Annotated in this window: 58 protein-coding genes (2 of these 58 cut by a window edge); 29 read left to right on the plus strand and 29 right to left on the minus strand. The window is 64.9% G+C overall.

Annotated features, from left to right (window positions below; all coding sequences use genetic code 11):
* Both XI05_RS28945 and XI05_RS28950 read right to left on the minus strand, forming a co-directional pair.
* On the minus strand, window positions 1-345 hold the 5' portion of the coding sequence (locus XI05_RS28945) for a glutamine synthetase beta-grasp domain-containing protein (RefSeq protein ID WP_271508207.1). It extends 690 nt beyond the left edge of the window; only the first 345 of its 1,035 coding nucleotides appear in the window; its start codon is at window positions 343-345; the stop codon falls past the left edge of the window.
* Window positions 346-586: 241 nt separating this feature from the next.
* Window positions 587-895 (minus strand): hypothetical protein, encoded by a 309-nt coding sequence (locus XI05_RS28950; RefSeq protein ID WP_271508209.1) that lies wholly within the window; start codon window positions 893-895, stop codon window positions 587-589.
* Here XI05_RS28950 and XI05_RS28955 point away from each other — a divergent pair.
* Window positions 885-1,088 (plus strand): DUF2735 domain-containing protein, encoded by a 204-nt coding sequence (locus XI05_RS28955; RefSeq protein ID WP_172788500.1) that lies wholly within the window; start codon window positions 885-887, stop codon window positions 1,086-1,088. The genes XI05_RS28950 and XI05_RS28955 overlap by 11 nt on opposite strands.
* Before the next feature lie 110 nt (window positions 1,089-1,198).
* Here XI05_RS28955 and XI05_RS28960 read toward each other — a convergent pair whose 3' ends face one another.
* Complete coding sequence (locus XI05_RS28960; protein ID WP_271508211.1) at window positions 1,199-1,525, minus strand: MliC family protein; 327 nt, start codon at window positions 1,523-1,525, stop codon at window positions 1,199-1,201.
* Between the two features lie 71 nt (window positions 1,526-1,596).
* Between XI05_RS28960 and XI05_RS28965 the strand changes: the two genes are divergently transcribed.
* On the plus strand, window positions 1,597-2,355 hold the full coding sequence (locus XI05_RS28965) for a tyrosine-protein phosphatase (protein WP_271508213.1): 759 nt from the start codon (window positions 1,597-1,599) through the stop codon (window positions 2,353-2,355).
* Here the strand turns inward: XI05_RS28965 and XI05_RS28970 are convergent, their stop codons facing one another.
* Window positions 2,356-3,117 carry an SGNH/GDSL hydrolase family protein gene (locus XI05_RS28970; protein WP_271508214.1) on the minus strand — a complete coding sequence of 254 codons (762 nt, stop codon included), beginning with the start codon at window positions 3,115-3,117 and terminating at the stop codon, window positions 2,356-2,358. It abuts the gene before it with no gap.
* A gap of 119 nt (window positions 3,118-3,236) precedes the next feature.
* Here XI05_RS28970 and XI05_RS28975 point away from each other — a divergent pair, with 119 nt between their 5' ends.
* The 3 genes from XI05_RS28975 (at window position 3,237) to XI05_RS28985 (ending at window position 5,097) form a co-directional block, all read left to right on the plus strand.
* Window positions 3,237-3,917: an SDR family oxidoreductase gene (locus XI05_RS28975; RefSeq protein ID WP_271508215.1), complete on the plus strand. Its 681-nt coding sequence runs from the start codon at window positions 3,237-3,239 to the stop codon at window positions 3,915-3,917.
* A gap of 98 nt (window positions 3,918-4,015) precedes the next feature.
* Window positions 4,016-4,702 carry a DUF2161 domain-containing phosphodiesterase gene (locus tag XI05_RS28980; protein WP_271508216.1) on the plus strand — a complete coding sequence of 229 codons (687 nt, stop codon included), beginning with the start codon at window positions 4,016-4,018 and terminating at the stop codon, window positions 4,700-4,702.
* 95 nt (window positions 4,703-4,797) lie between these two features.
* On the plus strand, window positions 4,798-5,097 hold the full coding sequence (locus tag XI05_RS28985) for a hypothetical protein (protein ID WP_271508217.1): 300 nt from the start codon (window positions 4,798-4,800) through the stop codon (window positions 5,095-5,097).
* A gap of 85 nt (window positions 5,098-5,182) precedes the next feature.
* Here XI05_RS28985 and XI05_RS28990 read toward each other — a convergent pair whose 3' ends face one another.
* From XI05_RS28990 to XI05_RS29020, 7 genes are all read right to left on the minus strand, one after another.
* The gene (locus tag XI05_RS28990) at window positions 5,183-5,788 is read right to left on the minus strand and encodes a GNAT family N-acetyltransferase (RefSeq protein WP_271508220.1); all 606 of its coding nucleotides are present in this window, start codon (window positions 5,786-5,788) and stop codon (window positions 5,183-5,185) included.
* A 151-nt stretch (window positions 5,789-5,939) separates the two neighbouring features.
* Window positions 5,940-6,338: a PaaI family thioesterase gene (locus XI05_RS28995; RefSeq protein ID WP_271508221.1), complete on the minus strand. Its 399-nt coding sequence runs from the start codon at window positions 6,336-6,338 to the stop codon at window positions 5,940-5,942.
* A 169-nt stretch (window positions 6,339-6,507) separates the two neighbouring features.
* The gene (gene kynU / locus XI05_RS29000; protein WP_271508222.1) at window positions 6,508-7,710 is read right to left on the minus strand and encodes a kynureninase; all 1,203 of its coding nucleotides are present in this window, start codon (window positions 7,708-7,710) and stop codon (window positions 6,508-6,510) included.
* Between the two features lie 8 nt (window positions 7,711-7,718).
* On the minus strand, window positions 7,719-8,558 hold the full coding sequence (kynA, locus tag XI05_RS29005) for a tryptophan 2,3-dioxygenase (RefSeq protein WP_271508224.1): 840 nt from the start codon (window positions 8,556-8,558) through the stop codon (window positions 7,719-7,721).
* A 34-nt stretch (window positions 8,559-8,592) separates the two neighbouring features.
* The gene (locus XI05_RS29010; RefSeq protein WP_271508226.1) at window positions 8,593-9,402 is read right to left on the minus strand and encodes an alpha/beta hydrolase; all 810 of its coding nucleotides are present in this window, start codon (window positions 9,400-9,402) and stop codon (window positions 8,593-8,595) included.
* Between the two features lie 346 nt (window positions 9,403-9,748).
* On the minus strand, window positions 9,749-11,026 hold the full coding sequence (locus XI05_RS29015) for an ArgE/DapE family deacylase (RefSeq protein WP_271508227.1): 1,278 nt from the start codon (window positions 11,024-11,026) through the stop codon (window positions 9,749-9,751).
* A 54-nt stretch (window positions 11,027-11,080) separates the two neighbouring features.
* Window positions 11,081-11,806 (minus strand): pyridoxamine 5'-phosphate oxidase family protein, encoded by a 726-nt coding sequence (locus XI05_RS29020; protein WP_271508230.1) that lies wholly within the window; start codon window positions 11,804-11,806, stop codon window positions 11,081-11,083.
* 74 nt (window positions 11,807-11,880) lie between these two features.
* Here XI05_RS29020 and pdxR point away from each other — a divergent pair, with 74 nt between their 5' ends.
* Both pdxR and XI05_RS29030 read left to right on the plus strand, forming a co-directional pair.
* Window positions 11,881-13,350 carry a MocR-like pyridoxine biosynthesis transcription factor PdxR gene (pdxR, locus tag XI05_RS29025; protein ID WP_271508232.1) on the plus strand — a complete coding sequence of 490 codons (1,470 nt, stop codon included), beginning with the start codon at window positions 11,881-11,883 and terminating at the stop codon, window positions 13,348-13,350.
* Window positions 13,351-13,416: 66 nt separating this feature from the next.
* A complete protein-coding gene (locus XI05_RS29030) occupies window positions 13,417-13,662 on the plus strand; it encodes a DUF6719 family protein (RefSeq protein ID WP_172788486.1) in 246 nt (81 codons plus the stop codon).
* Window positions 13,663-13,674: 12 nt separating this feature from the next.
* Here XI05_RS29030 and XI05_RS29035 read toward each other — a convergent pair whose 3' ends face one another.
* Both XI05_RS29035 and XI05_RS29040 read right to left on the minus strand, forming a co-directional pair.
* Entirely contained in the window at window positions 13,675-14,037 is a 363-nt protein-coding gene (locus XI05_RS29035; RefSeq protein WP_025035902.1) for a hypothetical protein, read from the minus strand.
* Between the two features lie 31 nt (window positions 14,038-14,068).
* Complete coding sequence (locus XI05_RS29040) at window positions 14,069-14,233, minus strand: hypothetical protein (RefSeq protein WP_271508233.1); 165 nt, start codon at window positions 14,231-14,233, stop codon at window positions 14,069-14,071.
* A gap of 407 nt (window positions 14,234-14,640) precedes the next feature.
* Between XI05_RS29040 and XI05_RS29045 the strand changes: the two genes are divergently transcribed.
* Window positions 14,641-14,859 (plus strand): hypothetical protein, encoded by a 219-nt coding sequence (locus XI05_RS29045; protein ID WP_333940031.1) that lies wholly within the window; start codon window positions 14,641-14,643, stop codon window positions 14,857-14,859.
* 10 nt (window positions 14,860-14,869) lie between these two features.
* On the opposite strand, the gene XI05_RS29050 is transcribed toward XI05_RS29045, so the two are convergent.
* Window positions 14,870-15,418 carry a CreA family protein gene (locus XI05_RS29050; RefSeq protein WP_271508234.1) on the minus strand — a complete coding sequence of 183 codons (549 nt, stop codon included), beginning with the start codon at window positions 15,416-15,418 and terminating at the stop codon, window positions 14,870-14,872.
* 209 nt (window positions 15,419-15,627) lie between these two features.
* On the opposite strand from XI05_RS29050, the gene XI05_RS29055 reads away from it, so the two are divergent.
* From XI05_RS29055 to XI05_RS29070, 4 genes are all read left to right on the plus strand, one after another.
* The gene (locus XI05_RS29055) at window positions 15,628-17,193 is read left to right on the plus strand and encodes a L,D-transpeptidase family protein (protein ID WP_271508235.1); all 1,566 of its coding nucleotides are present in this window, start codon (window positions 15,628-15,630) and stop codon (window positions 17,191-17,193) included.
* Between the two features lie 92 nt (window positions 17,194-17,285).
* A complete protein-coding gene (locus XI05_RS29060; RefSeq protein WP_271508236.1) occupies window positions 17,286-17,855 on the plus strand; it encodes a glutathione peroxidase in 570 nt (189 codons plus the stop codon).
* A 166-nt stretch (window positions 17,856-18,021) separates the two neighbouring features.
* Window positions 18,022-19,044, plus strand: a complete 1,023-nt coding sequence (locus XI05_RS29065) for a polysaccharide deacetylase family protein (protein WP_271508238.1) — start codon at window positions 18,022-18,024, stop codon at window positions 19,042-19,044.
* A 7-nt stretch (window positions 19,045-19,051) separates the two neighbouring features.
* The gene (locus XI05_RS29070; RefSeq protein WP_271508239.1) at window positions 19,052-19,603 is read left to right on the plus strand and encodes a dihydrofolate reductase; all 552 of its coding nucleotides are present in this window, start codon (window positions 19,052-19,054) and stop codon (window positions 19,601-19,603) included.
* 285 nt (window positions 19,604-19,888) lie between these two features.
* Here XI05_RS29070 and XI05_RS29075 read toward each other — a convergent pair whose 3' ends face one another.
* Together XI05_RS29075 and XI05_RS29080 are read right to left on the minus strand one after the other, a co-directional pair.
* A complete protein-coding gene (locus XI05_RS29075; RefSeq protein WP_271508241.1) occupies window positions 19,889-20,341 on the minus strand; it encodes a DoxX family membrane protein in 453 nt (150 codons plus the stop codon).
* Between the two features lie 293 nt (window positions 20,342-20,634).
* Window positions 20,635-22,944 carry an NADP-dependent malic enzyme gene (locus XI05_RS29080; protein ID WP_271508242.1) on the minus strand — a complete coding sequence of 770 codons (2,310 nt, stop codon included), beginning with the start codon at window positions 22,942-22,944 and terminating at the stop codon, window positions 20,635-20,637.
* Between the two features lie 246 nt (window positions 22,945-23,190).
* Here XI05_RS29080 and XI05_RS29085 point away from each other — a divergent pair, with 246 nt between their 5' ends.
* Window positions 23,191-25,164 (plus strand): hypothetical protein, encoded by a 1,974-nt coding sequence (locus XI05_RS29085; RefSeq protein ID WP_271508244.1) that lies wholly within the window; start codon window positions 23,191-23,193, stop codon window positions 25,162-25,164.
* A 182-nt stretch (window positions 25,165-25,346) separates the two neighbouring features.
* On the opposite strand, the gene aspS is transcribed toward XI05_RS29085, so the two are convergent.
* On the minus strand, window positions 25,347-27,119 hold the full coding sequence (gene aspS / locus XI05_RS29090; protein ID WP_271508246.1) for an aspartate--tRNA ligase: 1,773 nt from the start codon (window positions 27,117-27,119) through the stop codon (window positions 25,347-25,349).
* Window positions 27,120-27,316: 197 nt separating this feature from the next.
* Here aspS and XI05_RS29095 point away from each other — a divergent pair, with 197 nt between their 5' ends.
* Window positions 27,317-28,786 (plus strand): protein adenylyltransferase SelO, encoded by a 1,470-nt coding sequence (locus XI05_RS29095; RefSeq protein ID WP_271508248.1) that lies wholly within the window; start codon window positions 27,317-27,319, stop codon window positions 28,784-28,786.
* 118 nt (window positions 28,787-28,904) lie between these two features.
* Here the strand turns inward: XI05_RS29095 and XI05_RS29100 are convergent, their stop codons facing one another.
* Window positions 28,905-29,438: an REP-associated tyrosine transposase gene (locus XI05_RS29100; RefSeq protein WP_271508250.1), complete on the minus strand. Its 534-nt coding sequence runs from the start codon at window positions 29,436-29,438 to the stop codon at window positions 28,905-28,907.
* Window positions 29,439-29,632: 194 nt separating this feature from the next.
* On the opposite strand from XI05_RS29100, the gene XI05_RS29105 reads away from it, so the two are divergent.
* From XI05_RS29105 to XI05_RS29120, 4 genes are read left to right on the plus strand one after another with little or no spacing between them, the layout of a single operon-like run.
* Window positions 29,633-30,484 carry a phosphodiesterase gene (locus tag XI05_RS29105; RefSeq protein ID WP_271508252.1) on the plus strand — a complete coding sequence of 284 codons (852 nt, stop codon included), beginning with the start codon at window positions 29,633-29,635 and terminating at the stop codon, window positions 30,482-30,484.
* Window position 30,485: 1 nt separating this feature from the next.
* The gene (locus XI05_RS29110; RefSeq protein ID WP_271508254.1) at window positions 30,486-31,436 is read left to right on the plus strand and encodes a carbohydrate ABC transporter permease; all 951 of its coding nucleotides are present in this window, start codon (window positions 30,486-30,488) and stop codon (window positions 31,434-31,436) included.
* Window positions 31,433-32,302, plus strand: coding sequence for a carbohydrate ABC transporter permease (locus tag XI05_RS29115; RefSeq protein ID WP_271508256.1), 870 nt, complete (start codon window positions 31,433-31,435; stop codon window positions 32,300-32,302). The genes XI05_RS29110 and XI05_RS29115 overlap by 4 nt, the downstream gene beginning before the upstream one ends.
* An 11-nt stretch (window positions 32,303-32,313) precedes the next feature.
* Entirely contained in the window at window positions 32,314-33,648 is a 1,335-nt protein-coding gene (locus tag XI05_RS29120; RefSeq protein ID WP_271508258.1) for an ABC transporter substrate-binding protein, read from the plus strand.
* Window positions 33,649-33,805: 157 nt separating this feature from the next.
* Here the strand turns inward: XI05_RS29120 and XI05_RS29125 are convergent, their stop codons facing one another.
* Window positions 33,806-34,795 (minus strand): zinc-dependent alcohol dehydrogenase family protein, encoded by a 990-nt coding sequence (locus XI05_RS29125; protein ID WP_271508260.1) that lies wholly within the window; start codon window positions 34,793-34,795, stop codon window positions 33,806-33,808.
* Between the two features lie 103 nt (window positions 34,796-34,898).
* Between XI05_RS29125 and XI05_RS29130 the strand changes: the two genes are divergently transcribed.
* Window positions 34,899-35,798 (plus strand): LysR family transcriptional regulator, encoded by a 900-nt coding sequence (locus tag XI05_RS29130; RefSeq protein ID WP_271508262.1) that lies wholly within the window; start codon window positions 34,899-34,901, stop codon window positions 35,796-35,798.
* Between the two features lie 353 nt (window positions 35,799-36,151).
* Window positions 36,152-37,300 carry a ribonuclease D gene (gene rnd, locus XI05_RS29135; RefSeq protein ID WP_271508264.1) on the plus strand — a complete coding sequence of 383 codons (1,149 nt, stop codon included), beginning with the start codon at window positions 36,152-36,154 and terminating at the stop codon, window positions 37,298-37,300.
* 121 nt (window positions 37,301-37,421) lie between these two features.
* Here rnd and XI05_RS29140 read toward each other — a convergent pair whose 3' ends face one another.
* From XI05_RS29140 to XI05_RS29160, 5 genes are all read right to left on the minus strand, one after another.
* On the minus strand, window positions 37,422-38,804 hold the full coding sequence (locus XI05_RS29140) for an aspartate aminotransferase family protein (RefSeq protein ID WP_271508266.1): 1,383 nt from the start codon (window positions 38,802-38,804) through the stop codon (window positions 37,422-37,424).
* Between the two features lie 197 nt (window positions 38,805-39,001).
* Window positions 39,002-39,172: a hypothetical protein gene (locus XI05_RS29145; protein ID WP_271508267.1), complete on the minus strand. Its 171-nt coding sequence runs from the start codon at window positions 39,170-39,172 to the stop codon at window positions 39,002-39,004.
* Window positions 39,173-39,202: 30 nt separating this feature from the next.
* Window positions 39,203-39,766, minus strand: coding sequence for an isochorismatase family protein (locus XI05_RS29150; protein ID WP_271508269.1), 564 nt, complete (start codon window positions 39,764-39,766; stop codon window positions 39,203-39,205).
* 25 nt (window positions 39,767-39,791) lie between these two features.
* Complete coding sequence (locus XI05_RS29155) at window positions 39,792-40,412, minus strand: GNAT family N-acetyltransferase (protein WP_172786488.1); 621 nt, start codon at window positions 40,410-40,412, stop codon at window positions 39,792-39,794.
* Window positions 40,399-41,016, minus strand: a complete 618-nt coding sequence (locus XI05_RS29160; protein ID WP_271508271.1) for a hypothetical protein — start codon at window positions 41,014-41,016, stop codon at window positions 40,399-40,401. Before XI05_RS29160 ends, XI05_RS29155 begins: the two co-directional genes overlap by 14 nt.
* A 71-nt stretch (window positions 41,017-41,087) precedes the next feature.
* On the opposite strand from XI05_RS29160, the gene XI05_RS29165 reads away from it, so the two are divergent.
* Window positions 41,088-42,128 (plus strand): LysR family transcriptional regulator, encoded by a 1,041-nt coding sequence (locus tag XI05_RS29165; RefSeq protein ID WP_271508273.1) that lies wholly within the window; start codon window positions 41,088-41,090, stop codon window positions 42,126-42,128.
* A gap of 11 nt (window positions 42,129-42,139) precedes the next feature.
* On the opposite strand, the gene XI05_RS29170 is transcribed toward XI05_RS29165, so the two are convergent.
* Window positions 42,140-43,297 (minus strand): autotransporter outer membrane beta-barrel domain-containing protein, encoded by a 1,158-nt coding sequence (locus tag XI05_RS29170; RefSeq protein WP_271508275.1) that lies wholly within the window; start codon window positions 43,295-43,297, stop codon window positions 42,140-42,142.
* Window positions 43,298-43,675: 378 nt separating this feature from the next.
* Here XI05_RS29170 and XI05_RS29175 point away from each other — a divergent pair, with 378 nt between their 5' ends.
* A complete protein-coding gene (locus XI05_RS29175; protein WP_024338088.1) occupies window positions 43,676-43,882 on the plus strand; it encodes a cold-shock protein in 207 nt (68 codons plus the stop codon).
* Window positions 43,883-44,102: 220 nt separating this feature from the next.
* Here the strand turns inward: XI05_RS29175 and purN are convergent, their stop codons facing one another.
* Both purN and purM read right to left on the minus strand, forming a co-directional pair.
* Window positions 44,103-44,756, minus strand: coding sequence for a phosphoribosylglycinamide formyltransferase (gene purN, locus XI05_RS29180; protein WP_271508277.1), 654 nt, complete (start codon window positions 44,754-44,756; stop codon window positions 44,103-44,105).
* Window positions 44,756-45,829, minus strand: a complete 1,074-nt coding sequence (gene purM / locus XI05_RS29185) for a phosphoribosylformylglycinamidine cyclo-ligase (RefSeq protein WP_271508279.1) — start codon at window positions 45,827-45,829, stop codon at window positions 44,756-44,758. Before purM ends, purN begins: the two co-directional genes overlap by 1 nt.
* Window positions 45,830-45,984: 155 nt before the next feature.
* On the opposite strand from purM, the gene XI05_RS29190 reads away from it, so the two are divergent.
* From XI05_RS29190 to ppx, 4 genes are all read left to right on the plus strand, one after another.
* Complete coding sequence (locus tag XI05_RS29190; RefSeq protein WP_172786482.1) at window positions 45,985-46,527, plus strand: CDP-alcohol phosphatidyltransferase family protein; 543 nt, start codon at window positions 45,985-45,987, stop codon at window positions 46,525-46,527.
* Between the two features lie 91 nt (window positions 46,528-46,618).
* Complete coding sequence (locus XI05_RS29195; RefSeq protein ID WP_271508281.1) at window positions 46,619-47,296, plus strand: DnaA ATPase domain-containing protein; 678 nt, start codon at window positions 46,619-46,621, stop codon at window positions 47,294-47,296.
* Window positions 47,297-47,441: 145 nt separating this feature from the next.
* Window positions 47,442-49,631: an RNA degradosome polyphosphate kinase gene (locus XI05_RS29200; protein ID WP_271508544.1), complete on the plus strand. Its 2,190-nt coding sequence runs from the start codon at window positions 47,442-47,444 to the stop codon at window positions 49,629-49,631.
* Window positions 49,632-49,646: 15 nt separating this feature from the next.
* A complete protein-coding gene (gene ppx / locus XI05_RS29205) occupies window positions 49,647-51,149 on the plus strand; it encodes an exopolyphosphatase (RefSeq protein ID WP_271508282.1) in 1,503 nt (500 codons plus the stop codon).
* 61 nt (window positions 51,150-51,210) lie between these two features.
* Here the strand turns inward: ppx and XI05_RS29210 are convergent, their stop codons facing one another.
* Together XI05_RS29210 and ndk are read right to left on the minus strand one after the other, a co-directional pair.
* Window positions 51,211-52,071 (minus strand): TerC family protein, encoded by an 861-nt coding sequence (locus XI05_RS29210; protein WP_271508284.1) that lies wholly within the window; start codon window positions 52,069-52,071, stop codon window positions 51,211-51,213.
* Between the two features lie 41 nt (window positions 52,072-52,112).
* Window positions 52,113-52,535 (minus strand): nucleoside-diphosphate kinase, encoded by a 423-nt coding sequence (gene ndk / locus XI05_RS29215; protein WP_025035862.1) that lies wholly within the window; start codon window positions 52,533-52,535, stop codon window positions 52,113-52,115.
* A 314-nt stretch (window positions 52,536-52,849) separates the two neighbouring features.
* On the opposite strand from ndk, the gene XI05_RS29220 reads away from it, so the two are divergent.
* The 3 genes from XI05_RS29220 to XI05_RS29230 all read left to right on the plus strand — a co-directional run.
* Window positions 52,850-53,104: a sulfur globule protein precursor gene (locus XI05_RS29220; protein ID WP_172786478.1), complete on the plus strand. Its 255-nt coding sequence runs from the start codon at window positions 52,850-52,852 to the stop codon at window positions 53,102-53,104.
* Between the two features lie 214 nt (window positions 53,105-53,318).
* On the plus strand, window positions 53,319-53,492 hold the full coding sequence (locus XI05_RS29225; RefSeq protein WP_271508286.1) for a hypothetical protein: 174 nt from the start codon (window positions 53,319-53,321) through the stop codon (window positions 53,490-53,492).
* A gap of 47 nt (window positions 53,493-53,539) precedes the next feature.
* Window positions 53,540-55,198: the 5' portion of an ABC-F family ATP-binding cassette domain-containing protein gene (locus XI05_RS29230; protein WP_271508288.1), read on the plus strand. The gene runs 201 nt beyond the window's last position; 1,659 of the gene's 1,860 nt are visible here — the first part of the coding sequence; it begins with the start codon at window positions 53,540-53,542; its stop codon lies off the right edge, out of view.

Raw genomic sequence — 55,198 nt, forward strand, 5'->3', positions numbered from 1 at the left:
GTAGAAGAAGTACTCCTGCTCGAAGCCGAACCAGGCGCCGGCGTCGTCGAGGATGGTGGCGCGCTTGTTGGAGGCGTGCGGGGTCTTGCCATCGGGCATCATGACTTCGCACATCACCAGCACGCCGTTGGTGCGCGCACCGTCCGGGAACACGGCGACCGGCTTCAGCACGCAATCGGAGCTGTGGCCTTCGGCCTGCTGGGTCGAGGAGCCGTCGAAGCCCCAGAGCGGAAGCTGCTCGAGCGTCGGGAACGACGCGAATTCCTTGATCTGAGTTTTGCCGCGCAAATTCGGAGTCGGCGTATATCCGTCGAGCCAGATGTACTCGAGCTTGTACTTGGTCATTGAGCCTCTCTGTAGATGATGCGAAAGGTTGGGGGCCTGGAGGCCCCCGCACGTTTTGTACCCGGCCATCATCGGCCGGCCCTTCCCAAGCATTTAGCGTGCCAAAAGGCCGCAGAACGGGCGGTTTTCAACTGCTTCCGGCTCCTCCTCGCCGCGGGCGAGGCCTCCACGGCACCGTGCGTCATAGGCGCGCACCTTGACCTGAAGCTGCACTGCAAAAATCCCGCAGAAAACGCCCGATTCAGAAGCAGCTGACACCGCCCCGCGCGTTGCCGATGAAACGCGCATCAACGTCCGGTAACTTTTGCAAACTCCCCCACCCCTCCCCAGCAACCTTCGGAATGGCCCACGCGTTGGTCAGCGGCAGCGTGCCTTCGAGGATGCAGAAGGCTGCCTGCCTACAAATTGGGCGGAAACTGATTTCCTTTTCAGCACTTTCCAATCCGGGACGAGGGGCCGATATGGGGATTCCAGTAACCACAATCGAACGAGTCGGGCGCACCATGGAGGCCAAGGCGCTTCGACCAAGGAGAATCGCAATGATGAACAATGGTCTGAGTCACGGATCTGCAAAGATCTATCAATTCCCCGTCGGCGGCCGTGCGGCCCTCGCCGGACGCCGCTATGGCGAGACCCGCTTTCCCGCCGATCAGGCTTCGCTGCCAGCGAACGTCTCGATCTGCAGCGACAGCTGGTACCACCAGGACGCGGTCGACGAAGCCAAGCCCAAATGGGAACGCTGATGCCAGCTGCTGGTCCGACAGTGCCAGGCTCTCGCAACCGGCCGGCGGCAGTTTGAACAAGGGTCGAAACAACGGCGTTTCGGCCCTTTTCGATTCCAGGCGCCCCCGGGCTAGATCCCGGACTTTTCGACCACCGCGCAGGCGGTAACCGGCCGTTTCAGATGCTTGACCGTAGCGGGGCCGGACTTGGGAATCCTCAGCGTGACTCCTGCCCCCGAATAGCGCGCCCCCGAAACCGCCAGCCGCTTGGCGAGCGCGACAGGCTCGCCGTCGATCTGGAGGAAGGCGCGCTTGTCGCCGTCATAAAACCCGACGATGAACTGCGTACCATCGGCGCAGCGATAGGCTTGGAAGGTCTGCGCATCGGCCTGCCGCCCACCGAGCGTTCCGCCCGCCAGCATGCTGACCGTCAAAACAATGGCCTTGTGCCGGCCCATGATCGCCCCCTGTAATAGACCGCAAGGACGCCGAACGTGCATCCGGTGGAACCATAACCCAAGCTGATCCCATGCAAGACTCCTCCCTCAAGGACTCCCCTGCCCGTCATCTCGCCCTCCAGGGTGCCAGCAATTTCCGCGACCTCGGCGGCTACCCGACCGCCGATGGCCGCACCACGCGCTGGCGGCACATTTTCCGCTCCAACCATCTCGGCCAGCTCACCGCGGCCGACGTCGAGATCGTCCGCGCGCTCGGCGTGCGCAGCGCCTTCGATTTCCGCGGTGTCGAGGAGCGCGCGGCCGGCATCTGCGTCGTGAACGAGATCACGGTGCATTCGCTGCCGATCGAGCCGACCGTCGTGGCCGGGCTGCGCGCCGAGCTCGCGAAGGGCACGCTGACCGCGGCTGTGGCGCTCGAACTCATGCGCGAATCCTATCGCAACTATGTCCGCCACAACACGCACAGCTTCCGCGCGCTGTTCGGCCATCTGCTGGAAGACCGCGCGCCGCTCGTGATCCACTGCACCGCCGGCAAGGACCGCACCGGTTTTGCCAGCGCGCTGATCCTGCACGCGCTGGGCGTGGCGGACGATGTCATTGCGGAGGACTACCTCTTGACCAACCGGCACTACAAGCGCGACCCGTCGAACGCCTCCGATCTGCCCGCCGATGTCCTCGACGCGATCGGCAGCGTCGAGGCCTCTTACCTGGCGGCCGCTTTCGAAGCGGTCGGCCGCGAATATGGCGATCTCGAAACCTATTTGCGCGACGGGCTCAAGCTCGGCACGGCAGAGCGCACCGCACTGAAGGAGCGTTATCTGCAAGCGTGATCAGGGCTTCACTCCGGCCGATAAACAGCCCGCCGAGCTGGTCGCATCGGTGATCGCCTTGCACAGCGCTTGTGAAACCTGGAGCGTGCTCCAGTCGCTCTGATGAAGCATGTCGGGGCGATCGGTCGGATCGAGCATCTGCTCGAATGACACGCCGTTCTGCACATGCCAATGCCGCATCAAGGCCCAACGCTGGAACAGGTTTACCTTCGCGGCTTTTGCGATCTCGCGGATCGCCAACACGATCTCTTCGGAGAGCTCGGCGCAGTCGTCCCGAAGCATGGCGGTCACGTATTGCGGATCGATCAACACGACATCGATCGCAGACTCACGCCACTGAAGCAATTGCTGCACCCCGTCGGTGATCGCGTCCACGACATCCTTGAACTTGTCCTTGTACTTGTACTTCTCCTTGTGAAAAACAGCGTTGGTCCCGACCTGCCAGAGCACCAGCGACGGGGCGTCGCGAAAGATGTCGGACTTGAAGCGATCGAGCTCTTCCGGCGCCTCCTGCCCGCCCTTGCCGCGGTTCAACACGTCGATCCGTACGTTCGGCAACGGTTCTGCGTAATGCCGCCTCAGATACATTTCGAGACGATAAGGGTAAGGCACAACGTCCTCTCGCCCGGCCGTCGAAGACGACCCCATCGCCACGACACGTACTGGCCCTTGTCCGTGCAGCGCGTCGTAGAAATGTCGCAGCGGATGTTCGAGCTTGATGATGCCTTGGGGAAAGTCCACGGCCGGCAGACTCTCGGACATATCGATCCCCTCCCGCCATCCAAGGTTGCAGCGATCATTCAGCCTTGAAGCCGCCGCCATTGCAAGTCCAATTCGGACCGCGCAATAGTCGGCGCAGTTTCGACGGACGGAGAAGGACCGTGCAGGGAAAAGTGATCATCGTGACCGGTGCGCTTGGTGCACTCGGCAAGGTCGTTGCCGAGACCGCGCAGTCGCGCGGCGCGCGGATCGCCGGCATCGATCACGCGCCCTCGCAATTGTCAGCGACGCCCGAACACATCGTGATGGGCGGCGTCGACCTGTCCGACGCGGCGCAAGCGAAGAATGCCGTCGATGCGGCCGCAAAGCATTTCGGCCGACTCGACGCGCTGATCAACATCGCCGGCGGCTTCGCCTTCGAGACCGTCGGCGACGGCGACATCGCGACGTGGCAGCGCATGCACGCGCTGAACGTCCTGACGGCGCTCAACGCCTCGCGCGCGGCGCTGCCGCACCTCGCCAAGTCCCCGGCCGGCCGCATCGTCAATATCGGCGCCATGGGCGCGCTGCAGGCCGGCAGCGGCATGGGCCCCTATGCCGCGTCGAAAGCCGGCGTGCATCGCCTGACCGAGGCGCTCGCCAACGAGTGGAAGGTCAAGGTTACCGTCAACGCCGTGCTGCCCTCGATCATCGATACCGCGGCCAACCGCGCCGACATGCCGAAAGCCGACTTTTCCAAATGGGTGACGCCACAGGAACTCGCCGAAGTGATCCTGTTCCTCGCCAGCGATGCCGCCAGCGGCGTCACCGGGGCCCTGATCCCGGTCGGCGGCCGGGTCTAATCGCGTTCCGATCCGAACGTTAGGGACATCGGCTCCGATTCAATAGGGGCCGAGAAGGCTCTAGACTGTCTGCAACTGATTCTCCGATCGGACGTCCCTTGGAAACCGCGCTTTACCTCCCCGTCAAACGCTTCCTCGAAGAGCTCGGCTTCACGGTCAAGGGCGAGATCGGCGGCTGCGATCTCGTCGGCCTCAGCGCCGGCGATCCACCCGTCGTGGTGATCGGCGAGCTCAAGCTTGCCTTCAATCTCGAGCTGATCCTGCAGGCGGTCGATCGCGCGCCGGCCGGCGACGAGGTCTGGATCGCAGCGAAGATGTCCGCGCGCGGCAAGGGGCGCGAGAGCGATGCGCGCTATCGCAATCTCTGCCGCCGCCTCGGCTTCGGCATGCTTGGCGTGACCGATCGCGGCCAGGTCGAAGTGCTGGTGAAGCCGCCGACCGCGGCGCCGCGCCGCGAGCCGAAGGTGCGCTCGCGTCTGGTTGCCGAGCATCAGCGCCGCCAGGGCGATCCCGCGCTTGGCGGCAGCACCCGCGCACCGATCATGACGGCCTATCGCCAGCAGGCGCTGGCCTGCGCGGCGGCGCTTGCCGAGGGGCCGAAACAGGTGCGGGCGCTGCGCGAACGCTGCCCCGATGCCGGCAAGATCTTGCTTAACAATGTGTATGGCTGGTTCGAACGCGCTGAGCGCGGAATCTACCGGCTCACCGAAGCCGGACAGGCCGCCCTGAAGCGTTGGCCCCAGCAACGGGTGGAGGCCGGCGCAGGTGCTGCGTCACCGCTGTGACACCAGACCGGTGCATAGCTGAGATGCCACACCGATTTCATATTGCAATGCAACATTGGCGGCACTAGGTATCCCGGCATCAAGATGAGGCCGTTATGAGCGCAGACTGGAATACCAAATATGGCACGCGGCGCGTCCGCCACGATCCTCCGACCCTGGACGAGGCGATCTTCGCTGCTATCGGCATCACCGACGACCAGGCACAGCAGGCCGAGATCGCCGCCGCCTTGATGGGGATGCCGCTCGACGTCGTCCAGGCCGAGGTGAAGAAGCAGGGCCGCACCAACAGCCGCATCACGGCGACGCGCGTGATCGCCGGCGAACAGGGCGCGCAGCGCTCCGTGGTGGTCGAACGCCGCGTTGTCCGCCGCTTCGGCGCCGCCACACGCAGCTGAGCATCCATTTCATCTCATCGCATGGAACACGAAAGCGGACCGGCCTGGCCGGTCCGCTTTGTGATTCCCGTGCGCAATTTCCGGGCTATGCAGCCCGATTGCCGTACATGCTCGAGATCAGCTTCCAGCACGTGCTGTTGAAGCTGAGAAGAGCACGTCCGGCCGTGAACGGCGAGGCCGCGAGGTCGGCAAGTTCGGCCTCGGGCGTCTTGGCGAGGTCGATCGTGCCGGTCGATTCGCCGTGGCGGAAAGCCAGATGGGCCCCGAACTTCCTGGCCAGCGCCCGCATCGGGTGATTCTCGGCACCCGTCGTGATGCGCAGCCGCTTGTAGCCCTTCCAGCGCGCCTCCGCGATCAGGCGACGGAACAGCACCGTGCCGACGCCCTGGCGGCGTGCGGAGGCTTCCACGCTGAAAGCGACCTCCGGCAAGGAATCGTCCTCCGGCGGATGCAGCTCGGCCGCACCGCGCACCATGCCGTCGACCATATAGGCAACGATCACGGTGCCGTCCTCGGCGCAGCGGGCGGCGTAGCGCTCGATGAAGCTGTCGTCGAGAAAGCCGTTGAAACGGTCGTGCCGGCTGGCGGCATCGAGCCTCAGCAGGTGATCGCGCAGGAGCGGCAATTCTTCCTGCTGGATCAAGGTCCGTACATAGCCGGGAACGGTACGGACGGTGTCTTCAAGTACCACGTCAGAAACTCCTCTTGGTGTCCCTCGAGGAGGCGTTCGAATCCCTAGGCCCCCAATATTGTGCATCGCACCATGATTTTCAAGACGGGAACCTGCCCAAGATTCGGGCACCGGCCGCGACTAATTCGCTAATACAATCAAAAAGCTGTAGTCACAGTACCAGCTGCGTCTGGGTCACCACCGCAACCAGCTTGCCGTCCTCGGTTTCCAGCCGGGTGGTCCAGACCTGGGTCCGCCGGCCCCGGTGCACCGGGGTGGCGGTAGCGATGATTGTGGCCCCCTCCTTCGCCCCGCCGATGAAATTGGTCTTGCTCTCCAGCGTGGTCGTTCCCTTGGCGTCCTCGGGCAGATTGATCACGGTCGCCGCCGCGCCGACGGAATCGGCCAGCGCCATCACGGCCCCGCCGTGGATGGTGTGGTGCAGCGTGCAGAGATTGGCCCGAACGGCCATCCGCGCCACCACGCGGTCCTTCTCCGCCTCGACAAACTCGACGCCCTTGAGCTCGGCGAACGGCATCTTCATCGCTTTAAGTTTCTCGAGCGGCGTCATCGGAACTGCTCCCAATTGGTTGTTGTCTCAGCGTGAATTGCCCCGCGCGGCGAAGCAATGACGTCCGAGGTAATGGCGGTGCTCACGTCCTCACGCAATGCCATACTCTCGTGTCCCGGACGCGCTGCAGCGCGAAGCGTTGCTGCGCAGAGCCTGGCACGAGACCGCCTCACGTCACCGCGTTCACGACCTGGTACTCCGGCCGTCGCCACACCTCCCCTGAAATCACCTCTTCGATGATCTCCGCCGCCCGGATGATCTCATTCTCTCCGACATAGAGCGGCGTCAGGCCGAACCGCATGATATCAGGCGCGCGGAAATCGCCGATGACGCCACGGGCGATCAGGGCCTGCATCGCGGCGTAGCCGCCGTCGAAGGCGAACGAGACTTGCGAGCCGCGGCGCTCATGGTCGCGCGGGGTCACCAGCTTGAGCTGCGGACAACGGCGCTCGACTTCACTGATCAGAAGATCACCCAGCACCAGCGAACGCGCGCGAACCTCCGCGATATCGACTTTGTCCCAAATGTCGAGCGAGGCCTCCAGCGCCGCCATGGCCAGCACCGGCGGCGTGCCGACGCGCATGCGTTCGACGCCGCCCGCGGCCGCATAGGCAAGCTCGAACGCAAACGGTTTTGCGTGGCCCATCCACCCCGACAGAGCGGCGCGAGCGCTGTCGGCATGACGCGGCGCGACATAGAGGAAGGCCGGCGCGCCAGGGCCCGCGTTGAGATATTTGTAGGTACACCCCGCGGCGAAATCGGCGCCGCTCCCGCCGAGATCGACCGGCAGCGCGCCGGCGGAATGGGCGAGATCCCAGACGGTGACGATGCCGAGCGCATGCGCTCTCGCGGTGAGCTTTGCCATGTCGTGGCGACGGCCGGTGCGGTAGTCGACCTCGGTGATGTACAGAACGGCGATCTCCTCGGACAACACGCCCTCGATCTCCTCAGGTGCCACCAGACGCAATTGATGGCCGCGCCCAAGCGTCGCGATCAGGCCCTCTGCCATGTAGAGGTCGGTCGGGAAGTTGCCGGTGTCCGACAGGACGATCTTGCGGGACGGGGTCATGTCGAGCGCGGCGGCGAGTGCCTGATAGACCTTCAGGGACAGCGTGTCTCCGACCATCACCGAGCCGGCCTCCGCACCGATCAACCGCGCGATGCGATTGCCGAGATGGCGCGGCTGGACATACCAGCCTGCGGTGTTCCAGGCGCGGATCAGCTCGTTGCCCCACTCCTCGGTGATCACGCGGTTGACTCGCTCGGCAACGCCCAGCGGCAGCGCACCGAGCGAATTGCCGTCGAGATAAATCAGGCCGTCAGGCAAATGGAACAACGCTTTGGTGTCGTCGTAGACGCGAAGCCTGGTCATGGACATCCCTACAGAATCGTACGCACGCGCCAGAGCTCGGGAAACAGCTCGACCTCGAGCATGCGCTTCAGATAACTGACGCCGCCAGTGCCGCCGGTACCACGCTTGAAGCCGATGACGCGCTCGACTGTGGTGACGTGGTTGAAGCGCCAGCGCCGGAAATAGTCCTCGAAATCGACCAGCTTCTCGGCCAGCTCGTAGAGCATCCAGTGCGTCTCCGGCGCCTCGTAGACGATACGCCAGGCCTGCAGCACGCCTTCGTTGAAGCTGTGTGTCTCGCGAACATCGCGCGCCAGCACCGCCGCAGGCATCTTGAGCCCGTTGCGGTCGGCGAGCCGCAGCACCTCGTCATAGAGGCTTGGCGTCGCGAGCTCGGCTTCGAGCAGCTTGACCGTCTCGGCATCGTGCGAGTGCTGCTTCAGCATGGCGTGGTTGCGGTTGCCGAGCAGGAATTCGATCAGCCGGTACTGGCGTGACTGGAACCCCGAGGATTGACCGAGCTGCGAGCGGAAGCGGGTATACTCGCTGGGCGTCATGGTCCGGAGTACGTCCCAGGCGTTGTTGAGCTGCTCGAAGATGCGCGACATCCGTGCCAGCATCTTCATCGCGGGAGCAACCTCGTCTTTGGCGATCGCACGGCGCGCAGCGCTGAGCTCGTGGATGGCGAGCCGCATCCACAGCTCCGTGGTCTGATGCTGGATGATGAACAGCATCTCGTCATGCGCCTCCGACAGCGGGTGCTGCGCGCCAAGAATCGCATCCAGCGCAAGGTAGTCGCCATAGGACATGCGCCGGGCGAAATCGGTCTCGGCTCCTTCGCTTGCAGGATCGTAATCGCGGGACGTCATGGCGGGTCCTTTCGATCGATCTTCCCGGCTTTGCTCAGTCGAGGCCGATCAGGCGGGCAGTGATCGGCGAGGACGGGTCCTTCAGCCCGTCAATCACGGTAAAATGGTTGAGACCGGGATCGATGACGAGGTGCGTCGGCACGTCGAAGCCGGTCCAGATATTGGCCATCAGATCGGACTGGCGGATGAATTCGGGCCGCTCGCTGCCGCCGACCCAGGCCGTTACGGGCGAATGCCCCCGCGGCAGATGCAGCGCCGCGCTTTCGAGGCTCGCCTCCTCCATGGTCATGCGCAGCGTGTCGTTCATCTTCGTCTTGAGCAGCGGACGCAGATCATGCAGGCCGCTGATCGAGAGCGTGCCGGCGATGCGGTTGAAGACAGCAGACTCGAGCCGGCTGTCGTCGCACAGCATGCGCGTGACGAGATGGCCGCCGGCGGAATGGCCGGCGAGCCGGATCGGCCCTGAGACCAGCGATGCGGCTTTGGCGATCGCGGCGGTGATTTCCGCGGTGATATCGGAGATGCGTGCAGCCGGCGCCAGCGTGTAGCTCGGCAGCGCCACCGTCCAGCCATGATGCCGCGCACCTTCGGCGAGGTCGGTCCAGGCCGACTTGTCGAAGCGCATCCAGTAGCCGCCATGAACGAAGACGACGAGACCCTTGCTATCGCCGTCAGGCAGGATCAGGTCGAGCTTTTGGCGCTCGCCGGCGCCGTAGGCGATGTCGGGACGAAATTCCTTCAGCCCGGCGCGGTAGGCCGCCGCCTGCTCCGCCCACAGCACCGGCATCTTGTCCGAGCCCGGGATATGGGCCGAATTGGCGTAAGCGTCATCCCAATCGCGCATCGTTGCTCCCGAGGACTCGTCCAACGAACCGGACGCCAGTCTGCCACCGGGACGCCGGCTATCCTAGTCTTTCTTTTAAGCTTAAAGGAGTTGGCGAAGCCCGTGTTTCGGGCACAGGGCGGCAAGATGGTTCTTCTCACCCTGAGGAGCCTCGAAGCGGCGTCTCGAAGGGCGAGGCCACCGGCCGTGCCTTCATGCTTCGAGACGCTTGCTCCGCAAGCTCCTCAGGATGAGCACCTAACCGCCGTTCCGTCATTGCGAGGAGCGCAGCGACGAAGCAATCCAGGCTGCCGCCGCCGAGAGATGCTGGATTGCTTCGCTGCGCTCGCAATGACGGCGGAGAGGCCTACGCCTTCTCCAGCCCGCACCATTCCGCGATGAACAGCGCCATCGCCTTGGTCGCCTTCTTCAACGACTCCAGATCGACGAACTCGTTGAAGCCGTGCATCTCGCCTCCGCTGGCACCAAAGCAGAGGCTCGGGATGCCGTGGTTGAGGCCGTAGAAGCGCGTGTCGGTCAGTGCCGTGAAGACGAGATCCTCTGGCGCGCCGCCATAGACCCTGTTGAAGGCCTTGCCGAACGCAGCCTCGGGCTCCCTAGCATTGGTCAGCTCATAGCCTTCCGAGAGGAAGCCGGACCATTCGACCTGCGGCGGATTGTTGGCGAGGAAGCGGTGGTTGCGCGAAGCGGCGGCGACGCAAGCCATGATCTCCTTCTGGTGATCGGCGATCGACCAGCCCGGCAACACCGCAATCCGGCAGTCGACATCGCACCAGGCCGGCACGCTGGAGGCCCAGTCGCCGCCCTTGATGACGCCGGCGTTGAAGTTGACGGGATGGTCGATCGTCTTGAAGTGACGGTCGGCCTTGGCGCGCTCGTTCCATTCGATCTCGAGCTTCTGCAGCGCCTGGATCAGGTGATACGCCGCCATGATGGCGTTCGCGCCGGAGCCTGCGAAGGCGACGTGGGTCGGGTGTCCCTTCACGCGGAGGCGAAACCAGATCACGCCAACCTGCGATCGCACCATCTTGCCGCCGGTCGGCTCCGGAATGAAGCAGGCGTCCGCGCGATAGCCGCGCTGCAGGGTGGACAGTGCGCCGACGCCGGTGCTCTCCTCCTCGATCACCGATTGAAAATGGATCCGCGCCGTCGGCCTGAAGCCAGCCGCCTTGATCGCATCCAGCGCATAGAGCGCACCAATCGTCCCGGACTTCATGTCGCAGGCACCGCGGCCGAACATCCTGCCGTCCTTGATGACCGGCGAGAATGGCGGCGTATCCCACAATTCCAGCGGACCCGCCGGCACCACATCGCAGTGCCCCTGCAGGATCAGCGACTTGCCGCCGTTGGTTCGCGGGCGGTAAGTGCCCACCACGGATCGCGCCTTCGAGAAGTCGTGCTCGATCGGGCCGAAGCCGCGCAGATCTTTCAAATCGTCGACATCGATATGCCAGTCGTCGACCTCGTAGCCGCGTTCCCGCAGGAGATCGCCGATCATGTCCTGGCAGGGTCCCTCCGCCCCGCGGGTCGAAGGGATCGCGACGAAATCGCTTGTAGTTGCAAGCTGAGCTTCGAAGCCGTTGTCGATGGCGTCTAGAATCCTCTGCTGCGTTTCGGCATTCATTCGGGCGACTCCAGACATTCCAATGGTCCCTAGGAGCGCGCAAACTAGCCGATTTCAGCCGTTCGGGTACTCCAGAAAATATGCATCCCGCAATGCATCTTCGAGCAGCCGGCCTTCGGAATAGCCGTTCAGCGTCGCAGGCCGGCTCACACCATCGAGCAGGCGCGGGCACGGTTCCGGGGCGCCGAGCACGGTACGGACCGGAATGCGCTCCGCATAGATTGGCAAGGCGTAGTCCTCGTCGTCGTCGGCGACACCCTTGCTCCGGATCTTGGCCGAAGCTTCCTCGATTTCCATTGCGATGAACGACGTTGCCTTGATCTCCTGTGTGGTGCTCTGTCGCAGGCCGGAGGTGCGATCCGGGAAGAAGCGATCGACCATCGCGATCACCGCCCGCTCCTTCTCATCGGGGTCGGTGACGAGATAGGCCGTGCCGAACGCCATGACGGCGCGGTAGTCGGCGGAATGGTTGAAGCCGCAGCGCGCCAGCACGAGGCTGTCGAGATGGGCGACCGTCAGGCAGACGCGCTCGCCCCTGCTCTGGTTGCGCAGCATGCGGCTGGCGCTCGATCCGTGCCAGTAGAGCTTGGTGCCCTCGCGCCAGAAGAAGGTCGGCGTGCAAAAGGGCTGGCCGTCGATCGCGTAGGAGACGTGGCACAGCATCGAGGAATCCAGGATGCGATGAACCGTGTCGTGATCATAGAAGCCGCGGTCGTGCCGGCGCTTCACCTGGTTGCGTGCCGATGTCGGATAGGAAGTCGAGGTCTCGGTCTGGCTCACGGCCGCTCCTGCTCGGATGGAGGAAATCCGGAGCAGTTGTAGCGGCGCATTTGGTCTGCGATAGTTCCAATTCCATGCAAAAAATTCCGACCAATTCATCCTCCCGAGCCAAGCCCGAGCTTCCGCTCGATCTCGCCGGCCCTCACGTCACGGCCAGCGCATCCGCCGCGCACCGGCTCTATCAGGCGCTGTGCGAGATGATCGTCTCCGGTCTGGTCAAGCCGGGCGAGCCGCTGCCGCCGTCGCGGACGCTAGCCAGGCAGACCGGCTTCCGCCGCAACGCCGTCGTCACCGCCTATGAGCGCCTGATCGCCGACGGCTTTGCCGACGCAACGGTCGGCTCCGGAACGTTCGTCGCGGCGCGTATCCCCAAGCGCGCCGCCGAGCCCAACAAGCCGAAGGTGGTTCTCGAAGCGCCAAAGCAGGGCGCGTTTGCGCTCGGCTGTACCCATATCGACGAACGCGCCTTGCAGCGCTTTCGCGCTTTCGTCGGCCGCCGCATGCGCGCATTCGGATCGGAGCACCTGCATTATGGCGACCCTCGCGGCAGCCGCGAGCTGCGTGTGGCGATCGCCGACCATCTGTTGTCCGCGCGCGGATTGCGTTGCGATCCCGACCAGATCATGCTGACCTCGGGCACGCTACACGCGCTGCGCATCGTGCTGAGCGCGATCCTGAAATCCAGGGACCAGGTCTGGTGCGAGGACCCGGGCTATCCCGCCGCCCGAAAAACCGTCGCCCATTGCGGCTATCGCACCGTGCCTGTCCCGGTGGACGAGCAAGGGATGCGCGTCGCCAAAGGCCGGATCGCGGCGCCGTCCGCACGGGCGGCCTACGTCACGCCATCGCACCAGTTTCCGCTTGGCGTGCAGATGTCGATGCCGCGGCGGCTCGAGCTACTGGATTGGGCGAAGCAGGCCGGCGCATTCGTGCTCGAGGACGATTACGACAGCGAGTTCCGCTATGACGGCGCGCCGCTGATGTCGCTCGCCGGCATCGATCGTCTCCAGCGCGTGATCTATCTCGGCACGTTCGCCAAGACGCTGTTTCCGGGTCTGCGCATCGGTTATTGCGCCCTGCCCGAACGCCTGATCGCGGACGTGACGGCAGCGCGCGCGGCGCTTGACCGCTTTCCCGGCACACTGATCGAGGGCGCGGTGGCGGACATGCTCAATTCCGGCGCCTTCGCCGCGAACCTGAAACGCGTGCGAAAACTGTATCGCGAGGCGCGCGACGTGCTCGCCGAGACGCTGGAAGTCGCATCCGATGGCGCGCTTTCGGTGCCGGTGCCCTCACAGGGACTGCATCTTGTCGCCCGGTTCGATCCTGCCGTCGATCCGGCGGTTGCGGTGCATGCCAAGCAGGCGGCCGGCGCCGAAGGCTGGCTATTGGCCGACACCTATTCGCGCGGGCGTCCCCTCCCCGGCTTCGTGCTGGGATTTTCCGGGCATCCCATGCCACAGCTCGTGGCCTCCGCCGAACGTCTCGCAAGGGAATCGCGCGCAGCATTGGGCGCCAGGGGAAAATCGGCCCGCCGCGCGTGACGAAGCTTCACTATCAGAATCGCCCGCCGCTCCCTAGATTGCGGCATCGATCCGGGACCTCACATCATGCCGCTGCGCCACGCGACCTGCCTTTCGTTGCTGATCGCCATCGCGCTTGCCTCGACCGCAAGCGCCGCCACCATCGGACGCGAGCAGGACATCGGCGATCTCAAGCTCGGCCAACGTGTGCTCGTGGATGACGGAACCTGCCCCGCCGGCCAGGTCAGGGAAGTGCGCGGCGCGAAGATGACCGACAAGGGAGTCTCGCGCACGAGCTCCTGCGTGCCGCGGCACGGACCGAAAACGAAGTGAGGATCCGGGAAGCTATTTCGCCGGATCGAACATGCACTGCAGGGTCGGTTTGGCGATCTTGGTGAAGGTCGGGCCGATCTCACTCTGCTTGGAGGCCGGCACCCAATCGGTCTCGATGGTGGGCACGCCGGTCTCGCTGATGCCCCGCAGCAGCGCTTCGCGCAGATCGCGATCCTCGACGGCCGCGGCGGCGTGATCGTGCAGGCAGCCACAGACCTCCTCCGGATGCTCCCAGCGGCCGAGCATGCGCGGCGCGCACTGGCGAACGAATTCGCCGCGCGGATCGGGTAGCCTGGAAGGTGAGCGGACCTGCGCCTGAACGGAGCTGATCGTCAGGAGGGACACGAACGCTGCGGCGCAGAGACGAAGCAACATGATGGGCTATGCCGGCTGTTGTTGTGTGCGGTCAGAAGCGCGCAGCGATCATGATCGGCTGAGCGGCCGGAACCGCAACGGGCGAGCCGCTGTACTGGAAGGTGCCGACACCGGGCAGATTGCCATCGGGCGCGCCCGCCAATGAGGAGCCAGCGAGGACCAGACCGAAAGCAAGGATGAAGCTGAGCGCGCGCATGATGTGTGTCCCAATTCGGTGGCCGGCGGTACGCCGTCGTCGTTATGAGCCTGATAACCATGGGCGGTTTCGCCCGTGATGCGCGAAAAGCTGAAAATGGTTTCGTCTTCGTGAGAATTGTTTCGTCCCGGGCGCGGCGACGAAACAATTCGCGGAAAATGCCAGTTATTTCAGACAGGTCTCACGGCAGGTCAAAGTCGCCCGCTAAGTTCCAGCGCCGCTGCGGATCTGCGCCCCGCGCAGCTGTCGTCATCCCGCCGCCGCGCGCGCTTCACACGCATTTTACGTTTTTCTGGTGAAAGGACGGGCAAAAGAAGGCTGGATCCTGTTGAACCGGGGTTGGTTCACCAACGACCCAAGCCATCGAAACCGAGACGCCCGGATCATCGGGCGCATTCACGTGAGGGATGGCCATGATGGCGAGAAATCGCGCAACGCCGCGCGATGAAAATCCACCGACGGATCGCGGAGATCAACCAATCATTCGCGGCAGCGCCGGCGCAATGGCGCTGCAATCGAGCCGCGGCTTCGAGGCGACGCCGCAGACATTTGTGCGGCTGACCGGGTCGCGGCTTGCTGCGCCGCGCGATCGCCACCGGGTGAACGCGACCGCGTCACAGGAGTGAACGACGCGCGTCACTGCGTGAAGAACTCGCCGCACTTCTGGACGTTTGCGTCCGCCGGTCCCCAAGGCATGATCGGCACGGTCGAGGTCGAGTTCTTGGGCGAGCCTTCGATTAGCTTGTCCGAATAGACCATGTAGACCAGCACGTTGCGTTTGGTGTCGCAGCCGCGCACGATCTGCATCTTCTTGAAGAACAGCGACCGGCGCTGGCGGAACATGTCGTCCCCCTGCTCCATCTTTTGCTTGAACTTGATCGGACCGACCTGGCGACAGGCCAGCGAGATATCCGAGACCTCCTCGGCGAGCCCGAGCCAGCCCTTGAAGCCGCCCTTCTCCGGCACCGTGAAATGACAGGCGACGCCCTCGACCTCGGGATCGTCGAGACCATAGGTCGCGAGCTTGTCATTCGGGCTCACCCATTTGAACACGGTGGAGCGGCGGAAGATCAGATCGGGCTCATCGGCCGCGGATGCCGACTGCGTCGGCGCGATCAAAGCCAGGAGGAATAAAGCGAGGGCTTTCAAGCGGATGCTGGAAAGACCGGGGAAACGAGATGACATGAAGGTCTCCGGTAGCAAGTCCCCGCAATGTAGGAACGCTGGCGGCGGTCAGGAAGGCGGCGGAGGGGCGGACGCGGCCGCCGTTTACCGCTCCGTGAGGCTTTTTTGCTACGCCTTGAACAAAAGTAGCTGATGGCAGAACCGCGCTGCTGGTGAACGCGTATCCCCTTTGCGAAGACTAACGTCTGATTTGGATTATGGATTCGAGGATGAACAGCGTGAACGGGTCGGGTTCTTCTGCCAAGCCGGCACGGCTGTGGCAGGTCGCCATTTTGACGGCGGCGGGCGCGATCGGCGCGACCAGCCAGGCAGACGCAGCATTTTATTACTGGACGGACTATTCCGACGGGTCCTACTACGCCCGGCAGGAGCGACTTCCCGAAATACCGCGCCAGAAGCCGCAAAAGCGCGGCGCCGCAAGCAAGAAGGAAGTCGTCGTCGAGAAGGAAGCCGGCACCAAGCCGCAAGGCCCGCTCGTCATCGTCGTCTCGATCGAGCGGCAGAAGGTGACGGTCTACGACAAGACCGGCGTGTTCGCGGAATCACCGGTGTCGACGGGCATGAAGGGCCACTCGACGCCGATGGGCGTGTTCAGCGTCATCCAGAAGCACAAATTCCATCATTCCAACATCTATAGCGGCGCGCCGATGCCGTACATGCAGCGGATCACCTGGTCCGGCGTCGCGATGCATGCCGGCGTGCTGCCGGGCTATCCGGCCTCGCATGGCTGCATCCGCATGCCCATGGCGTTCGCGATGAAGATGTGGAACTGGACCAGGATGGGCGCGCGCGTGATCGTGGCGCCCGGCCAGATGGCGCCACAAAGCTTCTCCCATCCCCTGCTCGCCTCCATGCGCGTGCCGCCGCAGCCCGCCGCGAGCCTCGCGCCGCAGACCAATGTCGCCGACAAGGCCGATAAAGGCACGCCCGAAGCCAAGCCGGTCGAGACCAAGACGGCCAGCGCCGAGAGCGTGCTCGAACTGCGCACCTCCGTCGGCCACGCCGTGTTGTCGGACGTGACCACCGGCAATGCGGCTGCGCACGAGGAAGCCGCCGCACCAACCGCCGAAGTCAAGACGGCCGAAGCATCCGAAGCGGCCAAGCCCCAATCGGCAGAAGCGGCCAAGCCGGCGAGCAACGACAAGCCCGCCGACCAGGTCGAGGCCGTCAAGACCGAGCCGGCCAAGACCGAGGCGGTGGACGCCGCGAAGACGCCCAATCAGGCCAATACACCGGCGCTCGCCGCCGCACCCGATGCGAAGAAGGACGAGGGCCGCGTTGCCGATCCTGCGCCGGCGGCAAAGCCGGAAGCACCCAAGCGGGCCGGCCAGATTGCCGTCTTCATCAGCCGCAAGGATTCCAAACTCTATGTGCGGCAGAATTTTGCGCCTCTGTTCGAGGTGCCCGTCACGATTGCCGCGAGCGACCGGCCGCTCGGCACGCATGTCTTCACCGCCGAACTCGACAAGACCGATGCCAACGCGCTGCGCTGGTCGGTGGTGTCACTGCCCGTCTCCGCCCGTTCCGCGGCGCGCGAGGACGACAGCCGCTTAGCGCGCCGCCAGCGCGGCGCAGCCGTGATCCCCGTCGCCGCAAAACCGGTGGTGACGCCGGACAGCCCGGCTGAAGCCCTCGACCGCATCTCGGTGCCCGCCGAGACCATGGCGAAGATCAGCGAGATGCTGACGTCAGGCGGCTCGATCATCGTTTCCGACCAGGGCATCAACCAGGGCGAGACTGGCGAAGGCACCGACTTCATCGTCCGCCTGTACTAGCACGCGACGCAGCGCTCGATAACGCGGTGTTGACGCGTGAGGTCGCAGTGGCGGAGTAATCTGCCCCTCGGATCATCTCGGGGGACGCCGTCATGATGAATCGCAGGACCGTGCTGAGCGTCACGCTTGCAGGCGCATTCGCGCCCGTCACGCGCGCCCTCGCTGATGGCGGGATGAGCCGGGTCTCGGCCTACGCATTCTCCTTTCCCGCTTTGTCAGGCGACGACATCCGCCTCGCAGCGTTCACCGGCAAACCGCTGCTGGTGGTGAACACGGCCTCGCTCTGTGGCTACACACCGCAATATGCCGGCTTGCAGGAGATCTGGAACGAGTTTCGCGGGCGCGGCCTCACCGTGATCGGCGTGCCCTCCAACGATTTCGGTGGCCAGGAGCCCGGCGGCAGCAGCGAGATCACGCAGACCGCGCACCACCAATATGGCGTTACCTTCCCGATCACGGCCAAGGCGGCAGTGGTAGGTGCGAGGGCGCATCCCTTTTACAAATGGGCCGCCGAGGCCCGACCAAAGGAAGTTCCGCGCTGGAACTTCCACAAGTACCTGATCGGCCGCGACGGCTATATCGCCGAGGTGTTTCCATCCGCCGTCGAGCCGGCCGACACGCGGATCAAGACCGCCATTGCCCGAGCCTTGGCCGACACGTGACGCAGGTGCAGACCATCCGGTTGGGCACAATTGCGGCGGGGCATCAAACAGCCGTTGCAATGGCGATGGCCCACCATCTAGGCTAGGATGGGTTTGGGGCAGGACGGTTTTGGCCGCAGGCGAAAAGCCGCGGCGGAACAACGGGATCAATCTCGAGGACAACACCATGCGTGTGGCGGCAGGACTGATTTTAGCAGGTGCGATGTCGGTTGCGATGACCGGCGCCGCATGGTCGCAGACGCCGGCGGCGAAGCCCGCAGCCGGAGCGCAAGCCGCGCCTGCGGCAACACCAGCGGCTGCAACCTCCCCTGCAGCTCCAGCGCCCGCTCCGGCGGCTGCGGCGCCAGCGGGCTTCGTCAATCCGCCCCCGCCGAAACAGGCGCCGCAGCCGGCCCGCGCGGCCTGCAACACACCGGGCGCGCTCGGCGTCGCCCGCACCGTCGAGATCGACACCACGGGCGGTCCCGGCTTCGGCTTCGAGCATTTCAAGGAGCTCGACTTCCTGCGCGACAAGGAGGTGGTGCTGACCTTCGACGACGGCCCCTGGCCGAAGAACACGCCCGCCGTGCTGAAGGCACTCGCGGACGAATGCACCACCGGAATCTTCTTCACCATCGGCAAGCACGCGACCTACGAGCCGGAGATCCTGAAGCAGGTCTACGCGGCCGGGCACACCGTCGGCGCCCACACCTGGTCGCACGCCAACCTCAACAACAAGAAGCTCAACGACGCGCAGCGCAAGGACGAGATCGAGAAGGGCTTTGCGGCGGTGAAGTGGGCGCTCGGCGGCATCTCGCCCGCGCCGTTCTTCCGCTTCCCGGCGCTGCAGCATCCGCCGGAGATGGTCACCTATCTCGGCAATCGCAATGTCGGCATCTTCTCCTGCGACATCGACTCGTTCGACTTCAAGGCTTCCAAGCCCGAGAAGGTGGTCGAGACCGTGATGAAGAAGCTCGACACCAGGGGCAAGGGCATCGTCCTGATGCACGACTTCCAGAAGCACACGGCGGAGGCGCTGCCCGAGCTGCTCAAGCGGCTGAAGGCCGGCGGTTACAAGGTGGTGGCGATGCGCGCCAAGTTCCCGGTCTCGACGCTGCCGGAATACGACCAGGAACTGCTCAAGGACATCAAGCTGCCGACGGTGAGCCAGCGCCCGGTCAATTCCGTGGTGACGACCGTTTCCGAATAGAAGGCCATTGTCTTTCCGCTTCGAAGGCTACGTCATCGTCTCGGCGGACGGCATGCTTGCCGACGCCGGTCGCGTCATGCCCGACAGCCTGAAGTTCGAAGGCGACAAGCTGTTCTTCGAGCAGGCGCTTGATCGCGCCGCGCTGATCGTGCACGGCCGCAACTCGCACGAGCAGCAGCCGAATTCGGCCAAGCGCAAGCGGCTGATCCTGACCCGCAAGATCAGGGACCTCACCGTCGATCCGGAGATGCCGAACGCGACGCTGTGGAATCCGGCGCATGCGAGCTTCGAACAGGCCTGCGCCTTCGCCGACGTCGCCTCCGGCATGGTCGCCATCATCGGCGGCCCGGTCGTGTTCGACATGTTCATGGACCGCTACGACACGTTCTGGCTGTCGGAGGCTCCCCATGTGAGGCTGCCCGGCGGCGAAGGATGCTTCGTCGGTGTGCCCCAGCGGACGCCTCGCGAGGTGCTTGCTGCGCACGGGATGAAGCCGGGTGCGCCGTACCTGCTCGACGCGGCGCATGAGGTGACCGTGATTCCGTGGCGGCCGGGTTAGCCTCTCGGCATTTCCAATGTCGCAAACGTCCAGCGCTCCGATTCAAAACTCCGAAAACAACCCCATGCACAGTACCGGCAACTGAATACCTTCCCGTATCCTGCTGCTTTCTTGTGCTAAATCGATCAGCCAAGGCGCCGCCCCGCTCGCATATCGCGGCTGCGTGTAGCATCACGCCCCGCGCGTGCCCCATCGCTCGGTCGGCAGCGCGGCAGCGATGGAGCCAGCAGTGCGTCGATTTCCCGCTGGAAGCGCGAGATCGCGCCTCCGAGAGCGGATTGAGCGCTAGACGTCGCCGTAGGCCGCCTCGGCCGGACGCGTGGTGCGGCCGTAGCCGATGATCATGCACAGCGCGCCGATGATCGACAGGTTCTTGAGCGCGTCGACCAGCATCTTGGCGTTGTCGGGAGCCGCCATGTTCCAGAAATCGTAGAACAAGACGGTCGCGACGGCGACGTAGACGATCAGCAGCATCGCGAAGAAACGCGCGCCGAAATTCAGCGCGATCATCAGCCCTGCGATGATCTCGAGCCCGCCGATCGCAATCGCCAAAAGCTGCGGCGTCGTCATGGCGGTCGCCGTCTCGATCTGCTTGGCGTAAGGCGCGATGACGTCGGGCACCACGAGCTTGGCGGCGATGACGTCGGCGGTCGCCTGCATGGCAAAGAGCTTGGTCGCGCCCGTGTAGATGAACAGCACGGCGAACAGGATTCGCCCGAAAGTCACGAACGCTGGCATGATCGGCCTCTTGGCAAAGCGCTACCGCACGGAACGCTTGAAGGGATTATGAAGAGTCCGTTTGGGCTTTTCAAACAGGGAAATGGAGAACTGCTTTGAAAAGCTTGAGATCGAGAAGCTCGGGTGGTGCGCTCCCTCGCCCCGTTCTTACGGGGACAGGGTTGGGGTGAGGGGCCGCTTCCGCAATCACGGTGAGAGACTCGCGGAGAGTCCCCCTCACCCGGAATTTGCTCTCGCAAATTCCGGCCTCTCCCCGCACGCGGGGAGAGGCGAAGGCAACGTCGCAGACCGCCTTACGTGAACAACGTCGGCTGCTGCCGCGAGGCGCGTTCCTGCGCTTCCACCACCGCGACTGCGGTCATGTTGAGGATGCCGCGCGCCGTCACCGAGGGGGTGAGGATGTGCGCGGGGCGCGCCGGGCCGACCAGGATCGGGCCGACGGGCAGCGCGTCCGCCAGCGACTTGATCATCTGATAGGCGACGTTGGCGGTGTCCAGCGTCGGCATGATCAGGATGTTGGCCTCACCCTCGAGCTTGGAGTGCGGCAGCACCATTCGTCGCGCAGCGGCGGAGAGCGCGGTGTCGCCCTGCATCTCGCCGTCGGCTTCGATCTCCGGATGCTTCTCTCTCAAGAGCTGCGTCGCCCGCCGCATCTTGCGCGAGGATTCGGTGTCGTAGCTGCCGAAATCCGAATGCGAGACGAAGGCGATCTTGGGCTTGATGGTGAAGCGCTGCACGTGGACCGCGGCGAGCGAGGCGATCTCGGCGAGCTCCTCCGCGCTCGGGTTGGGGCGAACCTGCGTGTCGGCGATGAAGAAGGCGCCCTTGCTGGTGATCAGCAGCGCCAGCGCCGCGTAGTCGCTGATCCCCGGCGAGAAGCCGACGATCTCGCGGACATGGCGCAGATGGCTCATATAGCGGCCCTCGACGCCGCAGAGCATCGCGTCCGCCTCGCCGCGCGTCACCGCAAGCGCCGCGATGACCGTATTGTTGGTGCGGACCACCGTGCGCGCCGCATCCGGCGTCACGCCGCGGCGGCCGGCGACCTCGACATAGGATTGCACGTAGGAGCGGTAGCGCGGATCGTCCTCGGGATTGACCAGATCGAAATCCTTGCCCGCCTTGATCGAGAGGCCGAAGCGCTTGAGGCGCGCCTCCACGACCGAAGGACGGCCGACCAGGATCGGCCGCGCCAGCTTCTCCTCCAGCACGACTTGCGTGGCGCGCAGCACGCGCTCGTCCTCGCCTTCGGCATAGATCACGCGCACCGGCTGGGTCTTGGCCTTGGCGAACATCGGCTTCATGACGAGGCCGGAGCGGAAGGCGAAGCGCTCGAGCAGCGCCCTGTACTCGTCGAAATTGGTGATGGGCCGCGTCGCGACGCCCGATTCCATCGCCGCCTTCGCCACGGCCGGCGCGATGCGGAGGATCAGGCGCGGGTCAAACGGGCTCGGAATCAGCGAGCCCGGACCGAAGCCCTGCGTCTCGCCGGTGTCGAAGCCCTGCGCGACGGCATCCGACGGCGCCTCGCGCGCGAGCTGGGCGATGGCCTCGACGGCGGCGTGCTTCATCTCCTCGTTGATCGCGGTAGCGCCGACGTCGAGCGCCCCGCGGAAGATGAAGGGAAAGCAGAGGACGTTGTTGACCTGGTTCGGGTAATCCGAGCGTCCGGTGCAGATCATGGCGTCGGGCCGCGCCTTGCGCGCCTCTTCCGGCATGATCTCCGGTGTCGGATTGGCGAGCGCCATGATCAACGGCTTGTCGCCCATCGCCTTGGCCATCTCCGGCTTGAGCACGCCGGGTGCCGAGAGTCCGATGAAGATGTCGGCTCCGCCGATGACGTCGGCGAGCGTGCGCTTGTCTGTCTTTTGCGCATAGACCGCCTTCCAGCGGTCCATCGAGGTGTTGCGCCCTTCATGCACGAGGCCGTCGATGTCGCAGACCCAGATGTTCTTGCGCTGCGCGCCCATCGAGACCAGCAGGTTCAACGTCGCGATCGCGGCGGCCCCTGCCCCCGAGGCCACGATCTTGACGTCGGACAGCTTCTTGCCGTTCAGCCTCAGACCATTTGTGATGGCGGCGGCAACGATGATGGCCGTGCCGTGCTGGTCGTCGTGGAAGACCGGAATCTTCATGCGCTCCTTCAGGCGCGCTTCGATCTCGAAGCATTCCGGTCCGCGGATGTCCTCCAGATTGATGCCGCCGAAGGTCGGTTCGAGCGCGGCCACGGTCTCGACCACGCGGTCGATGGTGTCGGCGGCGATCTCGATGTCGAACACGTCGATGCCGGCGAATTTCTTGAACAGGACCGCCTTGCCTTCCATCACCGGCTTGGAGGCCAGCGGACCGATATTGCCGAGGCCGAGCACCGCGGTGCCGTTGGAAACCACGGCAACCAGATTGGCGCGGGTGGTCAGCGTCGCGGCTTCAGCCGGGTTCTTGGCGATCTCGGTGCAGGCCGCGGCGACGCCCGGCGAATAGGCCAGCGCGAGGTCGCGCTGGTTGGCAAGCGGCTTGCTTGCCTGGATCTCGAGCTTTCCAGGGCGCGGCAGACGATGGTAGGCGAGCGCCGCCTGGTGGAGATCATCGGAATAGGACGACATGCGGTGTCTCGCCTCGCGTTACCGGCCTCAAAATGCATGATCCGGGGCCGCTGTCCAAGCGAACCCTATTTCCGGGTCATGGAAGGGCGATGAAGCACGCCGGGCGCCTCGGTGGCAACATCCGATTGCGCCCCCATCAACAGGGCGCGCGGTCAAATATTTGAAAAGCATAGCTTTCCCTGGACCGCGCGGCATTTCGCGAATATGGCAGGTTGCGCGGTGCAAAATGAGCAACTGGAGCTGGGAATGAAGCGAATCCTGATCGGCCTGATGGTGGCAGCCGTGCTCGGGGCGAGCGGATGGTTTGGCTTCAACCTCTATGTCCAGCATCGGGCGACCAGCGAAGTCGAGGCGGCGTTTGAGCAGATCCGCTCGGGCGGCGGCAAGGCGAGCCATGGCAAGATCACCTTCGAGCTCGCGACCCGGACGCTGACGATCGAGGACATCGCCATCACACCGGCCGGCCAGCCGCAAGCGCAGGTCAAGATCGCCGGCATCAAGGGTACCGGCGTTCGCCTGATCGACGACACCAGCTTCTCGGCCGACAGCATCGAGGTCGGCGGTTTCGAAGTCGCCCTGGACCAGGTCGGCGCCGCGAAGCTGAAGGCATCCTACAAGATCCCGCAGCTTACTCTGCGCGACTATGCCGGCCCCATTCGCGGCAGCAATCCGCCGAAGGACGGCTCCCTGATCGACATTTATCGCTATGTGCTCGAGCAATATTCGAGCATCACGGCGTCATCCGTCACGGCTCCGACGCTGACGATGACCTTCGACGCGAGCGGCAGCGCCGCTGGAAGCGGCGAAATCACCTATTCCGGGTTGGCGGTCCAGAATCTCAAGCGCGGCAAGACAGAGGCGATGAAGGCCGATCGCGCCGTCTTCACCATCGACGTGCCGCAGCCGGGCAAAAAGGACAAGCTGACCGGCGACCTCTCCAGCATCATTATCAACGATTTCGACGCGACCGCGGTCGCCGCGGCGCTCGACCCGCAGAAGGCCGGCGACGACAGCTATCACCGCATCTACCGGCAGATCTCGGCCGGCCGCTATGCGCTCAAATCGACCCAGGGCCTGCGGATGGAGATCGACGGGATCAGTTTCGAGGACATCGCGGTGCAGCCCTCCAAATTCCGGCCGGCCGAGATCGTTGCACTCGTGCCGACGGACCGGTCGGTCGTCGCGACCGCCGCGCAATCGCGCGAGATGATGGAGAAGCTCGCCGGATTCTATGAGGGTCTTCGTATTGGTCGGATCGAGATCGGCACGACGTCGATGGGCCTTCCACAGGGAACGGCCAGGATCAAGGCGGTCAGATATACCGACGGCGAATTCGCGCTCGAAGGCGTCGACACGCCGTCTCCGCAAGGGCAGTTCAAGATGGAGCGCTTCGCGCTGAAATCGTTCAGCGCGGCAAACCTGATGCGCTGGGCGGCCGGCCTCAGCAAGCACGGGCAGCCGCCCTCGCCCGATCAGATGCTGGGCCTGTTCCGGGTGCTCGAAGGCGCCGAGATCAAGGGCGTGGTGGCTCCCCATAACAACGCGCGGCAGCCTATCACCGTCGACACGATCAGCATGAACTGGGGCCAGCTGGTCGGATCGATCCCGAGCAGGGCCAGTCTGGTCGTGAAGATGGTCACGCCGACCGATCCCGCCAATCCGGCGCTGCAGCCGCTGATCGTGGCAGGCGTGGACAAGCTCGCGATCGACCTCGATCTCGGCGCAGCCTGGACGGAATCGTCGGGCGCGTTCGTGCTCGCCCCCGCCACGCTCGATCTCGGCAACCTCGCCAGGGCGCAGCTGAGCGTGGCCCTTGCCAAGGTGCCGCGCGACCTCTTCGCCACGACGGACCCGTCCGAGGTGATGGATCAGTTGGCCCAGGTCGAGACCGGCGCCATCGAGCTCTCCTTGCGCGACCGCGGCGTGGTCGATCTGGTCGTGGCCCAGTTCGCGCGCATGCAGAATGTCAGCCGCGACGCCGCGCGCAGCGCCATTGTCGCGATGATCCGGGCCCAGGGCGAGAAGATCGCGGCCTCCAATCTCGATGCCAAGGTCGCGGTCGATGCACTCGCCGGCTTCGTCGGAGCCTCGGGGCAAACGCTGAGCATCAGGCTGACACCGCTCGGCAAGCTGCCGGTGCTTCAGCTGGTCGATGTCCTCGACCACGAACCGATCATCGCGCTGGCGCAGTTCAGGATCGAGGCCTCGACGGGGCTGTAGGCCTGTTTTGCTGCGAAAAGTGGCGCAGCTGGCCTGGCGAAAATCCCTCCCCGTCATTGCGAGCGCAGCGAAGCAATCCAGAGTCCCTCCGCGGAAAGATTCTGGATTGCTTCGCTGCGCTCGCAATGACGCGGAGGAGAGAGAGCGCGCCTTCCCGTGCACGAGGAAGGCGTAGCCTCACCTCACTTCTGCGGCAGATTCACCCGGATGTGCAGCTCGCGGAGTTGCTTTGTCGTGGCTTCCGACGGGGCGCCCATCAGGAGGTCCATGGCCTGCTGGTTCATGGGGAAGAGCGAGATCTCGCGCAGATTGGTGGTGCCGCAGAGCAGCATCACGATGCGGTCGACGCCCGCGGCCATGCCGCCATGTGGCGGCGCGCCGTACTGGAAGGCGCGGTACATGCCGCCGAAACGCTCGACCACTTCCTGCTCGCCGTAACCTGCGATCTCGAACGCCTTCACCATGGCTTCGGGCACATGGTTGCGGATGCCGCCCGAGGCGATCTCGTAGCCGTTGCAGGTGATGTCGTACTGGAACGCCTTGATGGTCAGCGGATCCTGCGACTTCAGCGCCTCGAGCCCGCCTTGCGGCATCGAGAACGGGTTGTGCGAGAAGTCGACCTTCTTGTCGTCCTCGTTGTACTCGTACATCGGGAAGTCGACGATCCAGGCGAGCTCGAACCGCTCCTTGTCGGTGAGGTTCAATTCCTCGCCGACCTTGTTGCGGGCAAGCCCTGAGAACTTCCAGAACTTGTCGGGATCGCCGGCGACGAAGAAGGCGGCATCGCCTTCCTTGACGCCGAGCTGCGCGCGGATCGCGGCCGTGCGCTCGGGCCCGATATTGTTCGCGAGCGGGCCGGCGCCCTCGCCGCCTTCACGCCACATGATGTAGCCGAGGCCGGGCTGGCCCTCGCCTTGCGCCCACGAGTTCATGCGGTCGCAGAAGGCGCGGCTGCCGCCGCCGGGTGCCGGGATCGCCCAGACCTGGTTCTTGGGATCTTCGAGCATGCGCGCGAACACCTTGAAGCCGGAGCCACGGAAGTGCTCGGAGACGTCCTGCATCTCGATGGGGTTGCGCAAATCAGGCTTGTCGCTGCCGTATTTGCGCAGCGCCTCGGCGAACGGAATGCGGCGCCAGCCCTTGGTGACGGGCTTTCCTCTCGCGAACTCCTCGAAGACGCCCGTGATCACCGGCTCCATCGCAGCAAACACGTCTTCCTGAGTGACGAAGCTCATCTCGACGTCGAGCTGGTAGAACTCGCCGGGCAGACGGTCGGCGCGCGGGTCCTCGTCGCGGAAGCAGGGCGCGATCTGGAAGTAGCGGTCGAAGCCGCTCATCATCAAGAGCTGCTTGTACTGCTGCGGCGCTTGCGGCAGCGCGTAGAACTTGCCGGGATGGATGCGCGAGGGCACCAGGAAGTCGCGCGCGCCTTCCGGCGAAGACGCGGTCAGGATCGGCGTGTTGAACTCGAAGAAGCCCTGCCCCTCCATGCGCCGGCGCATCGACTTGATGATCTCGACGCGCGTCATGATGTTCTGGTGCAGCTTCTCGCGGCGCAGGTCGAGGAAGCGGTACTTCAGGCGGATGTCTTCGGGGTATTCCTGGTCGCCGAACACCGGCAGCGGCAGGTCGCCGGCCGGGCCCAGCACCTCGATCTCGCTGACATAGACCTCGATCTTGCCGGTCGGCAGATCGTCATTGTCGGTGCCTTCGGGGCGGCGGCGGACCTTGCCGTCCATCTTCACCACGAATTCCGAGCGCAGCTTTTCAGCCAGCGAGAATGCCGGCGAGTCCGGATCGACCACGCACTGGGTCAGGCCGTAATGGTCGCGCAGGTCGATGAACAGCACGCCGCCATGGTCGCGGACGCGATGGACCCAGCCCGAGAGGCGGATGGTCTCGCCGATGTTGCTCTCGCGGAGCGCGCCGCATGTATGTGACCGGTAGCGATGCATGGTCGTCCCAAAATCAATGTCTGAAGGAAGCGAATCGAACGGCCCGTAATGGCCGGTCCGAAGTTGCGGCAGGGTTTACCCGACGAGGCCGGAGGCGGCAACCAAGGGAACGGCCCGATTTGGGCTCGAAGGGCCCATTTTTGGCTTATCGGGGCCGGAGCCTTTGCCGATGACCGTTCCAGCCCTATCTTGAGACCATGACGGTCCATTTCCCCTTCCAGAACTCCTATTCGGCGCTGCCGGAAAACTTCTTCGCCCGCGTCGCGCCGACCCCGGTCGCAGCCCCCCGGCTGATCAAGCTGAACCGGCCGCTGGCGGTCCAGCTCGGGCTCGATCCTGACCTGCTGGACACCCCGGATGGCGCCGAGATCCTGGCCGGCAAGACGGTTCCCGCCGGAGCGGATCCCATCGCCATGGCCTATGCCGGCCACCAGTTCGGGCAATTCGTGCCCCAGCTCGGCGACGGAAGGGCGATCCTGCTCGGCGAGGTCATCGACCGGGACGGCGTCCGCCGCGACATCCAGCTCAAGGGATCTGGCCCCACCCCGTTCTCCCGCCGCGGCGATGGCCGCGCCGCGCTCGGCCCCGTGTTGCGCGAATACATTGTCAGCGAGGCTATGTTCGCGCTGGGCATCCCGACCACGCGCTCGCTCGCCGCGGTCGTCACCGGCGAGCACGTCATCCGCGAGACCGCGCTGCCCGGCGCGGTGCTGACCCGCGTCGCCTCCAGCCACATCCGCGTCGGCACCTTCCAGTTCTTCGCCGTCCGCCGCGACACCGAGGCGATCCGCCGGCTCGCCGACCACGTCATCGCCCGCCACTATCCGGACCTGCTCCACGCCGAGCTGCCGTATCACGCCCTGCTCGCAGCCGTGGTCGCGCGCCAGGCCGAGCTCATCGCGCGCTGGCTGCTGGTCGGCTTCATCCACGGCGTGATGAACACCGACAACAGCTCGATCTCGGGCGAGACCATCGATTACGGCCCGTGCGCCTTCATGGATTCCTACAATCCTGCGCAGGTGTTCTCCTCGATCGACGAGATGGGCCGCTATGCCTATGCCAACCAGCCGCGCATCGGCTTGTGGAATTTGACGCGCCTTGCCGAATGCCTGCTGCCGTTGTTCTCGGACGAGCAGGAGAAGGCGGTGGCCGAGGCGCAGGACATTCTCGGCGCGTTCTCCGATCAGTTCAGCGCCGCCTATCAGGCCGGCCTGCGCAAGAAGGTCGGGCTGTTCACCGAGCGCGACGGCGACGATGCGCTGATCCAGGACCTGCTGGATGCCATGGCCAAGAACCAGGCCGACTTCACCGTCACCTTCCGCAAGCTCGGCGAGGCCGCCGGCGACGACGCGGCCGACGTGCGCGCCCAGTTCATGGAGCCCACAGCCTTCGACGGATGGGCCGGCCGCTGGCGCGCGCGCATCGCGCTGGAACAGCAAAGCGCCGCCGAGCGGCAGGCCGCCATGCACGCCGTCAATCCGCTCTTCATCCCGCGCAACCACCGCGTCGAGGCCGTGATCCAGGCCGCGGTGAACGACGATTACGCGCCGTTCGAGGAATTGGTGAAGGTGCTGGCGCGGCCGTTCGAGGACCAGCCGGAGCATGCGGCCTACGCCGATCCGCCGCTGCCGGACCAGCGGGTGCTGCAGACGTTCTGCGGGACGTAGCCACCACTCGACTGCGTAGGGTGGATTAGCCGCAGGCGTAATCCACCACTTCTCTCAGCACACGGAAAGCGAAGAGGTGGATTACGCTTCGCTAATCCACCCTACAGACTGACGCTGATCACGCCCTCTCACCGAACTCGCCTGCGATCCTGACGTCCCCGCCCCAATCCTCCGGAAACAATCCCGCGCGGACATCGCGGTGAAAGGACGAGTACGGCCAGTCACACACCTTCGAGACGTGCCCGTGCTTGACGGGATTGTAGTAACAATATTCGACATGGCGCGCGTAGTCGGTCTCGTCACGGATCAGATGCTCCCAAAAGCGGCGTTGCCAGATACCGCGCTCGTTTCGCGCGACACGGACTGCGCTCCGACGCTCATTGGCCGGTAGGGCTTTCGCAAATCGTGCCTTGATCAACCGCCAACGCACAGAAAAATTGGCATCGCCCGGCGGCAGCTTCCAGATCGCGTGCAGATGATCCGGCAAGACCACAAAAGCATCGATCTCGAAAGGATAGCTCCGGCGGGTTTCGGCGACTGCTTCCCGCAAGCTCTCGATCTCCTCGGTCAAAAGAGATTTCCGCCGATCAAGCAAGTTCACGGTGAAGAACCAGCGTCCTCCGGGGATGAATGCGCGGCGATAGTCAGGCATCAACCATCGATAGCACAACTTGAGGTTGGCTCACAGTGGTGGATTACGCCTTCGGTTAATCCACCCTACGACACGGGCGCTTGTGGACACGGGAACCGCTGTCATCAAACTGAAACACACGCGCTCTAACGGGCTGGCAGCGCCGTCTTGCCGGAGGCGCCGATCCTCCAACCGTCCCGACTCAGGCGCGCCATATGCCCTTCAAGTTCATCCACCTCACCGACACGCACCTCGCGAACCCCGGCTTGACGCTCTACGGGCTCGATCCGCGCGCCCGGCTGGATGCGGCCATTGCCGACATCAACAAGCATCAGTCCGACGCTGCATTTGCCGTGGTGACCGGCGACCTCACCCATTGGGGCGAGGCTGAGTCCTACGCCAACTTCGCCGAGGCGATGGCGGCGCTGAAGATTCCCTACATCGCGATGGTCGGCAATCACGACAAGCGCGTCATCTGCCTCGACGCGCTGAAGGCCGCGCCGCGCGATGCCAACGGCTTCGTGCAGGGCACGCGCACCACCGAGCATGGCCTGTTCGTCTTCCTGGACACGCTGGACGAGACCAGCCATGCCGGCGAGATGTGCGCAAGGCGCCTCGGCTGGCTGGCGAATACGCTCGCGGCCGCCCCCGCCGAGCAAGAATTCGTCGTGTTCATGCACCATCCGCCCTTCCCGGTCGGCGTCCACGCGATGGACGAGATCGCGCTGAAGCAGAGCGCCGAATTCGCCGAATTGATCGCGCCCTATCGCTCGCGCATCCGCCATCTCTTCTTCGGCCATGTGCATCGGCCGATCTTCGGCAGCTACGGCAAGATCCCGTTCTCGACGCTGCGCGGCACCAATCACCAGGTCTGGTTCGAGCTCGACGCTGCGGCCAGCGAGCATCTCGCCAGCCACGAGCCGCCGGCCTATGGCGTCGTGCTGATCGACGATGAGAACCTCGTCGTGCACAGCCACGATTTCCTCGACCAGAGTCTGCGCTTCCCCTTCGAGCCACCGGCAGGAGTGGACGGCCGCGACTATGCACTCAATTTCCCGGCGCGATGAGATGAGCCTCGCTGAACCCGCGGCTCTCCCGGTCGCGACGTCGGCGGCACCGCGTCTGCACGTCCTGAAGCGGTTCTCGAACCGCTTCAAAGCCTCGCTGCCTGCCTATCTGCTGCTGCTGCCCTCGCTGGTCTTCCTCGCGCTGTTCACCTATGGCGCGATGGGGCGCGTCCTCATCGACGCGCTCTATCAGCGCGCCACGCCCAAGGCGCCGGTCCGCTTCGTCGGGCTCGACAACATCAGCGCCGTGCTCGCCGACCCCGCCTTCGCCGGCGCCGTCGTCAACAATTTGATCTACGCCGTCGGCACGGCAGTGCCGAGCATCGCGCTTGCGCTGTTGTTCGCGCTGGCGCTGTCGCGCACCCATGCCGTGAACAGTGCGCTGCGTGCCGCGCTGTTCCTGCCGGTGCTGATCCCAATGGTCGCAGCGTCAGCGCTGTTCATGTTCATCTTCCTGCCGAATGTCGGCCTGCTCGACTATTACATCGGCCGGCTGCTTCCGGTGCTGCCGAACTGGCTCGGCGACGGCGACATCGCGCTCTACGCCATCATGGTGATCACCATCTGGAAGAACGCCGGCTATTACATGCTGTTCTTCCTCGCCGGCCTTCAGGCCGTGCCCGAGGATGTGATGGAGGCCGCCCATCTCGACGGCGCCGGGCCATACATGCGCCTGCGCCACATCATCCTGCCGGAGCTCAAGCCCACCTTCCTGTTCGTCACCGTCATCGCCACGCTGAACGCGGTGACGCAGGTCGACCACGTCTTCGTCATGACCCAGGGCGGGCCGTCCAACGCGACCAACCTCGTGCTGTTCTACATCTACCAGCAGGCGGTCGAGCATTACGACATCGGCAAGGCCTCGGCGGCGACGCTGCTGACACTGGCGGCGCTGATGGGCCTCACCGCGCTTTCCTTCCGCACGATGGCCAACCGCGAGGGCGGGCCATGAAGCTGATCGATACGCTGTGGAAGGACGCCCCGCTCGCCACCCGCGGCGAGATCACGCCAAAGCTCGGCTTCGCGCTGACCGTGCTGCTCGCGATCGTCTGGCTCATCCCGTTCCTGTGGATGGGCGTTGCGACGTTGCGCCCGGCCTCCGACGGCATCAACACAATGGCCGAGCTGATGCCGAGCCTGAAGCCGACGCTCGACAACGTCAGGGACGCCTGGGAGATCGGCGATTTCCCGCGCTACACGATCAACACCACGATCATCTGCACCGGCATCCTCCTGGTGCAGTTCGTCACCATCACGCTGGCCGGCTTTGCCTTCGCGCGCCTGGAATTCGCCGGCAAGACGCTGATCTTCTACCTGTTCCTGATGCAGCTGATGCTGGTGCCGGTGCTGCTGATCGTGCCGAACCTGTCGCTGGTGGCGCAGCTCGGGCTCTATGACACGCTCACCGGCGTGATGATGCCGTTCTTCGCCTCGGCCTTCGGCACCTTCCTGATGCGCCAGGCGTTCGAAGCCATTCCGACCGAGCTGGAAGACGCCGCCCTGATCGACGGCGCCGGCCTGTTCCAGCGCATCCGCCACATCTACGTGCCGCTGTCGATGCCGAGCTTCTCGGCCTTCGCCATCATCTCCGTGACCAGCCACTGGAACGACTTCCTGTGGCCGCTGATGGTGATCAATTCGCCGGACAAGCGGCCGCTCACGGTCGGTCTCTCCGTCTTCACCAAGACCGCCGAAGGCACGCAGGCCTGGGGCACCATCGCCGCGGGTACGCTGATGGTGATCGCGCCGCTGCTCGTCGCCTTCCTGATCTTCCAGAAACGCTTCATCAGCTCTTTCGTCACCTCAGGCATCAAATAGGAGATTTTCCGATGCTGTTTTCCCGCAGGATCGTGCTTGGCCTCGCCATGGCCGGATCAATGGCAGGCGCCCTCGCCTTTCCGGCTCTCGCCGGCGAAGGTCCGACCGAGGTCGACCTGTTCTTCCCCGTCCCCGTCGACGGCAAGCTCGCCCGCGACATGGGCACCTTGATCAAGGAGTTCAACGAGACCCATCCCGACGTCAAGGCGACCGCGGTCTACACCGGCTCCTACGACGACACGCTGATCAAGACGCGCGCCGCGATCAAGGCCGGCAAGCCGCCGGCAGCCGTGATCATGTCGGCGAACTTCCTGCTCGACATGCAGATCGAGAACGAGCTCACCAACCTCGATGCGCTGATCAAGGCGGACGGCACCACCAGGGAGCAGTTCCTCGGCCAGTTCTTCCCGGCGCTGCAGGGCAACGCGGTGATCAACCGCTCGGTCTACGGCGTGCCGTTCCACAACTCGACGCCGCTGCTCTACATCAACGCCGACAAGGCCAAGGAAGCCGGCCTTGATCCGAGCAAGCCGCCGCAGACCTGGGCCGAGCTCACCGACTGGGCCAAGAAGCTGACCAAGCGCGAGGGCGACAAGGTGACCCAATGGGGCATCGCGATCCCCTGCGCCTACGACTATTGCGGCTGGATGATGGAAACGCTCACCATGAGCAATGGCGGGCGCTACTACAACGAGGAGTTCGGCGGCGAGGTCTATTACGACACGCCCTCGATGCTGGGCGCGCTCACCTGGTGGAACGACCTGATCTATAAGCACAAGGTGCATACGCCCGGCGCCACGCCCGGCCCTGCCGTCAGCACCTCCTTCATCTCAGGCAATGCCGCGATGATGATGCTGTCGACTGGCTCGCTCACCTACGTGCGCGACAACGCCAAGTTCGCCTACAAGGTCGCCTTCATCCCGCGCAACGTCCGCAATGCGGTGCCGATCGGCGGCGCCTCCCTGATCATGCCGGCCGGGTTAGAGGCCGACAAGCAGAAGGCGGCCTGGACGCTGATCAAGTGGATGACCTCGCCGGAGAAGAGCGGCTGGTGGAGCCGCGCCACCGGCTATTTCGCGCCGAACATGGCCGCCTACAAGACGCCCGAGATGGTCGAATTCCTGGGCAAGAACCCGGATGCCAAGACCGCCGTCGAGCAGCTCGACGTCGCAAAGCCGTGGTTTGCGACCTACAAGACCGTCCCGGTCCGCAAGAACCTCGAGGACGAGGTGATGCTGGTCCTCAACGGCAAGAAGCAGCCGAAGGAAGCCCTCGCCGCCGCCCAGAAGGCCGCTGACGAGACGCTGAAGCCGTACAACGCGGAGACGTCGCTGAAGCTGCCGTAAGGGGCTTTGCAGCTCCAAGCCAAAGACGCAAATCTCGTAGGGTGGGCAGAGGCGCACAGCGCCGTGCCCACCATCTACCTCTCAACTCTGTTGATAGATGGTGGGCACGCTTCGCTTTGCCCACCCTACGGAGCCTCGGCTCCCGAAAGACGCTTGATCAGATCGTCACCACGATCTTGCCGAACTGATCGTTCGACTCCAGAAAGCGATGCGCTTCGACGATGTCCTCGAACCGGAACGTCCTGGCGATGACCGGCTGCAACGTGCGATCCGACAGCCCGTCGAGAATGAACGCCTTTGCCTGCGCAAGGCGCACGGGATCGCGGGTGATCTCGTGCACGAGGTAGCCGCGCAACACCAGGCTCTTGGTCAACACGTTGAGAAGCGGAAACGGCGTCGGCTCGGGACTCAATCCGCCGTATTCGATCAGGATTCCGCCCGGCGACATGGCCGCGGTCAGCGGCTCGAACGCGGGACCACCGACCGCGTCGAAGACGACGCGGACCCCGTTTGATCCGGCGATCGCCTCCAGCCGCGCCCGAATGTCGTCTTCGTCCGAGGCGACGACATGGGCAGCGCCGGCACCGCGCAAAGGCCCAATCTTGGCCGAGGTCCGTGTCAGCGCGACCGCCGTCGCGCCGACCCGGTTCGCAATCTGAATGGCCGCGATCCCGACGCTGCTGGATGCCGCGGTGATGGCAACGACGTCGCCTTGGCCAAGCCGGGCGATATCGACCAAAGCGCCGTAGGCCGTCAGATACTGCATCCACACGGCAGCCGCCGTTTCGAAGCCGAGCTCCGGCGGATGTTTCACGACGAGTTCGGCCGGAAACGTCGCGAGCTCGGCATAGGCCGGCCATCGCACCATCGACAGCGGCGGCACGATGCTCACGACATCTCCTGGCACAAAGCTGGTCACATCATCCCCGACCGCTTCGACGATGCCTGTCGCCTCCAGGCCCAGCCCCGACGGAAAAGTCGCGCGCTCGATATAGGTCCCCCTTCGCAACAGGGCCTCGGCACGGTTGAGGCCGAGTGCCCTGACCCTAATCTGCACCTCGCCCGATGCCGGCGGCGGGGCATCGACGGTCTCGATGCGCAGCACGTCGGGACCACCATGGTGATGAAAGCGAACGGCGCGGGCCATGTATGCACTCCAAAACACTTGAACCGAATGCAGCTATGCCGATCTGTGCAAACGGGATAAATCGCCCAAACAAGCGAACAGTCGAAACCAGGAGTTTTCAATCATGGACCGCCTGACCAGCATGGCCGTGTTCGTCAGGGCCGTCGATCTCGGCTCGTTCGCGGCGGCCGCCGACACCCTGGAGATGTCGGGGCCGATGGTGGGCAAGCACGTCCGTTTCCTCGAAGAACGCCTGGGTGCACGGCTCCTCAACCGCACCACGCGGCGCCAGAGCCTGACCGACGCCGGCCAGGCCTATTACGAACGCTGCCGCGCGGTGCTGAGCGAGGCCGAAGCCGCAGATAGCGTCGTTGCCGACCAGTTGTCCGAGCCGCGCGGCCGACTGCGTGTGACCATGCCGGCCCTGCTGGGACGGCACTGCATCGCGCCCTTGTTGATGAGGCTGGCGCGGAAACATTCGCATCTCGAGCTCGACCTCTCGTTCGGCGATCCGATCGCCGACATCGTCGAGGCTGGCTACGATCTGGCAATCCGGACCGGCGATCTCGACCACCAGTCCGGTCTGATCGCGCGGCGCATTGCGAGCCAGCGCATGGTGGTGTGCGGCGCGCGATCCTATTTGCGCACGAGCGGCAAGCCGAAATCGCTCGACGATCTCGCCGCCCATCAAGCGATCATCTATCGCGGCTCGGGGCGTGTCCGGCCGTGGCTGTTTCCGCAGGAGGGCGGCATTCCGCGCGAGATCATGCCATCGGGCCGGCTGAGGTTCGACGATCTGGAGGCGATTGCCGATGCCGCGGCGCAAGGCATGGGCCTCGCGTGGCTACCCTATTGGCTGGTCCGCGAGCGCCTCGATACTGGTGCGCTCGTCAGTCTCTTCAGCAGTCAGCCGCAATTCCTCTACGAGTGCCACGCGCTCTGGCCGCGCTCGCCCCGGCTGCCGCCGAAGGTGCGCGCGGCCGTGGACCTCCTCGCGGCCGGCCTCCCGAAGCTGATGGCGTGACCATGGCTGCGGCGCGCCATTAACCCCCCGTCCACCATCCGGCTCGGCCCGCCCCCGGTAACCATCGCAATTAACAGACCCTCAACGCACCCCCGACAAATCTATCCATGTTTCTGGAGATTTCGCCGTGGATCTGTTGGTTTTCGAGTTCCTGGGACTGGCGCTGGTCGCCATGTGCGTGATCGTGGTGGCGTTGCCCTGCGCGCGAAAACCCTCGCAGCGGGTCCGTTACGAATAGGAATTTGGTCGGAAAGGGACGATTCCGGCCCGATGCAAGGCTCGAATTCGCTTAGAGCCCCTTGACATCACAGCACTTTCGGCAGAACGGCTGTATTCAGTGTCATGGGCCGTTCATGGATTTGATTACCACCACCGCTGACCTCGCGGCTGCCTGCAGCCGGCTGGCCAAGCACCCTGTCATCACAGTCGATACCGAGTTCCTGCGCGAGACCACTTATTACCCGCTGCTGTGCGTGGTGCAGATGGCCAGTGCCGAGGAAGCCGTGGTCATCGACGCCCTGGCCGAGGGGATCGATCTCAAGCCGTTCTTCGAGCTGATGGGCAACGAGGGCGTGCTGAAGGTGTTTCACGCCGCCCGCCAGGACATCGAGATCATCTGGCACCAGGCGGGCATCATCCCGCACCCGGTGTTCGACACCCAGGTCGCTGCGATGGTGCTCGGCTACGGCGACAGCATCGCCTATGACGCGCTGGTCGAGAAGGTCACCGGCCACCGCCCGGACAAGACCCACCGCTTCACCGACTGGTCGCGCCGGCCGCTGACCAAGGAGCAGATGCATTATGCTGTATCCGACGTCACCCACTTGCGCGACGTCTTCGCCGCGCTCGACGCCGACCTGAAGAAGCGCCGCCGCAGCGAATGGGTCTCCATCGAGATGGAGGTCCTGACCTCGCCCCGCACCTATGACTTCCACCCCGAGCGCGCCTGGGAACGGCTGAAGACGCGGGTCCGCAAGCCCAAGGACCTCGCGGTGCTGATGGAGGTCGCGGCCTGGCGCGAGCAGGAGGCGCAGAGCCGCGACGTGCCGCGCGGCCGCGTGCTGCGCGACGAGGCCATCACCGACATCGCCACCCACGCGCCGACCACGCTGGAGAAGCTCGCGCATCTGCGCTCGGTGCCGAAGGGGTTCGAGAAGTCCAAATGGGGCGCGGACATCATCGCCGCGGTCGAGCGTGGGCTCGCGCGGGACTTCACGAAGCTGCCCAAGCTGGAGAAACCGCGCAACAATTCCAATGGCGCGGCGATCGTCGAGCTCTTGAAGGTGCTCTTGCGGATGACCGCCGAACGTCACGCGGTCGCAAGCAAGGTGATCGCGACCGTCGACGATCTCGAAGAGATCGCGGCGGACGATGAGGCCGACGTCCCCGCCTTGCGCGGCTGGCGCCGCGAGCTGTTCGGCGACGCCGCCCTAAAGCTCAAGCGCGGCGAGCTGGCGCTGGCGATCGAGAAGGGCCGCGTGATCGGGGTCCAGCGGGCGTAGCCGCTCGCTGCTTCACTGTGTCATTGCGAGCGCAGCGAAGCAATCCAGAGTCTTTCCACGGAGACAGTCTGGATTGCTTCGTCGCAAGGGCTCCTCGCAATGACGGGGAGAGAGCATCCCCTTACGCCGGCGTCAGCTTCGCCACTTCGCTCTTCATGTCGTTCAGCACGCCTGAAATCGCGGTGACCAGCTCGTCGATCTGAGCCTTGGTCGTGATCAGCGGCGGGCAGATGGCGATGGCATCGAGCATGTTGCGCGAGATCACGCCGCGCTCCTGGAGCATGCGGCTGGCGATGCCGCCGACGGCGCCCGGCGTGCTGGCGGCGGTCTTGCGCCCCTTGTCGAGCACGAGCTCGAGCGCGGCGATCATGCCGACCCCGCGGACCTCGCCGACCAGCGGATGGCTCGCCAGCTCACGCAAGCGGCCCTGCATATAGGCGCCGAGCTCGGCCGCGTGCGCGACCAGGCCGCGCTCCTCGATGATCTTGAGGTTTTCCAGCGCAATCGCCGAGCCGACCGGATGGCCGCCGGCGGTGAAGCCGTGGCCGAGCACGCCGATCTTGTTGCTCTCGTCCGCGATCGGCTCGAACATACGGTCGTTCAGGATGATCGCCGACAGCGGGAAATAACTCGAGGTGATCTGCTTGGAGACCACGATCGCGTCCGGCTCGATGCCGTAAGTCTCGCAGCCGAACATCTTGCCGGTGCGGCCGAAGCCGCAAATCACCTCGTCGGCGACCAGGAGAATGTCGTACTTCTTCAGCACCTTCTGGATCTTGTCCCAGTAGGTCGCCGGCGGCACGACGACGCCGCCCGCCCCCATCACCGGCTCGCCGAAGAAGGCCGCGATCGTATCCGGCCCCTCCTTCTGGATCAGCGCGTCGAGCTCCTCGGCCCGGCGCGTGGCGAAGGCTTCCTCGCTCTCGCCGGGGGCACCGTCCTTATAAAAGTGCGGCGAGCCCGTATGCAGGATGTTCGGCAGCGGCAGGTCGAAGGAGCGGTGGTTGTTCGGCAGGCCCGTCAGGCTGGCGGATGCGATGGTGACGCCGTGATAGGCACGCAGGCGGCTGATCACCTTCTTGCGCTGGGGCTGGCCAAGCGCGTTCGAGCGATAGGCGATCAGCTTCAACACCGTGTCGTTCGCTTCCGAGCCGGAATTGGTGAAGAACACCTTGCTCATCGGCACAGGCGCGAGCGCGACCAGCTTCTCGGCGAGGTCGATCGAGGGCCCGTGCGATTTGGCGGAGAAGGTGTGGTAGAACGGCAGCGCCTGCATCTGCTTGTACGCCGCCTCGACCAGCCGCTTCTCGTTGAAGCCGAGCCCGACGCTCCACAGGCCCGCCATCGCTTCGAAATAGCGCTTGCCCGAAGCGTCGAAGACGTAAGGCCCCTCGCCGCGCTCGATCACCAGGGGACCGGCCTGCTGATGCGTGCGTGCATTGGTGTAGGGATGGAGCTGATAGGCTACATCCCGGGCCTCTTGCGAATTGGGCAGCATGGACATTTGCGAGGATCCTTGAAAAGCGTCACGCCGCCGGCTCGGCCGGCGTCATCACTCGATGGCAAGTGCTTGTCTTGAGTACGTGGCTATTGCCACCACGCGAAACTTGCAACGCCAATTCGTTGGCGGCAAGCGCTCAGCAGGGATGCACAAAGCCGCACATGACGCACCACGGATCGCAGGAGCCGGCCGGGCAGCTTTCACGCCGCGCCGCCGTCGTCCCCCTCGTCGGTGGCGGAAACGGCTTCCTTCACCTCCACCAGCGCCATCGAGAGCAAGTAGACCGTCGTGGGCAGCCCAAGCCTGCGCGCCGTTTCGGCGGCACGTGACAGATCGCTCGCCAGTTCCTTGAGCTCGTCTCCCGACGACAATTCTCAACCCCATCGACCGGCCGCGGACGCCTACACCGCGACGGCGCCGCTGGTTCTGATCAGTTCGGCGCTGGACTGGATTGTAGCAAAATTCGCGATGACATTCACTACCGCATGCCGGTAGGCGGCGGCATCGTCCGTGCCCGGCTGCCGGCAAGCCACGGCGTCAGTGATCACATGGTAGCGATGACTGCGGTGAAACCCCTCGACGGCGGTGGCCAGGATGGTCTCGTCCAGGGAAAAGCCGACCAGAATGCAGCGCATGGCGCCGATAGCGGACATGTGGCCGACAAACCGCGACGAGCTGTAGGCGGACGGCAGCGGGTGCTCGAACGTCATCTCGCCCGGCCGTGGCCTGGCCTCTGCGATCCAATCGGTCAGCCTGGATGACGGATTGAACCAGGCCGCCTGCGCGATGCGCTTCAGATGCATCACCGGCCACAGATTGCTGCGCCACAGCGTCAGAAGTTCCAGGCAGCGCGCCATCGTCGCATCGCCGTCGCGGATGACATGGCGGCGGCCGGGGGTCAGGTACTCGACCTGAAGATCCGCACAGATCAGGATCGGCGGATCATCGTGCATGGAAACCAGCATCGTGTTGCGCGCAGCTGCACCTATTTCAGCGGTCGGCGAGAGCGAGGTCCCGCAGCGGTGAGGTCACTGCCCGCCCGGCCGACGCATCGAGCACGCCAGGCCGGTCCCAATCGCCCTCGGGACGGATGATCACATAAGGATCGCTGTCCAGCGTGATGGCGTCCGGGCCTGGCTCGACCTCCAGCAGCATCTCCGTGTAGGAGAAATCCGAGAAGGTGATCTTGCGGTTGTGACCGAGCGGCTTGGCGCCGAAATGGGCCCAGAAATCGACCAGCCGGTCCTGCGCCTGGCCGTAGATCTTGCGAAAGCCCTTGCGCTTCACATAATCGACGCTGGCCTGCACCAGCTTGAACGAGACGCGGGAGCGCCGATATTGGTGACGCACCGCAAGCCGCTCCACCTTAGCGAAATCACCGAAGAAGCGCACCCGCAGGCAGCCCGCAGGCTCGTTGCCGACGAAGCCGATGAAATGCGCGGCGACCATGTCGTTGCCGTCGAACTCCTCCTCGAACGGACAATCCTGCTCGGCGAGATAGACCGCCGAGCGGATGGCGGTCACCAGCATGAGATCGCTTGGGTCGCGCGCGAGGCGGATGGTGATGGCGCGGGAACAGGGCGTGGCGACAGGAATCCTAGTACCGTGCATCTGCAAAGCTCCTTGATTGGATGATCGCGCCCGGCATGCGCAGCGGCCGTCGATGCCAGGGCCGCTCGTAGCACCAAAGGTCGGGTTGAAAGCTCGGAACAGGTGCAAAGCCCGTCGCCTTCATGATATCGCGTCCAGCCACCGTTGACGGCTGCGCATAGCAGTCCGCACTGCGAAACCTTATCTGCCGCAGATGCGCCGCGGCCTTGCCGAGACCGGCGATGCCGCGGCCCGTCGCCGCGATCGCCCAGATGTAGATGGCGGCGACGTCGTCGTCCGCCGATGCGAGATAGCGCGTCTCGGGCGCAATGAGGCAAATCTCGTCGAGCAGCAGCGCGTCGTGTCCGCGATCATTGAGGAACAGGAAGGCCATGCCGCCGACGAGCTTGCCTTTGCGGCTGAATGTCAGGATGCTCTGGGGATCGAAAAGGTAATATTTGGCAAGCTCCGCCGTCCCGATCTGCACGCCCGGCACCAGCCGGTGCGCCATCTCCGAAAGCGCCCCAATTTCGGAAAATTGCGCACAGCGGACGTCGACGTCCGGGCTCAGAGGCAGGGCATCGAAATCGTGTCTTGCGGCAAACGAGCCCCTTTCCATACTCATATCACGCCTCTATCGTTCAAGGCTTTCATGCCCCGCTATGACGACGAGCTTAGCGGTTGGGGATCAGGAGTATGCAGCAGTTATTGCACCGGGGTGCTGCGATGATGCAGCACCGTGAAGAAGCCCTGGGCACGTCCTGGGATGATTTGAAGCTGTTTTTAGCGTGCGCAAAATATAAAAGTTTTCGGAATGCCGCCGAAGTGCTCGGCCTCACCTCCACAACGCTGATGCGCCGCGTCGACCGGCTCGAGGAGAGCATCGGCTGCAAGCTGTTCCTGCGCGACCAGAGCGGGCTGACGCTCAGCGATGAAGGCAACGCGATGATCGCCGACGTCACGCATATGGAGCGTCACGCCTTCAACGTCTTCCGCCGCGCCGCCCGGACATCGAACGACACCTCGGGCACCGTGCGCGTCGCCGTGACGGAAGGCCCCGGCAATTTCTGGATCCTGCCGCGGCTGATCGATTTCCAGAAGACCTACCGCAAGATCACCGTCGATCTGCGCTGCGCAATGGAGCAGGCCGACGTCGCGCGGCTCGAATCCGACATCGCAATCCAGCTCGAGCCGCCGACCAATCCGGATCTGATCGTCGCCAAGCTCGGCCGCCTTCATATCTATCCCTTCGTCTCCAAGGAATATGAAAGCCTCTACGGCGTGCCGGCAACGCTCGCCGAATTGAACAACCACCGCATCATCAAGCAGAGCGCGCCGCAGGTCGACGACGGCGCCTATGCCCGCGTGCTCGGGCTGAAATCGCTCGAGGGCATCGTCGGGATCAAGACCAATTCGTCGGTGGGCGTGCTCTATGCGGTGGAGCGCGGCGCCGGCATCGGCTTCCTGCCGACGGTGTCGATCGCGCTCGGCGCGCCGCTCGTTGCCGTCGACCTCGGCGTCAGCCACCACGCCGATCTCTGGCTCACCTATCACAAGGAGTTTCGCACCTCCGAGCGCCACAAGATCGTGGTCGACTGGCTGAAGAAGATCTTCGATCCCAGGACCTATCCCTGCTTCCGCGATGAGTTCATCCATCCGAACGCGCTAGTGCCGATGATGACGGCGGCGCGCGAGGGCTTTGGCTTGACCGGATACGTGGCGACGGCGCCGACCTAGACGCAGTCAGCTCACCATTTGTATTCGAAGCCGAGTGTGCCCTGGTGCGAGGTGAGCTCATTGCGGAACTTGCCGTCGTAATTGACGTAGAGCCGAGCCACGTTGGTCAGGCTGAGCGAAGCCGAGGCACCGGCATCCGCGCCGTAACGGCTCTCGCCGATGCCGGGAACGATGATGTTCTGGGCGCCCAGGCTGACCTGGATGGATCCGAGGTCCTGGTGGAAATTGTCGACGAACTTGCCGTAGGCCGAGAGGTCCAGGATCTTCTGGTCGATGATGAAGTAGCGGCCGATCTCCGCCCCGATCATGATGCGGGCGCGTGAGAGCGCCGACGCGCCGACGCTGAGCGGATCGAGCCCGCCGGACTCACTGAACGCGGCGCTGGTGGCGCGCACATATTCCAGCGCACCCTTCGGCACGATGCGCATCTGGTCCTTGGTCCAGTAATAGCCGATCTCGGTCAGCGCGCCGTCGACGGCGGCGCGATAGCCTGCGGTCGCAAGGCCGAGGCCGGTGTCGCGGCTGGAATGGACCTTGCCGAAGCCGTGCACCACCGCAAAGGCCCAGGTCCACGGGCCCTTGTCGACCGAGCCGCTGAAGCCGAGCTGGGTCAGGTCGAGCGTTGCGGATTGCAGCGCCAGCGGCACGTCGATGTCGGTGTGGCTGTGGTCGACCGAGAACCCGATGTTGACGCCGGGTGCGAGCCGCGCGCCGAAACCGGCGACGCCGCCAAAGGTCTTGCGCTTGTCGCCGACGAAATCGCCTTGCGCATCGGTCCGGACCGAGAGGCCGTAGCCCTCGAACCAGGTGCGGTAGCGCGGATCTTCCGCAGCCGCCGAGGCGCCGCCGCCGCCGGGATTGGTGCGAAACGCCCGGTTGACGCCGCCGGATGCCTGGTTGCCGAGCCGCTCCAGAAAGCCCGAGCCGAGATTGAGCGCGCTGTTGCCGGCTGACCGATCCTGATTGGTCGAGGTCGGCGACGGAATCGGCGTCGGCGTCGGGGTGGGTGTCGGGGTGGGTGTCGGCGTCGGGCTTTGCGCGAAGCTGGGGCTCACCGCCGCCATGGTCACGACCAGCGCAAACGCCATCGCAAGCGCAGCGGCGATCCGGCGGACGCGGTCCAGCCCGATCGTCTGCCGTGTCCCGGAGAGCTGCGCGGCGCAGCGCATGACCATGAATCCCGTAGCGAAGTGGCGGCGCGCAAAAATGCAACACGGTCTGCGGCGCTAGCGGCGATTTGTGCCGAACTGCCACGAGGGGTCAACCGGTCGGCGCATGACGGCCAAGGCTATTGCACTGATTGTGGTTCTGCTGCCACAGGTCGCAAATTGCGCTTGAAGGCAGCTGGCCTGGTCTTGAAATCCCCGCGCGGCTTGCTAGGCGACGATTTTCATGTTGCAATATCGGTCACAATCGGAATTGGCCGCTTGGCTGTGCGTTTCGCGACATTGCGCCTCAAGACTCGAACAGACTTCCGGAAGACCGTTTGTGGCGTGGCACGCGAAAAGCGGCCGCGTCTTTTTTATATCTAGTGGAGGAGACGAGCGATGCCGCAAAAGGGCACCGTCAAATGGTTCAACCCGACCAAGGGCTATGGGTTCATCAAGCCGAACGGCGGCGACAAGGACGTGTTCGTCCACATCTCCGCGGTCGAGCGTGCCGGACTCTCCACCCTCAACGAGAACCAGGTGGTTGAATTCGACCTCGTGGAGAACCGCGGCAAGTCGTCCGCGGAAAACCTCAAGGTTTCCTGATGTCTCTCGCGGCAAGCGAGCGATCATGACGTTGCCCCCGGCTCTGCCGGGGGATCTTGTTTGGGGGCTCGCCCGTTGCGCGTAGGTTCATGGTTCGGCTCGCACGCGCCACATACTCGGTCATTGCGAGCGAAGCGAAGCAATCCAGAATCTTTCCGCGGAGCGATTCTGGATTGCTTCGTCGCAAGAGCTCCTCGCAATGACGGGACGGGGCGGCTCTTCAGCGCACCACCGGCGCAACCAAGAAATTCTCCGACGCCGCGCTTCCCGCCGTCCTGCACACATCGCCCTCGATGCGGACCTTGCCGGTCGCGAGCAGCCGCAGCGCCTCGGGATAGATGCGATGCTCGACCTCGAGGATGCGCTCGGACAGCGTCTCCGCGGTGTCGTGGTCGCTGACGGGAACCGCGCCCTGCATCACGATCGGGCCGGCATCGGTCTCGGGGATGACGAAGTGCACCGTCGCGCCGGACAGCTTGACGCCCGCGCGCAGGGCCTGGCCGTGCGGGTCGAGGCCGGGGAACGACGGCAGCAGCGACGGATGGATGTTGAGCATCCGCCCATACCAGGCTTTTGTGAACTCGGCCGTGAACAGGCGCATGAAGCCGCCCAGACAAATCAGCTCGATGCCGTGCTTGTCGAGCGCGGCCTGCAGCACCTTCTCGAAGCCGGCGCGGTCCTTGCCGAACGGCTTGCTCTCGATCACCTCGGTGGTCACGCCGCCCGCCCGGGCACGTTCGAGTCCGGGCGCATCGGCCTTGTTCGAGATGACGAGCGATATCTCCGCCGGGAAATCCGGGGCAGCGGCTGCCCTGATCAAGGCGGCCATGTTGGAGCCGCGCCCCGAAATCAGGATGGCGACGCGGCGCTTCATCACAGCGCCATGTCGAGGTGGCCGTTATAGACGACGCGGTGCTCGCCCTCGGCCGGAATCACGGTGCCGAGCTGCGCCACGGTCTCGCCGGCGTCGGTGAAGACCTCGATCACCTTGTCGACCTTGTCGGGCTCGACGATCGCGATCATGCCGATGCCGCAATTGAAGGTGCGCAGCATTTCCAGCTCGGCAATGCCGGCCTGCGCGGCCAGCCATTTGAACACCGGCAGCACCGGCAGGCGTGCCAGATCGATTCCGACGCCGAGGTGCTCGGGCAGCACGCGCGGGATGTTGTCGGTGAAGCCGCCGCCGGTGATGTGGGCGAGCCCCTTCACCGCGCCGGTCTCCCGGATCGCGCGCAGGCAGGATTTGACGTACAGCCTGGTCGGCGTCAGCAGCGCGCCGCCGAGCGTCATCACCGGCGCGAACGGCGCCTGCGCCTCGAAGCTGAGGCCCGACTGCTCGACGATCTTGCGGACCAGCGAGAAGCCGTTGGAATGCACGCCGGACGAAGCGAGACCGATCACGGCATCGCCCGCGGCGATGTCCTTGCGCGGCAACAGCGTACCGCGCTCGGCGGCGCCGACGGCGAAGCCGCCGAGGTCGTAGTCGCCGTCCTTGTAGAGGCCGGGCATCTCGGCGGTTTCGCCGCCGATCAGCGCGCAGCCGGATTCGCGGCATCCCTCCGCAACACCGGCGACGATCGCCGCAGTGGCCTCGGGGTCGAGCTTGCCACAGGCGAAATAGTCCAGGAAAAACAGCGGCTCGGCGCCCTGCACCACGAGGTCGTTGACGCTCATGGCGACGAGGTCGATGCCGATGCCGCCATGCAGCCCGGTCTCGATCGCGATCTTGACCTTGGTGCCGACGCCGTCGGTCGCGGCCACGAGGATCGGATCCTTGAAGCCGGCCGCCTTGAGGTCGAACAGGCCGCCGAAGCCGCCGATCTCGGCATCGGCGCCCGGCCGTGCGGTGGCGCGCACCATCGGCTTGATCAGGTCGACCAGGCGGTTGCCCGCGTCGATATCGACGCCTGAATCGGCGTAAGTGAGGCCGTTTTTGCGGTCGGTCATGCCCGATTTCCAGTGGGTTTGCGGCTGGTTACGTCGAATTCCGGGGACACGCAATGGCTCGCATGGCGCTCCCCGCTATACTATGTAGACATATCAACCGGTTCAGCCTGCAACGGGCCGGATTTGAGATCAGAACCGGTGCCGGGAAGCGCTGCGTGAGTATTCCGAACATCATTACCCTGGGCCGCATCATGCTGGTCCCGATCATCGTCTGGGCCATCGTATCGAGCCAAATGGAGGTCGCGTTCGCCGTCTTCCTCATCGCCGGCATCAGCGATGCCGTGGACGGGTTCTTGGCCAAGCGCTTCAACATGACGAGCGAGCTGGGCGCCCTGCTCGATCCGCTCGCCGACAAGGCGCTGCTGGTCTCGATCTACATGGCGCTCGGCATCTGGGGCGCGATCCCGCGCTGGATCGTGATCCTGGTGGTCTCGCGCGACATCATGATCGTCGCCGCTGTGATCGTGTCCTGGCTGTTCGACCGGCCGGTCGAGATGAAGCCGTCCAAAGTGTCCAAGCTCAACACGGTCGCGCAAGTGGCGTTCGCAGCCCTGGTGCTGGCGGCGCTTGCCTTCGGCTTCAAGCCCGCGCCCTATGATATCATCCTGATGGGTCTCGTCACGGTCCTCACGCTCTCCTCCGTGTCCCTCTATCTCGTCGAGTGGCTGCGGCACATGAGCACGATCGAGGCCAAATGAAAGTGGAAGCGGCCTCGTAAAGGCCATCTCCGCTCGATCAAATCGAATTCTCTTCGAACCGGCCGGCGCGCCGGCATGGAGCAAAGCAAGCGTGGCAGGCCGCGTTCATCCCCGACAATTGGCGTTTGCACTTCCGCATGCGGAGAGCCTCAGCCGGGATAACTTCCTCGAAGGCCCCGCCAACGCGGCCGGTCTCGGCCTGATCGACAGCTGGCCGGAATGGCCGAACCGGATCATGTGGCTGGCGGGCCCGGAGGGCAGCGGCAAGAGCCATCTCGCCGCGATCTGGGCCGAGGACGCTGGCGCCCGTTCGACCACCGCCAATGCGCTGACCGCGGCGGCCGTGCCCGGCGCGCTCGCCACCGGCGCTCTGGTGGTCGAGGATCTCAAGGCTGGGGACTTCGACGAGCGCGCCCTCTTCCACCTGATGAATCTCGCCCGCGAGGACGGCGCCTACGTCCTCTTCACCGGGCGCGAGGCGCCGGCCGCGCTTCAGATCGAGCTGCGCGATCTGCGCTCGCGCCTGCGCGCCGTTCCGGTGGTCACGCTGCTGCCGCCCGACGACCAGCTGTTCCGCGGCCTCATCGTCAAGTTCTGCGCCGACCGCCAGCTGAATGTGGACGAGAGCGTGGTCGGCTACCTCGCCAACCGCCTGGAACGGTCCTCGGCCGCCGCCCGCCGCGCCATCGAGCTGCTCGACAGCGAAGCCCTGCGGCTCGGCCGTCCCGTCACCCGGGCGCTGGCCGCCGAGCTGCTCCGGGACGCCTGACCGGCTCGCAGGCCTCCCTGAAGCCCGCTTGACGCGGGGCGGCGGCGGAACATCAATGTCATCGAAACGTCATCGCTCTAACACATGCTCCCGCCGATTTTGCGCTTAAGTCGCAATTGGGGTGAACTGGATGGACCGACTTCTGATGGACTCTGCGCAAGCTGTTGAAACCAAAGAGAAAGCCCCGGAAACCGAGGGCCTCCCGGCAATCGCGTCCAGCCCCGAGCGGTTCATCAACCGCGAGCTGTCCTGGCTGCATTTCAACCGCCGCGTCCTGGAGGAATCGGTCAACCCCAGCCACCCCGTGCTGGAGCGGGTGCGATTCCTGTCGATCTCGGCGAATAACCTCGACGAGTTCTTCATGGTCCGCGTTGCCGGCATCAAGGCCCAGGTGCGCGAGGGCATTGCCGAACGCAGCCCCGACGGCCTGACGCCGTCCGAGCAGCTCGCGCTGATCAACCGGACCGTCTCCCAGCTCGCCTCCGACCAGCAGGCGATCTGGCGCGACCTGCGCGGCACGCTGGCCGATGTCGGCATCGTGCTGGTCGACGGCAAGGACGTCACCAAGGCTGAACGGACCTGGATCGAGGACTACTTCCTCAACAACGTGTTCCCGCTGCTGACGCCGCTGGCGATCGATCCGGCCCACCCCTTCCCGTTCATTCCGAGCCTCGGCTTCACCATCGCGCTGCACCTCACGCGCGCCGCCGACGGCAAGCAGATGAACGCGCTGATCCGCATGCCCGGCAAGATCGACCGCTTCATCCGCCTGCCGGCGGAGGGCACGGTGCGCCTGATCTCGCTGGAACAGGCCACCGCCCTGTTCATCAATCGCCTGTTCCCCGGCTACAATCTGCACGGCCATGGCGCCTTCCGTATCATTCGCGACTCCGAGCTCGAAATCGAGGAAGAGGCCGAAGACCTCGTCCGCCTGTTCGAGACCGCGCTGAAGCGCCGCCGCCGCGGATCGGTGATCCGGCTCGAGATCGACGCCAAGATGCCGGAGGAGCTGCGCAGCTTCGTGCAGCACGCGCTCTCGGCGGCCGACGACGAGGTGTTCCTGGTCGACGGCGTGCAGGCGATGAACGAGCTCTCGCAGCTGACCCGGCTCGACCGGCCCGACCTCGAATTCACCCCTTACGTGCCGCGCCATCCCGAACGCGTGCGCGAGCATGGCGGCGACATCTTCGCCGCGATCCGGCAGAAGGACCTGATCGTCCATCATCCCTACGAGTCGTTCGACGTCGTCGTGCAGTTCCTGCAGCAGGCCACGCGCGACCCCGATGTCGTCGCGATCAAGCAGACGCTCTACCGCACCTCCAACAACTCACCGATCGTGCGCGCGCTCGCCGAAGCGGCCGAAGCCGGCAAATCCGTCACTGCACTGATCGAGCTGAAAGCGCGGTTCGACGAGGAAGCCAACATCCGCTGGGCGCGCGATCTCGAACGCGCCGGCGTGCAGGTCGTCTACGGCTTCCTCGAACTGAAGACGCACGCAAAGCTCTCGATGGTGGTGCGCCGCGAGGGCGGCAGCCTGACGACCTACGTCCACACCGGCACCGGCAACTATCACCCGGTCACCGCGCGCATCTACACCGACCTTTCCTACTTCACCTCGGACCCGACCATTGGCCGCGATGCCGCGCGCGTGTTCAATTTCATCACCGGCTATGCCGCGCCGAGCGATCTGGAAAAGATGGCCGTGTCGCCGCTGACCTTGCGCAAGCGCATCATCGAGCACATCCAGGGCGAGACCGCGCATACGCGGCACGGCCGTCCGGGCGCGGTCTGGATGAAGATGAATGCGCTGGTCGACCCCGACATCATCGATGCGCTCTACGAGGCGTCCCAGGCCGGCGTCCAGGTCGAGCTCGTGGTGCGCGGTATCTGCTGCCTCAGGCCCGGCATTCCCGGCCTGTCGGAGAACATCCGCGTCAAGTCGATCATCGGCCGTTTCCTGGAACATGGCCGAATCTACTGCTTCGGCATGGGCCAGGGCCTGCCCAGCGCGAAAGCGGCTGTGTATATCTCCTCTGCCGACATGATGCCGCGAAACCTCGACCGCCGCGTCGAGGTGCTGTGTCCGCTGCAAAATCCGACGGTGCATCAGCAGGTTCTCGAACAGATCATGGTCGCGAACCTGAAGGACAATGAGCAGAGCTGGCAGTTGTTGCCGGATGGGTCTTCAACGCGTATGAAGACCGCGAAGGGCGAGGAGCCTTTCAACGTCCACAACTACTTCATGACGAATCCGAGTCTGTCTGGCCGTGGAAAGTCGCTCAAGGAATCCTCGCCGCGTCGTCTCACGCGCCGGAACGAACGCCATCAATCCTGATCGGGGATTTGCGACGTGAAGCGGCCGCGCAAGCGCGGCTCGAGCGTCGCGGTTATCGACATCGGCTCCAACTCGGTCCGCCTCGTCGTCTACGAGGCGCTGGCGCGCAGCCTCATCCCGATCTTCAACGAGAAGACGCTGTGCGGCCTCGGACGCGAGGTGCAGAGCACGGGCCTGCTTGCGCCCGACGCCGTCGACAAGGCGCTGACCTCGCTGAAACGGTTTCGCGCGCTGTGCCGGGTGATGCAGGTCGGACGCGTGTTCGCGATCGCGACCGCGGCGTGCCGCGACGCCTCCAACGGTCCCGATTTCATCGCCAAGGCCGAGCGCATCTGCGCGGTGAAGATCGAGATCCTGTCGGGCCCGCGGGAGGCGCGGCTCTCGGCGCTCGGCGTGATCTCCGGCATCCACCTCCCCGACGGCATCGTCGGCGACCTCGGCGGCGGCTCGCTGGAGCTGATCGACGTGCGCAGGAACGCGGTGCGCAGCGGCGTGACGTTGCCGCTCGGCGGTCTCGCGCTCCAGGATCTCGCGCACAAATCGCTCAAGCGTGCCGATCGCATCGTGCGCGAGGAGATCGACGAGGTGCCGCAGCTGACTGCAGGCCGCGGCCGCACCTTCTACGCCGTCGGCGGCACCTGGCGCGCGCTCGCGCGCATCCACATCATCCAGAGCGGCTATCCGCTCCAGGTGATGCACGGCTATTCCATCCCCGCTGCTGAAGCGCTCGACTTCTCGCGCCGCCTGCGGCGCCTCGCCGCCGCCAACATGCTTGCCGACATCGAGATCGTCGCCGATGCGCGGCGCCCTCTCCTCACCTATGCGGCGCTGGTGCTCGAGCACATCATCCGGGTCGCAAAACCCAAGACGATCGTGTTCTCGACCTTCGGCGTGCGCGAGGGCCTGCTGCACGAGAAGCTGTCGGAGTCCGAACGGACCAAGGACGGGCTGATCTGCGCGGCCGAGGAGCTGAACCAGCTGCTGTCGCGTTCAGCCAAACACGCGCGGGAGCTGATCGCCTGGACCGACCGCCTGGTGCGCGTCGTCAAGCTGCGCGAGACGGAAGAGGACCGTCGCCTCCGCCACACCGCGTGCCTGCTCTCCGACATCGGCTGGCGCGTGCATCCCGATCATCGCGGCGAACAGACGCTCAGCCTCGTCGTCAACGGCAATTTCGGCGCGATCACCCACATCGAGCGCGCCTTCGTCGGCCTGTCGGTGTTCTATCGCTATGCCGGCCTCAGCGAGGAGAACCAGCCGCCGGCCACCATGCAGGAGCTGCTGACGCCGGCGCAACTCGAACGCGCGCGCCTCCTGGGCGCTGCATTCCGCGTCGCGCATCTGATCTCGGCCGCACGTCCCGGCGTGCTGCCCGCCACGCATTTCCGCAGCCAGGGCCGCAAATTGATGCTGGTGTTCGAGCACCGGCTCGGCGACCTCGTCGCCGACCGCGTCGGCAGCCGCTTCCGTCAGCTCGCCCGCCTGATCGGCCGCTCGGGATCGATCGTGCGGCGCTGACAATGGCGGCGAGTGCTCACCTCTCCCTGCGGGAGAGCTGAACAGCAATCCTCGGAAAACTCTATTCCGCCGAAGCCTTGGCGTGCTGCTCGGAGGATGCCAGCGCGACGGCGGTCAGCCTGCGCCGGCGCCAGATGGTGCCGACCGCCAGCACGACGAGGACGCCGAGTGCGGCGCAGAGAAATTCGGGGCCGGCCCCGCCATGGCCGAATTGCGGCGGGATGCGGAATACCCCGAGCATGGCGTCGAGCGAGGCGCCGAACGGGCCCTCGAACAGCGCGTGCAGTCGCGGCGCGACGCCGGGATCGGTCGCGATCACCTCGCCCGAGATCCAGCCGAGCAATGCCGCGCCAGCCCAGACCAGGACCGGCAGCCTTTCCAGCAGCGCCATGATCAGCGCCGCGCCGGCGACGATCAGCGGCACGCTGATGGCAAGGCCGAGGATCAGGAGCGGCACGCTGCCATTGGCGGCGGCGGCGACCGCAATGACGTTGTCGAGACTCATGACGATGTCGGCGACCACGACGATCTGGATCGCCTGCCAGAGATGCGCGGCAGCGTCGACGTCGTCATCGTCATCGTGTTCCGGCACCAGGAGCTTGGCCGCGATCACGATCAGCGCAAGGCCGCCGACCAGCTTGAGATACGGCAACTCCATCAGCGTGGCGACGATACCGGTGAAGATGATCCGCAGCATCACCGCTGCGCCAGCACCGAAGATCATGCCCCACAGCCGATGCCGCGGCGACAGGCCGCGGCACGCGAGCGCGATCACCAGCGCATTGTCGCCGGAGAGCAGGATGTTGATCCAGATGATCTTGCCGACCGCGATCCAGAAGGTCGGCGCAGCCATCTCGTTGCGGAACTGGGTGAAGAATGCCCCGATCGTAGCGGGATCGAAGATCTGCCAGAGCCAGTCCACAATGAGTCCTTTCGCCCGTTGTTTCTAACCTGCCGGCTGGATCAGCCGACGATCTCGTTGCCCGAGAAGAACTGCGCGATCTCGATCGCGGCGGTCTCCGGCGCATCCGAACCGTGCACCGAGTTCTCGCCGATCGACTTGGCGTAGAGCTTGCGCACGGTGCCCTCGGCGGCCTTGGACGGATCGGTCGCGCCCATCACCTCGCGGTACTTGGCGATCGCGCCCTCGCCTTCCAGCACCTGAACCACGACCGGGCCGGAGGTCATGAACGCCACGAGCTCGCCGAAGAAGGGGCGCGCCTTGTGGACGGCGTAGAAGGTCTCGGCCTGCTCCTTGGTCATGCGGATGCGCTTCTGCGCCACGATGCGCAGGCCTGCCTTCTCGATCACGGCGTTGACCGCGCCGGTCAGGTTACGCTCGGTCGCGTCGGGCTTGATGATCGAGAACGTGCGTTCGATGGCCATAATGTTGTCCTTGGGGAAGAAGGCGGGTGGTTGTCGAGTTGCGGGGCTTATATCGGCGCCTTTGCCGGACGGCAAGCGACCGCCGAAACGGCCGCACAGGCGCTTCGCCGCAGGCGGCCGGCGTCCGATTTAAGCTTGGATGACAACAATTTCACCCAGATGAACCCAATCTGAAACCGCCGTGAGGGTCCGGTTCAGCTTCGCCAGCGTAAGGTGGCTCCATCGAAACCGAAGCCTGATCGTCAGGCGGACCGTTTCGGAGGCCTTTCCATCGACGCGGATCCCCCCGCGCCGGCAGTTTTGAGGAGATCACCATGTTGAGGAAACTTTCGCTTGCCGCTGTCGCCGCGGTTGCGCTCGGTGCCGCGCTGGCGCCGACCTCGGCCTCCGCTCATTGGCATGGCGGCGGCCCGGGCTGGCATGGCGGTGGCGGCTGGCACGGCGGCTACCGCTGGGGCGGTCCGCGCTACTATGCTCCCGTCTCCTACGGTTATGGCGGCTGCTATGTGCGCCGGCTGGTCCCGACCCCCTGGGGACCCCGCTGGCGGCTGATCAACCGCTGCTACTGAACCCGTCAGCACCTTTCGAAGGGTACCTAAGCCCCCCACGGTACCTGCCAAGAGAAGCCCCGGCGCCCCCTCGCCGGGGCTTTGCCTTTGAGCGGACAAGGCGCTGCTCATACAATTTTTACGAGAATGTCCGGCATTCCCTACAGCCAGCGAAACCATTTGGCCGGCAATGACTTGGTACCGTGTCTTTACTTCGAGAACATGGAACCTCGCGATGGCTGGGCCTTTTGCCAATGACAGCGAACAGATCGACCGGCGCACCAGCCGCTCGATTTGCGATGCCGTGGGCGAACGGCTGCAGCAGAGCCTCCGGCCCGAGCCGCGCCTTCCGACCCATCTCGAGCAGCTCCTGAACGAGCTGCGGCGGCGTGAACGCGAGACGCACTGACGGAAAAACGGGTTGCGTTCGACGCGCCTTGCGGTGACAAGGCCCGCATGCTCGCCATCAACGACCTCTCCATCCGCCTCGCCGGACGCCTTTTGATCGACCAGAGTTCCGTGCAGATCACGCCCGGATCGCGCGTCGGCCTGGTCGGACGCAACGGCACCGGCAAGTCGACGCTATTCAAGGTGATCCGCGGCGAGCTTGCGGCCGAGCATGGCTCGGTGACCCTGCCGCCGCGCTGGCGCATCGGCAGCCTGGCGCAGGAAGCGCCGAACGGCCCCGAAAGCCTGATCTCGGTCGTGCTCAAGGCCGACCTCGAACGCGACGCGCTGCTCAACGAGGCCGAGCACGCGACCGATCCGCACCGCATCGCCGAGATCCAGACCCGCCTCGTCGACATCGACGCCCACTCGGCGCCGAGCCGCGCGGCCGCGATTCTCTCCGGCCTCGGCTTCTCAGCCGCCGATCAGCTCCGCCCCTGTGCCGAATTCTCCGGCGGCTGGCGCATGCGCGTCGCGCTCGCCGCAACGCTGTTCGCGGCGCCTGACCTTCTGCTGCTCGACGAGCCCACCAACTATCTCGACCTCGAAGGCACGCTGTGGCTGGAGGACCACCTCGCGCATTATCCGCGCACGGTGATCGTGATCAGCCACGACCGCGACCTCCTGGAAAGCTCGGTCGACCAGATCCTGCATCTGGAGCGCGGCAAGCTCACGCTCTACAAGGGCTCTTATTCCTCGTTCGAGGAGCAGCGCGCCGCGCGCGAGCTGCTCGATGCCAAGGCGGTCAAGCGCCAGGAGGCAGAGCGCGCGCGCCTGCAGGCCTTCGTCGATCGCTTCAAGGCCAAGGCGTCCAAGGCCCGTCAGGCGCAATCGCGGGTGAAGATGCTGGAGCGGCTGAAGCCGATCACGGCCCTGGTCACCGAGGACGTGCGCGAGATCAGCTTCCCAGCGCCGGAGAAGATCTTGTCGCCGCCGATCATTGCCGTCGACAACGCCTCGGTCGGCTACGACCCGGCGAGCCCGGTGCTGGGCCGCGTCACCTTGCGCATCGACAATGACGACCGCATCGCGCTGCTGGGCGCCAACGGCAACGGCAAGTCCACGCTGGTGAAGCTGCTCGCCGGACGGCTTGCGCCTTTCTCGGGAAAAGTGACGCGCGCCGACAAGCTGTCGATCGCCTATTTCGCGCAGCATCAACTCGATGAGCTGAATGAAGACGCTTCCGCCTACGACCACGTCCGCAAGCTGATGGGCGATGCGCCCGAGGCCAAGGTGCGCGCCCGCGCCGGCGCGATCGGCTTCTCCGGCAAAGCCGCCGACACCAAGGCCGGCAAATTGTCAGGCGGCGAGAAGGCGCGCCTCCTCCTGGGCCTTGCGACCTTCTTCGGCCCCAACATGATCATCCTGGACGAGCCGACCAACCATCTCGACATCGACAGCCGCGGGGCGCTTGCCGAAGCGATCAACGAGTTTCCCGGCGCGGTGATCATGGTCTCGCACGACCGCTATCTGATCGAGGCCTGCGCCGATCGGCTCTGGATCGTCGCCGATCGCACCGTCACCAATTACGACGGCGATCTCGACGAGTATCGCCGCCTGGTGCTGTCGACGCGCAACGCCGAAGCCCCGCGCGAGCGCAGCGCGCCAGTTGAAAAGCCGCTGCGTCCAAGAGCGGACAATCGCGGCTCACTGAAGAAGCGCATCGCC

It is taken from the genome of Bradyrhizobium sp. CCBAU 11357 (assembly GCF_028128865.1).
GTDB lineage: Bacteria > Pseudomonadota > Alphaproteobacteria > Rhizobiales > Xanthobacteraceae > Bradyrhizobium.

Bases quoted from the DNA above. Each gene is read 5' to 3' on its own strand.
- XI05_RS29155 (WP_172786488.1), bottom strand. From the start codon at position 40,412: ATGCACGGTACTAGGATTCCTGTCGCCACGCCCTGTTCCCGCGCCATC.
- XI05_RS29095 (WP_271508248.1), top strand. From the start codon at position 27,317: ATGACGGTCCATTTCCCCTTCCAGAACTCCTATTCGGCGCTGCCGGAA.
- kynU (WP_271508222.1), bottom strand. From the start codon at position 7,710: ATGACCAGGCTTCGCGTCTACGACGACACCAAAGCGTTGTTCCATTTG.
- XI05_RS29065 (WP_271508238.1), top strand. From the start codon at position 18,022: ATGCGTGTGGCGGCAGGACTGATTTTAGCAGGTGCGATGTCGGTTGCG.
- XI05_RS29045 (WP_333940031.1), top strand. From the start codon at position 14,641: ATGGCCATGATGGCGAGAAATCGCGCAACGCCGCGCGATGAAAATCCA.
- XI05_RS29225 (WP_271508286.1), top strand. From the start codon at position 53,319: ATGGCTGGGCCTTTTGCCAATGACAGCGAACAGATCGACCGGCGCACC.
- XI05_RS29110 (WP_271508254.1), top strand. From the start codon at position 30,486: ATGAGCCTCGCTGAACCCGCGGCTCTCCCGGTCGCGACGTCGGCGGCA.
- XI05_RS29200 (WP_271508544.1), top strand. From the start codon at position 47,442: ATGGACTCTGCGCAAGCTGTTGAAACCAAAGAGAAAGCCCCGGAAACC.
- XI05_RS29100 (WP_271508250.1), bottom strand. From the start codon at position 29,438: ATGCCTGACTATCGCCGCGCATTCATCCCCGGAGGACGCTGGTTCTTC.
- XI05_RS29175 (WP_024338088.1), top strand. From the start codon at position 43,676: ATGCCGCAAAAGGGCACCGTCAAATGGTTCAACCCGACCAAGGGCTAT.
- aspS (WP_271508246.1), bottom strand. From the start codon at position 27,119: ATGCATCGCTACCGGTCACATACATGCGGCGCGCTCCGCGAGAGCAAC.
- pdxR (WP_271508232.1), top strand. From the start codon at position 11,881: ATGCAAAAAATTCCGACCAATTCATCCTCCCGAGCCAAGCCCGAGCTT.
- XI05_RS28970 (WP_271508214.1), bottom strand. From the start codon at position 3,117: ATGTCCGAGAGTCTGCCGGCCGTGGACTTTCCCCAAGGCATCATCAAG.
- XI05_RS29140 (WP_271508266.1), bottom strand. From the start codon at position 38,804: ATGTCCATGCTGCCCAATTCGCAAGAGGCCCGGGATGTAGCCTATCAG.
- XI05_RS29055 (WP_271508235.1), top strand. From the start codon at position 15,628: ATGAACAGCGTGAACGGGTCGGGTTCTTCTGCCAAGCCGGCACGGCTG.
- purN (WP_271508277.1), bottom strand. From the start codon at position 44,756: ATGAAGCGCCGCGTCGCCATCCTGATTTCGGGGCGCGGCTCCAACATG.
- XI05_RS29160 (WP_271508271.1), bottom strand. From the start codon at position 41,016: ATGAGTATGGAAAGGGGCTCGTTTGCCGCAAGACACGATTTCGATGCC.
- XI05_RS29040 (WP_271508233.1), bottom strand. From the start codon at position 14,233: ATGCGCGCGCTCAGCTTCATCCTTGCTTTCGGTCTGGTCCTCGCTGGC.
- XI05_RS29060 (WP_271508236.1), top strand. From the start codon at position 17,286: ATGATGAATCGCAGGACCGTGCTGAGCGTCACGCTTGCAGGCGCATTC.
- XI05_RS29075 (WP_271508241.1), bottom strand. From the start codon at position 20,341: ATGCCAGCGTTCGTGACTTTCGGGCGAATCCTGTTCGCCGTGCTGTTC.
- ndk (WP_025035862.1), bottom strand. From the start codon at position 52,535: ATGGCCATCGAACGCACGTTCTCGATCATCAAGCCCGACGCGACCGAG.
- XI05_RS29115 (WP_271508256.1), top strand. From the start codon at position 31,433: ATGAAGCTGATCGATACGCTGTGGAAGGACGCCCCGCTCGCCACCCGC.
- XI05_RS29220 (WP_172786478.1), top strand. From the start codon at position 52,850: ATGTTGAGGAAACTTTCGCTTGCCGCTGTCGCCGCGGTTGCGCTCGGT.
- rnd (WP_271508264.1), top strand. From the start codon at position 36,152: ATGGATTTGATTACCACCACCGCTGACCTCGCGGCTGCCTGCAGCCGG.
- XI05_RS29120 (WP_271508258.1), top strand. From the start codon at position 32,314: ATGCTGTTTTCCCGCAGGATCGTGCTTGGCCTCGCCATGGCCGGATCA.
- XI05_RS29080 (WP_271508242.1), bottom strand. From the start codon at position 22,944: ATGTCGTCCTATTCCGATGATCTCCACCAGGCGGCGCTCGCCTACCAT.
- XI05_RS28985 (WP_271508217.1), top strand. From the start codon at position 4,798: ATGAGCGCAGACTGGAATACCAAATATGGCACGCGGCGCGTCCGCCAC.
- XI05_RS29170 (WP_271508275.1), bottom strand. From the start codon at position 43,297: ATGCGCTGCGCCGCGCAGCTCTCCGGGACACGGCAGACGATCGGGCTG.
- XI05_RS29050 (WP_271508234.1), bottom strand. From the start codon at position 15,418: ATGTCATCTCGTTTCCCCGGTCTTTCCAGCATCCGCTTGAAAGCCCTC.
- XI05_RS28955 (WP_172788500.1), top strand. From the start codon at position 885: ATGATGAACAATGGTCTGAGTCACGGATCTGCAAAGATCTATCAATTC.
- XI05_RS29035 (WP_025035902.1), bottom strand. From the start codon at position 14,037: ATGTTGCTTCGTCTCTGCGCCGCAGCGTTCGTGTCCCTCCTGACGATC.
- XI05_RS28960 (WP_271508211.1), bottom strand. From the start codon at position 1,525: ATGGGCCGGCACAAGGCCATTGTTTTGACGGTCAGCATGCTGGCGGGC.
- XI05_RS29015 (WP_271508227.1), bottom strand. From the start codon at position 11,026: ATGAATGCCGAAACGCAGCAGAGGATTCTAGACGCCATCGACAACGGC.
- XI05_RS29085 (WP_271508244.1), top strand. From the start codon at position 23,191: ATGAAGCGAATCCTGATCGGCCTGATGGTGGCAGCCGTGCTCGGGGCG.
- purM (WP_271508279.1), bottom strand. From the start codon at position 45,829: ATGACCGACCGCAAAAACGGCCTCACTTACGCCGATTCAGGCGTCGAT.
- XI05_RS29105 (WP_271508252.1), top strand. From the start codon at position 29,633: ATGCCCTTCAAGTTCATCCACCTCACCGACACGCACCTCGCGAACCCC.
- XI05_RS28995 (WP_271508221.1), bottom strand. From the start codon at position 6,338: ATGACGCCGCTCGAGAAACTTAAAGCGATGAAGATGCCGTTCGCCGAG.
- kynA (WP_271508224.1), bottom strand. From the start codon at position 8,558: ATGACGTCCCGCGATTACGATCCTGCAAGCGAAGGAGCCGAGACCGAT.
- XI05_RS29125 (WP_271508260.1), bottom strand. From the start codon at position 34,795: ATGGCCCGCGCCGTTCGCTTTCATCACCATGGTGGTCCCGACGTGCTG.
- XI05_RS29010 (WP_271508226.1), bottom strand. From the start codon at position 9,402: ATGCGCGATTGGGATGACGCTTACGCCAATTCGGCCCATATCCCGGGC.
- XI05_RS29130 (WP_271508262.1), top strand. From the start codon at position 34,899: ATGGACCGCCTGACCAGCATGGCCGTGTTCGTCAGGGCCGTCGATCTC.
- XI05_RS29165 (WP_271508273.1), top strand. From the start codon at position 41,088: ATGCAGCAGTTATTGCACCGGGGTGCTGCGATGATGCAGCACCGTGAA.
- XI05_RS29150 (WP_271508269.1), bottom strand. From the start codon at position 39,766: ATGCTGGTTTCCATGCACGATGATCCGCCGATCCTGATCTGTGCGGAT.
- XI05_RS29030 (WP_172788486.1), top strand. From the start codon at position 13,417: ATGCCGCTGCGCCACGCGACCTGCCTTTCGTTGCTGATCGCCATCGCG.
- XI05_RS28965 (WP_271508213.1), top strand. From the start codon at position 1,597: ATGCAAGACTCCTCCCTCAAGGACTCCCCTGCCCGTCATCTCGCCCTC.